Genomic DNA, 57,468 nt, shown 5'->3' with positions numbered 1-57,468 from the left:
TTCTTTTTCAGGGGGTCGCCTTGGGCTTGCCGTTGGCTGCGTTGAGGGTGAACATCACCCACTCAGGCCTCATGTTAAATCGCACCGGCAAGATGCTGACGCCCAGGCCGCTGGTGATGTACATGCGATTGTCTTCGTGCCCGACCCAGCCGTAGGCCCAGTCGCGCGGGCCGGCGCCGGGCACGACCAGCGCGCCGACAAAGGGCAGGTAGACCTGGCCGCCGTGCGTGTGGCCGGCTACGACGAGACCGCGCACGGGCGGCAAGTCGATCAAGCTGGCCGGCTCGTGCATGAACACCAGGGCGTGCGCGCCCTTGGGCACCTTGCTCATCGCCTTGGCCGGTTGGGAGTGGCCGGTGTGGTCGTCGCCCACGCCCACCACCCAGACGGGCGTTCCGGATGCTCCGGGTGGCACGGGTAAGGGCAGGGGTAAAGGCACGGCGTCGTTCTCGAGCACCGTGATGCCCGCGCGGGTGAATGCCGCGGTGAATTTTTCGCCGTCGTGCCACCAGTCGTGGTTACCCATGACCGCATAGACACCCAGCCGGGCTTTCAGCCCGCCCAGCACCTGGGCGATCTCGTCCTCGGGTGTGGCGGCGGTGTCGGGCTTGTAGTCGCGGTCGGCAATGAAGTCGCCGGGCAACAGCACCACGTCGGGTTGGGCGGCATTGATCTGCGCCACGATGTCACGCGCACGCTCCACCGTCATGACGCGCCAAAGCCGGCGTTTGGTGAAGTGCCAGTCTGAAGCAATGGCCACTTTCAGGCCGGGTGGCCCTTTCCAGTCCGGAACGGTCTCGCTGATCTCGCGGTGGGCGACCCAGCGTGGTTCGATGATGACGACCCATGTGCCCAGCAGCAAAACCACCGGAATCAGAACGCAGGCCCAGCAAGATCTTTGCAGTTTTACCAGGCGCTCATAAACGGACATCAACACCCGCTTCGTTCACGGCCTCCATCACGCCGGTGCTGTGTGGCGCCAGGCCGTAAGCGCGGAGGTTTTTGCGCAGCTCGGCGGCATCGACTTCGTTCCAGGCCAGGCCGCAGTCCATGCAGGCATGTGAATGCTGGTTTTGCAAAAGCACGGGCTTGCCGACAAGCGAGCGCAGCAAGCCACGCAAGGGATAGAACCGCTCCGCTTCGAAATTTCCGCGCACCACCTTGCGGCTGCTGCAGCGCAGGCAATACATGCCGCGCACGGTTTGATTGAACATTGGTGCTCCCCGCCCAGTTAAGGTTACCGCTCACATGGTACCAACGGCCTGCGGTGCGAACGGGGCCGGAACTCCTGGCGGGCGGTTCATTGCAACTGGCCAGGGGTGGAGCCGAAACGGCGCACGGGAATGGAGTCGCCATCGGCTTCGGGCGGACTCAGGAAACGGATCGCGCGCTGGGCCTGGTCATCCTCCACCATCAGGCCCTGCAACGCTGCGTCGAGCGCCGCAAAGTCTCCGACCTCGCTACGGCGGCTACCCACCGCCACGGTGAACCGCAGCGCCATGGAGGTGGGGTCGTCGGCATCACGCATCAGCCCCAGGGCCACCAGCCGGGACAGGCGGGCCCTGAACGCTTCACCCGGCATCACGCCCTCCATCACAATGCCCAGCATGTTGCGGCCAAGCCGCCCCACGGTGTCGAAGTCGCGCGTGATGGTGCGTACCAGCCGCACGCTGCGGGCCAGCAGTTCTTCGGCCTCAATGATGTTCAGCCCGTCCGGGTCGGCCGGCTCCACAGAAACATAGATGATGGCCAGGTCACGCTTCAGCTCTGGCGCGGCGTTCCAGATGCGGGCCGCGCGGTCGCGAAAGGTTTTCCTGTTAAGGAAACCGGTGAGCGGATCGTGCTCTTCGGCCGCCTGCTCGCGCACTGTATCGGCGTGGCGCAGACGGCTCCAGGCGTTGATGCACAGCATCATGACCACCACCTCCACCAGGGCAGCGGCGACCGGAGTTTCGCCGGGCAACCAGGGCGCGTTGATAAGCCCCGAGCTTTCGGCAAGGGCGAGGGCCACGCAAACAAGGTAGGGCAGGTACACCAGCAGCCAGTAGCCGCCGAAGGCCACACCACGCCGCCAGGCACGCCAGGCGCAGGTGATGGTGAAGGCAAAAACGCTGAGTGTGATGGCGTGAAACATCGGCACCATGCGGTCGTACTGCTCAACGAAGGGGCTGGCCGTCATGTACATGAGGCACAGCGCAACCAGCACGCGCGCCATGCGGTGAAAGTTCCGCCCCTGCAGCCCGCCGAAGATGGACCGGGTGAACTGGAGGTTGAAGGCCAGGGCGCCCATCACAGACAACACAATCGCGTGGCTGGCAAAGGTTGCGGCGTGGGGCCACAGGTAACGCTGGGCCGCGCCGGTGTAGCAGAGGGTGGCCATGACGGTAAACACAAGGTAGCCGGCATACCAGGCATAGGTGCGGTCGCGATAGGCCAGCGCCATCTGGGCGCAGAAGAGAACCAGCGTGATGATCACCCCCAGCTGCAGGCCCACCCACAACATCTGCACCACATCTCGCCGGGACGCCTCTGCCGTACCTACCAGCACGGGACTCAGATTGACGGGCAAGCGGTGTACCACGCGGACAAAAATGTCCTGCGCGTCCGCGCCGGGCTGCGGCAACGGAAAACGCGGCCGCAGCGAATCGACAGGCCACCGCACATGCGCCACAAAATCGCCGGCCACAGCCATGCGCCATGCACCGCCCGCATCGCGCTGGAAGAACTCATACCGATCCACGATCACGGTGGGAAATTCCAGCAGCCAATCGGCGCCATTCACCACGCCCCCCGGCGCCAGCGTCATGCGCAGCCAAAGCGGCGAGGCCGCACTCACTGCATAACGCTTGCCGCTCACCAGGGGCTTGAAGAGCGCGGCATCCATGGCCGCAACCTGCGCAACGGTGGCGCTTGCGGGCAAGCCTTCAAGCACCTGCAGCGGGGCGGGGTAGGACGCCGGACTGCCGGCAGTGGCGGGCGGGGAATTCAGCCCGAGCAGAAACACCAGCCCCAACACACCGGTCCAGAGCAGCGGATTGCACTGCCGCCACGAAGCCGAACGGGTTGCGCGCTGTTCTTTCATGAAATCCATTCTTCACCCGAGATGCTATTAATACAGGAGCAACCAGAACTCGTCAATTAAGGGCTTAAAGCACCTTTTATAGCTCATCACAGGTGGTCGCCGTCGACGTAGTACCAATGGCCTAACTCGAGAATAAAGCGGCTGCGTTCGTGCAGGCGCACGGCCGGGCTGCCGGGGATTTTCTGGCGGGCGACGAATTCGACCTCGGCGTGGGTGTCATCGATCTGGCGATGGCTGCGCACTTCGAGGCCCAGCCATTTCACGCCGGGGTCAAACTCGATGGAAGCGGGCCGATGGCTGGTGTGCCAGGTGGCGAGCAGGTAGTCGGCACGCCCGGCCACAAAGGCGGTGTAGCGCGAACGCATGAGGGACTCGGCGTCGGGCGCGGGCACGGTGTCGAAGTGACCAAGGTAGCGGCCACAGCAATTTGCGAACGGCAACGGCTTTTTGGCCGGACCGGTGCGGCCGCAGGGGCACGGCTGAGAGGGTGACGGGCCCGGCATCACCCGCGCATCAGCCGCAGGCGTTGTTGTTGGCGCGCGCCTTGCGCTCTTCCAGCGTTTCGGTGGGTGCGCCCTGCTTCACCCATTCGGCATAACCGCCGTCGATGTGGGCCACATTGCGCATGCCCATGTCCTGCAGGGTCTTGGTGGCCAGGGCGCTGCGCCAGCCTGCCCCGCAAAAGAGGATGAACTCCCTGCCTTCGTCGGCAAACAGGGGCTTGTGGTATGGCGACTCGGGGTCTACCCAGAATTCAAGCATGCCGCGCGGCGCGTGAAAGCTGTCCACCACAGTGCCGGCTGCCAGCTCGCGCACATCGCGGATATCGACGATCTGTACCTTGGGGTCGCCGAGTTTTGACCTGGCCTCTGCAACGGAATAGGTTTTGACCTGCGCCACGGCCTCGTCGACCAGTGCGCGGAATCCTTTGGTAATCGGCATGCTCTGTCTCCTGCTGTGGATAGCCACTGAATTAACAAGTTTACGGCGTGCACTCCATGCGCAGTGCGACAAATCCCGCAAACCCAGCAGGGGCCGCGGAACCGGCTTTGCCGGGCCGCAGGCGCCGCCCCCTGCAAGGGGGGAGGAAGCTACACGCAGTGAGCTTCAACGGGGGTGTGCTCAAAGTCCTCGTTGGATAATTATTTTTTGCACGTCGGAAGTGCCTTCATAGATCTGGCACACCCGCACATCGCGGTAGATGCGCTCCACCGGGAAATCGCTCACATAGCCGTAGCCGCCCAGCGTCTGGATGGCGGCGCTGCAAACCTCTTCGGCCATTTCGCTGGCAAAGAGCTTGGCCATGGCGGCTTCTTTCAGGCAGGGCAGGCCGGCGTCGCGCAGGCTGGCGGCGTGCCAGATCAGCTGGCGGGCCGCTTCGATCTTCGTGGCGCAGTCGGCCAGGCGAAAGCCTACTGCCTGGTGGTTGAATATGGCGGTGCCAAAGCTCTGGCGTTCTTTGGCATAGCTGAGCGCAAACTCAAACGCGCTGCGCGCCATGCCCACGCTTTGCGCGGCGATGCCGATGCGCCCGCCTTCGAGCGCACCCAGCGCGATCTTGTAGCCTTCGCCTTCGTTGCCGATCAGGTTCTCGGCCGGGATGCGGCAGTTGTCAAAATTGATTTGCGCGGTGTCACTGGAGTGCTGGCCCAGTTTGTCTTCAAGCCGCGCGACGACATAGCCCGGCGCGCTGGTGGGCACGATGAAGGCGCTCATGCCTTTTTTGCCGGCGCCCTTGTCGGTGACCGCAATCACGATGGCGGCGTGGCCGTTCTTGCCGCTGGTGATGAACTGCTTGACGCCGTTGATCACGTATTCGTCGCCGTCTTTGACTGCCGTGGTTCGCAGCGAGGAAGCATCGCTGCCCACATGCGGCTCCGTCAGGCAAAAGACACCGAGCATTTCGCCCTGCGCGAGTTTTGTCAGCCACTGCTTTTTCTGTTGTGCATTGCCGTAGCGCATGAGGATGGCATTGACCGGGCAGTTGGTGACACTGATGGCCGTGCTGGTGCCGCCGTCGCCGGCGGCGATTTCTTCGAGCACCAGCGCGAGCGTGAGGTAGTCCAGATTGGCGCCGCCGAACTCTTCGGGCACGCAGATGCCGTAAGCGCCGAGCGCGGCCAGGCCCTTGTGCGCCTCGACCGGGAAGTGGTGCTCTTTGTCCCATCGCGCGGCGTGGGGCCAGAGCTCGGCCTGCGCAAAGTCGCGCACCGCGTCGCGGATCATGGTTTGGTCTTGGGTCAGAATCATCGAAATCTTTCAGTGGAGTGCAGGGCTCACCATGTGCTGAAGCGGCGGCCGTCGTAGTCAAGAAAGGCGCCCTTGTGCTCGGGCTTGAGCCCGGCCAGCGTGGCGCGCATGGCCGAGACACTTTGAACCGTGGTGAGCGGCGCGTCCAGGCCGCCCATGTCGGTTTGAACCCAGCCGGGCGACAAGGCCACCATGATGGCGCGCGGGTAGTCATGCTGGGCAGACGCCACGGCCATGTTCAGCGCAGCCTTGCTGACGCGGTAGGTCCAGCTGCTGCTGGACGGTACCTCGCCAATGCAACCCATGCCGCTGGTGATGAAGGCAAAGCAGCCTCCCTTGCCTCCGCGTGCGGCTTCGACCATGGGCGCGACCTGCGGAATGGCCTGCATGGCGCCCAGCACATTGGTGTGCAGGGTGTGGTCAAACGCCTCACGCGTCGGCGGCGAGAGTGCATCGCCCTGCGGAAAGACGCCGGCCACGTAGAGGGCAATGTCGATCTCTTCGCCGTCCAGCAGCCAGGCCAGGCCGCTGATGCTGGCAGGCTGGGCCACGTCCAGCCGCAAGGCCTTGGCGCCCAGGGCCTTGAGGCGCTGCAGGCCTTCGTCGTTGCGCGCGGTGGCTATGACGTTGGCACCGTCGGCAAGGTATTGGCTGACGAATTCAAGGCCTATGCCGCGTGATGCGCCGATGACGAGGACTTTCATGGATTAGGGCCTGTTAACACTGTGTTTGCAGGCCCTAGCCCGCAAAATTGAAGTACTTCGACCATGACGGGTCGAACGCATTGCTCAGCTCAACGTCGGCGAACGATGCGCCGCGCAAGCTGGTGTCAATCACATCGAGTGCAGCAGGCAGGTCGCCCACGTAATAGTTGGCCAGGCGCCGGCCGTTCCTGACCACGGTGTGGGACAGGATGCCGGCATGCTGAAGCTCCAGGCGGGTGGCAATCTGCTCCTGGACTTCGCGGGCACGCTCCAGTGCCGCATGGTCATCCACGGGCAGGCGGAGCTCGATCGCGTGACCAAGGTCAGGCCGCGCTGCAATCGCATTGGCGCTCTGGTTGACCGCCACGATCGCCTTGTCACCCTCCTGGTCGTCTTCTTCGTCACCCTCTTCGTCACCGTCCCCGTCGTTGCCAAAGACGACTGTCATGACAGACCACCGGTGTTCGCCGCTCGGGAACAAGCCTGTGTGCCCCAGTTCGTTCGTCCAGAACGCGTCGAGAACAGCGCCGAACTTGTCGAGCGTCGTGGAGCCGGCCACTTCGTCCGAGAACGCATCGACGAAGTCCACAAAACCCACCTTGACCGCGAAGTCGTACTCGCCCAGCACATGGTCGAGCATGATGAAGGTCATGTTGCGCGCATGGTCCTGCATGTCGCTGGGCAGTTCACGCGCAAACATGACTTCGATGCCCACCTGCCCTTCATCGGCGACATGGCCGATCAGCACCTCGGAGGTTGCCAGCTCAAAGTTATCCATCCGCATGGGGAAGTCGGGGCTCTCCGTGCGGGCGCGAAAAGCGGTGAGGCTGTAGTGCTTCAGCGGCGGCGCGCGCTTGACGAAGTCCAGCAGCAGCGGAAAGGTTTCGGTACTGCCGTGCGCGGTGGCGATCAGTTCGACCTGCTGGTCACCGTCGTCAGCCGACATTTCCAGCGCCAGCCCCTCCAGGTACTCCTCGAGAACTTCATTGATGTTCTCGACCTGGTCGCGTACCGGCTGGCGGACAAGCTCCGCCTCGCCCTCCTGGAATTTCAGCCAGAAGGCATCAATGCGCTGGGCGAGCTCAGCGGGTGAAAGCGTTTGTGGTGCTTCTTGCGTCATACCAGCTCGATCGCCATGGCTGTGCCTTCACCGCCGCCGATGCACAAGGTGGCAACGCCTTTCTTCAGGCCGCGGGCCTTGAGCGCGTGGATCAGCGTGACCAGGATACGGGCGCCGGACGCGCCGATGGGATGGCCCAGCGCACAGGCCCCACCGTTGACGTTGACGATGTCGTGGCTGATGCCGAGCTCTTTCATGGCCGCCATGGGCACTACGGCGAAGGCTTCATTGACTTCCCACAGGTCCACGTCTTTGGCGCTCCAGCCGATTTTCTTGAGCAGCTTGTTGACGGCGCCGACAGGGGCGGTGGTGAACCATTCAGGGTCTTGCGCAAACGTGGCGTGGCCGAGGATGCGCGCGATGGGCGTGGCGCCCAGTTCTTTGGCGGTCGATTCGCGCGCCAGCACCAGGGCGGCGGCGCCGTCGTTGATGGACGAGCTGGAGGCGGCGGTGATGGTGCCGTCTTTCTTGAAGGCAGGCTTGAGTGTGGGAATCTTGTCGAGCTTGACCTTGCCCGGGCCTTCGTCGATGGAGATCACCGTTTCACCGCTGCGGCCCTTGACGGTGATGGGCGTGATTTCGGCCTTGAAGGCACCGGATTCGGTGGCGGCCTTGGCGCGGTTGACGCTGGCGGTGGCAAAAGCGTCCTGCGCCTCGCGGGTGAACTTGTACTTGTCGGCGCACTGCTCGCCGAAGGTGCCCATGGCGCGGCCGGGTTCATAAGCGTCTTCCAGGCCGTCGAGCATCATGTGGTCATAAATGCGGTCGTGCCCGATGCGGATGCCGCTGCGGCCCTTGAGCAGCAGGTGGGGTGCGTTGGTCATGCTTTCCATGCCGCCGGAAACCATCACGTCGCGGCTGCCTGCGATGAGCTGGTCGTGCGCGAGCATGGTGGCTTCCATGCCGGAGCCGCACATTTTGGACAGCGTGACGGCACCCACGCTGGCAGGCAGCCCGCCCTTGAAACCGGCCTGGCGTGCAGGCGCCTGGCCCTGGCCGGCCATCAGACAGTTGCCGAACAGCACTTCGTCGACCTTTTCAGGCGCGATGCCGGAACGCTCGATGGCGGCCTTGATGGCGTAGCCGCCCAGATCATGGGCCGACAGGCTGGCGAAGTCGCCCTGGAAGCCGCCCATGGGGGTGCGGGCTGCGCCGAGGATGACGATGGAATCAGACATGAGGTTCTCCTTGAAAAAACTGAGGTAGTGAAAAAGCGAATGGAATGCGGCGGGCTTTACGGCTGCGCCGCAACGCGTGTGAAAGTGCCCAGGCCTTGCTGGTTGTAGTGCTCGAGGGTGATCTGGTTGCCGCTGAACGTGGCTTTGGAAAGCGAGCCCGGCGGCGCGCTGTCGTTGAGCGGCACAAAGGTATAGGTGTCGCCGTCCCAATGCTGCAGGGGAAAGACCAGCTGGGGCGCAGCACCTATGCGCAGCTCAAGCGCACCCTGCGCCGTGCGCACGACCTGCAGCGGGCCGAGGTAGTCGTTGCGCCAGGTGCCCGTGTTGGCCTGCAACGGTGGTGCGGGCTGCGCCGGGCGGGGCTTGCCCGCGAGTTCGCCCTGCGGCGTGAAGACCTCGGCCATCTGTGCGGCGGCAATGGCGTACCAATCCTTCTTCACGGCGCGGAACTCTACCAGGTCGTAGAACTGCGCCACCAGCCCCTCGGCCACACCGGTGGGCCAGGCATTGGTGAGCACCACGATGCCCAGATTGGCCGACGGCATGACGGCGAAGTTGGTGGACGCGCCCCAGGAAAATGCGCCGTTGTGGCTCAGCACGGGGCGGCCGGCTTCGGTGGTGCTTATTGCGAAGCCATAGCCGTAAAACACGGGACGCTTGCCCGGCGCGGAGGCTTCCTGGGTGAGGTTCTTGGGTGTGAGGGCCGGCATCAACGCAGCAGCCGGCACCAGTTGCCCGCCAGGGCCGATGCCCCCTGACAGCACAAAAGACATCCAGCGCGCGACATCCCTGGCCGAAGAACTGACGCCGCCGGAGGGTTGCTGGCGGTCGGTGTTGAAACCCGTGGACCAGTTCTGGCGGCCGGGGATGTAGCCACGCTCGGGACCGATGACAAACACGCCGTTTTCCTTGACATGGCCTGGCGCGCGGTTCGACCTGGCCAGGAAATCCGCAAACCGCGAGCTGGTTGATGCCATGCCCAGCGGCTTGTAGAGCACCTGTTCCGAAAGGCTGGCCCAGTCCGTGCCGGCCGCCGCGGCGACCGCCATCGCGGCGCCGGTCATGCCGTAGTTGGTATAGGCGTAAGAAGCGCGAAACGGTGTCAGCGGCAACTGGCTGAAGCTGCGCAGGATGTCCTGCTGCGGGTAACCGAGCTCTTCGAGCATGTCGCCGGCATGGCCGGGCAAGCCGGAGCGGTGCGCGTACAGGTCGCCGATGGTGATGTTTTCGCTGACGTAGGCATTGCCCAGGGCAAAGCCGGGCAGGTGCTTGCGCATGGGTGTTTCCCACTTCACCTTCTCGGCGCCGACCTGCTGCGCGACAACCGTGGCGCCAATCGGCTTGGACATGGAAGCGAGCTGGAAAACGGTGTCGGCATCGACAGGCTGCGGGGAGCCGGCCGCACGCACACCAAAACCCTTGGCGTAAACGATGCGATCGCCCTCCACCACGGCCACGGCCATACCCGGAATCCCCGAGCGCCGCATCAACTGCTCAGCCATGCCGTCAATTTGGCCAATGGCGTAGGAAATCTGCTCAGACGCGGGCGGGCTCTGGGCGTAGGTGGGTGCAACCAGGGAGCCGGCAACGACAGCCATGAGCCATGCCAGAGGCAACAAGCGCGGGGAAAAGAGGCCGGACATCATCAACGTCTCCTTCAGGTCACAGGGTCTGAAAGGCATCCATCGCCATTCGCTTGTCCGTGCACCGCCGCCTCAGGGCGTCAGGCCGCTGAGGCCAGTGAGCACGGGCTCGGGCGGCAGTTGCATGAGGACTTCATCGTGGGGAGCACCGGGGCTGTGCAGCGCGACAAAACGTTTCTCGCGCTCATAAGGAAATACGTCGTGCACGTGGCCGGCCTGGATGCGTGCCTGGTGGCTTTGCCAGAAATGGGCGTCGAGCAGGTCGCCATGGTGCTTCATGAAGACTTCGCGCACCGCGTCATTGCCGAGCAGGAAGGGGCCGAAAGTTTCGGGGAACACATCCTTGGGGCCGACGGTATACCAGACCTCGCCGCTCATCTCTTCTTCCTCGTTGCGCGCGGCTGGCACCTTGCGGAAGTTGCAGTCGGTGATGTATTCGATTTCGTCGTAGTCGTAGAACACGACCTTGCCGTGGCGCGTGATGCCGAAGTTCTTCCAGAGCATGTCGCCGGGGAAGATGTTGGCGGCTACCAGGTCCTTGATGGCGTTGCCGTATTCGACGACGGCGCGCTCGATCTGGTCCTGGGCTGCCGGCTCTTTCACGCCGGCATCAAAGGCTTCCTGCAAATAGATGTTGAGCGGGATCATGCGCCGCTCGATGTAGACGTGCTTGATGATGACTTCGGTGGCACCGTCGCCGTCGCGGTCGCTGATTTCAAGCTGGCTGGGCGCGAATTTCTCGATCTCGGCGATCAGCTCATCATCAAAGCGCTCGCGCGGGAAGGCCACTTCGCTGTATTCCTGTGTGTCGGCCATGCGGCCTACACGGTCGTGCTGCTTGACCAGCAGGTACTTGCCCTTGATCTGTTCGCGCGTGGTGTCTTTTTGCGGCGGGTAGTAGTCCTTGATGACCTTGAACACGTAGGGGAACGAGGGCAAGTCGAACACCAGCATGACCATGCCCTTGATGCCGGGCGCGATGCGGAACTTGTCGGTGGAATGCCGCAGGTGGTACAGAAAGTCGCGGTAAAAAAGCGTCTTGCCCTGCTTGGCCAGGCCCAGCGCGTTGTAGATTTCAGCGCGCGGCATGTGCGGCATCATGCTGCGCAAAAACTGCACGTAGGCCGATGGGATGCCCATGTCGACCATAAAGTAGGCGCGAGCAAAGCTGAACAGGATGAGCAGGTCGTCTTCACCAAACAGCGCGGCGTCGATGACCAATTTACCGGCCTTGTTGTGCAGCACCGGCAGCGCAAACGGCACTTCGTTGAAGCCGTTGATGATCTTGCCGACGACGTACGCGCCCTTGTTGCGGAAAAACAGGCTGGTGAGCACCTGGATCTGGAAGTTGGCGCGCAGCTTGACGTCGGTGAGCCGCCCGCTGATGGCTTCAAGCACATAACCCGCGTCGCGCTCGAGGTTGTCAAACGGCAGGCGCAGGTCGAAGTCGCGCACCAACTGCAGCAGCACCTCGCGCATGTTGTCGCGCGTGGGGTAGTAAGCGCGGTAGGTCGGCTGCGAAGCCAGCTCGTCGTTCTCGATGTATTCGGTGCTGACGGCGGGCCGCACGAAGATGAAGTCGTTCTGGAAGTAGCTGCGGTGCAGGATCTTGGTGGTGACCGAATTGAAAAACGTTTCGGCCAGCTCGGGCTGGTGGTGGTTGACCAGCAGGCCGATGTAATGGAGTTTGACCTGCTGCCAGACGTCCATGGGCTGCTCGCCGGCCTTGAACTCGCGCTCCAGGCGCATGGACGCCTCGCGCACGCGCAAGTCGTAAAACTCGATGCGTTCGCGCTGGGCACGCTGCTGGCCGTGCCAGTCTGCCGTTTCAAAGCGGTGCTTGGCGCGCGCGGACTCGGTTCGGAACAGTTGGTAGTGGCGGTTGAAGCCGTCCATCATCGCCTTGGCGATGTCGTAGGCAATGCTCGAGTCCAGGCGCTGGGGGAACATGGCTTGCTTTGCGCCGTTCAGACCAGCTGCTGCTGTTCACCGCCGCCGACGCGGGCGTTCCAGGTGTCCCACACACGGTCGATGGCCTTGCCGTAGAACTTGTTGAGCTCTTCGGGCGCCGACACGCTCATCTGCAGGTCCTGCAGCAGGCCGTCATGTACGCCGAAGGCCCAGCCGTGCACGGTGACCTCCTGGCCGCGCGCCCAGGCATCAACCATGACCGTACTGACGGAAACATTGACCACCTGCTCGATGACGTTGATATCGCACAGGGCTTTGGCACGCACTTCCTCGGGCAGGCTGTCGAGGAGCTGGCGGTGGCGGTGGCGCACGTCCTGGATGTGACGAAGCCAGTTGTCGGCCAGGCCGATGCGCGCGCCTTCGAGCGCGGCCTGCACGCCCGAGCAGCCGTAGTGACCGACCACCATGATGTCCTTGACCTTGAGGCGCTCGACGGCGAACTGGATGGCCGAGAGCGCGTTGAGGTCGGAGTGCACGACGATGTTGGCGACGTTGCGGTGAACGAACACCTCGCCGGGCTCAAGGCCGGTGATCTGGTTGGCGGGCACGCGGCTGTCAGAGCAGCCTATCCACATATACCTGGGCGTCTGCTGCTTGACAAGGCTGGTGAAGAAGCCTGGGCGCTCGGCTTCCATCTGCGCGGCCCAGGCGCGGTTATGGGCGAAGAGGTCTTGGAGCGAAGTGGTCATGGGCGTATTTTCGCCTGCCCGCGGGGATGCCGTCCGGCAAGCGGCTGAAAGTCATGTTTCATCGATCGCCCTCGCCTTCAACAGCGCTTTTTCTTCCAGGCATTTATCGGTCAGGGTGGCGAGCTCTTTGTCGCTGAATGGGGCCGAGGGTGTGGGGTTCGGCCCGGACTTCACGATGGATGCATCGACCAGCAAAGGGCCTTCTCCGGAAAAATCACAGACAAAACGGTATTTGCCGTCAGTGAGCGACGCGGTCAGCATCTTCCGGGTCTGGTGCAGCTTGCCGCTCTGGTAGCACCACCTGTCCACCTCACCGTCACCCTGGACCAGTCCGGTCAGGCAGCGGTCTCCTTCGCGTTCATAGAATACGCCCTTGCCTCCCGCAAGGAGTGGGCGCAGGTTCTTGAAGTCAGGCGTTGGGCCGTGCGAATACATCAACTGCTGAGCGGGATAAGGATTTCCGGCGCCATGGGCGTATTCAAACAGCGTGAGGTTTCCCATGCTGGCCCACTTGAACTGCTCACATCCTGTATGAAGCGCCTGACCCTTGGCGGTGAAAGCCATGGGCTCGTCAAGGTCGATGCTGACGGTTGTGCCGTCCCGCAGGGTGAGGCCGACAGCGTACGCCGCGAAGCGGCCCTTCAGGGCGAGCACGGCTTCCTCGGAGACCTCCCCCACCCTTGAGGCATCAAGAAAGACGTTCACGGCCTTTCCCCGCAGCGATTCGGGGACGCCGCATTCGAACGTCGCGTCGGCTTGCGGCACTGCTGCGTAGGGCGGGGGCTCATCTTTTTCGCACGCACCGAGAAGCGCGGCAAGCATGAGCACAAGGAGCCATCTCGCCGTCTGATGTGTCACTGGCATGGGTACTGGCCTTACATGGTCTCGGCGAACAATTCGCGCCCGATCAGCATGCGGCGGATTTCGCTGGTGCCGGCGCCGATTTCATAGAGTTTGGCGTCGCGCCAGAGGCGACCCAGCGGGTATTCGTTGATGTAACCGTTGCCGCCGTAGATCTGCACGCCTTCGCCGGCCATCCAGGTGGCTTTTTCAGCGCACCAGAGGATGACGGAGGCGCAGTCCTTGCGGACCTGGCGCACGTGGTCGGTGCCCAGCATGTCGAGGTTTTTGGCGACGGTATAGGCAAATGAGCGGCCGGCCTGCAGCACGGTGTACATGTCGGCGACCTTGCCCTGGATGAGCTGGAACTCGCCGATGCTCTGGCCGAACTGCTTGCGGTCGTGGATGTAGGGGACGACGTTGTCCATGACGGACTGCATGATGCCCAGCGGGCCGCCGGTGAGCACGGCGCGTTCGTAGTCGAGCCCGCTCATCAGCACTTTCGCGCCGCTGTTGAGGCCGCCGAGAATCTGGCTGGCCGGGACTTCGACGTTGTTGAAGACGAGCTCGCCGGTATGGCTGCCGCGCATGCCGAGCTTGTCGAGCTTTTGCGCGACGGAAAAGCCTTTCATGCCTTTTTCGATCAGGAAGGCGGTGACGCCGCGCGCGCCGAGCTCGGGTTCGGTCTTGGCATAGACCACCAGGGTGTCGGCGTCGGGGCCGTTGGTGATCCACATCTTGCTGCCGTTGAGCAGGTAGTAGCCGCCCTTGTCTTCGGCTTTCAGTTTCATGCTGATGACGTCGCTGCCGGCGCCGGGCTCGCTCATGGCCAGCGCGCCCACGTGCTCGCCGGTGATGAGCTTGGGCAGGTATTTTTTGCGCTGCTCGTCGGTGCCGTTGCGCTTGATCTGGTTGACGCAGAGGTTGCTGTGCGCGCCGTAGGACAGCCCCACCGAGGCGCTGGCACGGCTGATTTCTTCCATGGCGATCATGTGGGCCAGGTAGCCCATGTTGGCCCCGCCGTATTCCTCACCCACGGTGATGCCGAGCACGCCGAGCGAGCCCATTTTTTGCCACAGGTCCATCGGGAACTGGTCGTTGCGGTCGATCTCGGCGGCGCGCGGGGCGATCTCGGCCTGTGCGAATTCGCGCACGGCGTCGCGCAGTGCGTCGATGTCTTCACCGAGCATGAAGTTGAGTCCGGGCATGTTGGTCATGGTGGGCTTTCTGAAGTCGTATGACGGGATTGGATTAGTAGGTCTTGGGCACGGGCACCAGCGTCTGCTGCATCAGCGCGCAGGCGCTTTCCTTGCCCGCTGCGCCGACGTGCGTGACTTCAGCGGTCGTGACGATGATGCGCTTGCCGGCCTTGACGACGCGGCCCAGGGCGCGCAGCTCGCCGTCCCTGAAACCGGCCATGAAGTTGATCTTGTATTCAACCGTGGTGACCTCGGAATCTTCCGCAGCCATGGTCAGCGCGGCATAGCCACCGGCGATGTCGGCCAGCGCGCCCATCGCGCCGCCGTGAAAGCTGCCCTGCTGCTGCGTCACGCGCTCCGAATAGGGCAAGACCACCTCGCACAGACCGGGCTCCACGCGCAGCAGGCGCGCGCCCAGGTGCTGCATCAGGCCCTGGCGCAAAAAGCTGGCTTCAATGCGGCGAAACAGTGTGGACGGTGCGGCGGTTGCATCCATGGAAGACCCTTTGAACGGATAAAAGGCGGCTCTTGTTTTAGTTGACGTTTACGTAAACGTCAATTATGCCTGCTGGCGGAAGCACTGTCCAAGGGCGGTGAAAGCTTCGCGCGCGACCTGAGAGTCCGTGCGATCGCGTCACGAAGGGGAAAGAGATGGGCATCGCCGGCAAATTGCGCTTCCCGCGAATTGCCCGTATGGACAATCACCATGCTGGCGACGGGATCGACAAAGATATTCTGGCCGCCGACACCCCAGAAAAAGGACCGGCCGCCGGCCGCCTGCGGAATCCAGACGTGCAACCCATAGAACGGGGCCCCCTTGGGCTGCGGCTTGTCCGGCCGCAGCATGACCATCTCGTCGATCCATGCGGCGGGCACGACCTGCCCGCCTGCCGCCTGCCCCCGGTTCAGCACCAGCGCCCCCAGCCGGCCGTAGTCGCGCAGGCGCGCGGCGAACTGGCCTTGAACGCCCTCCTCACCGTGGAAATTCTTGATCCAGAAGCCGCTGCCCTCGGCCCCGAGGCGCGACCATATCCTGTCCTCCAGATACGCGGTGTTGCTCATGCCGGTACGTTCGCTCAGCATGAGGCCGAGCAACGCGGTCACCGCGCCGTTGTAGCTGAAGGTCTTGCCGGCGGGCGATCGATCCGTCTTCTCCTTCAGGTAGCGCCGCATGCTCTGGCGCGGCGAGACGGTGGGGTCGGTCGCGCGGTTGTCCGATATTGCGCCCGCCTCGTAGGCGGCATGAAGCCTGGCCGAGGTGGCCATTCGCAGCAGATCCTCCACCGTGTCGTCGGCAAATGCGCTGGCTCCGAAGTCGGGCAAGACCTGCCTGACGGTGGTGTCCAGCGCCAGCTTGCCTTCCGCGATCGCCACGCCGACCAGCAGCGACAGGATCGTCTTCGACATGGACGCCGAGTGCAGCGCGTCCTGGGCGCCGGTTCCCTGCAGGTATCGCTCATAGACGATCCGGTCCTCATGCAGGACGAGAAGTCCCGTCGTGCAGAAACGGGCCAGGTACTCCTCGAGCGAATGGGCTTGCGGATCCCCGGCAACGCGATACGTCACATTCTCCAATGGCAGGCCATGGCCGAACACCGCCGGCGCACCGGCCGCCCGCGCTTCATTGAACGGAAATCGCTGCTGGGGGTTGAGGAATGAACCGATGCATCCCTGTTGGGCCGCCGCGAGGGCGGGCAGGCCCACCGCGAGCAGAACCAGGGCCGCGCGGCGCAGGGAATCGATCGTCATGGGGCCCGGCGGAAAGCAGGTCACCGCTACGCCGCCTGCTTCGCTTTCTCAAGTTTCGCCAGCAGCGCCTTGGCCTCGCGCTCGTGCGTTTTCACCTCTTCGAGGTTGCCCTGCAGTTCGGTCATCTGCTCCTCCAGCTGCGCGCGGTGCTGCGCCAGGATGGCGAGGAACTTGCGCAGCTGCGGCCCGGTGTCGCGCGGGCTGTCGTACATGTCGATGATGTCCTTGGCCTCGGTCAGCGACAGGCCCAGGCGCTTGGCGCGCAGGGTGAGCTTGAGCCGGGTGCGGTCACGCGCGGTGTACACGCGGTTGCGCCCGCCCGCGCCTTCGCGCTGGGGCTGCAGCAAGCCCATGTCTTCGTAAAAACGCATGGCGCGCGTCGTCAGGTCAAACTCTTTTGCCAGGTCGCTGATGGTGTAGGTGGTGGCCATGGTGGTGAAGTCTTCTTTGCAAACGCTAAGGGCTCGTGGCTATTGAGGCAGCGCGAAACAGGCGCGGTCCCTACAATGGTTGTGTATGACGTTTACGTAAACGTCAAATATACCGCGAATGATGACATGAACCTCCTTGAGCAGCAACTGGATTACCCCTTTGGAGACACCCTGCCCGAGTCGGGCATGACCATGGAGGTGGCGCCGGGCGTCAAGTGGATACGCATGGCCCTGCCTTTTGCGCTGAACCACATCAACCTGTGGCTGCTGCGCGACGAGATGGACGACCCGGACCGGGCGGGCGCGAAGATCCAGGGCTGGACCATCGTGGACTGCTGCATCAGCCGGGACGAGTCGAAAGCGCAGTGGGAGGCGGTTTTTGCCACCCAGCTTGAGGGCCTGCCGGTGCTGCGCGTCATCGTGACGCACATGCACCCCGACCACATCGGCCTGGCGCACTGGCTGTGTGAGCGCTGGACCACGCCCAAACACGTTTGCATGTTGTGGATCAGCGCCACCGACTACCTGTCAGCCCGCATCGGCTCGCAAAGCACCACCGGCTTCGGCGGCGAGAGCGCCGCGCACTTTTTTGCCGCGCACGGACTGGTTGACCCGGAATCCATCGAGAAAATCCGTGGCCGGGCCAGCTACTACCCCGGCATGGTGCCGGCGGTGCCGGCCAGCTATGTCCGCATCATGGACGGCATGACGGTGTGCATCGGAAACCGCGACTGGCGCTGCATCAGCGGCTACGGCCATGCGCCCGAACACATCGCGCTGCACTGCGAAGAGTTGAACACCCTCATCAGCGGCGACATGGTGTTGCCGCGCATTTCAACCAATGTCAGCGTGTACGACATGGAGCCGGAGTCGAACGCGCTCACGCTGTTCCTGGAATCCATCGACAAATTCCTGCCGCTGCCTGAAGACACGCTGGTGCTTCCCTCGCACGGCAAACCCTTTCGCGGCCTGCACACACGCATAGGCCAGCTGCACGACCACCATCGCGACCGGCTGGCCGAAGTCATGCAGGCCTGCACCGCCGCGCCCTGCAGCGCGGCCGACATACTGCCCATCATGTTCCCCCGCAAGCTGGACCTGCACCAGACAACGTTCGCCATGGGCGAAGCGGTGGCGCACCTGCATGCGCTGTGGTTCGGCGGCAAGCTCACGCGGCGGCTGGATGCAGACGGCATTTACCGCTTCAGTGGTGTCAACCCGTAAGTAGGGCCGAGGGGGCCGCCCGTATAAGCAATTCGCTATGTTTTTAATAGCTGCTTGCGCCCGTCCCTATTGGCTCACGGCCCGATTCAGCACATAAACACATAAGAATGCAATGGGCGACAGTGGGAACCCCTCTTTACCAGCAGGGGCCGCGGGACTGGCTCTGCCAGACCGCAGGCGCAGCGGCCCCCTCGGGGGGCAGGGAGCTACATGCAGTGAGCGACCGTGGGGGTCACATCCAGCGTGGGGGCTTAACTACGCCACTTCCTGTTAGCCGTCACCAAAGCGGTGAGGTAACCGTGCAGCCATTCAAAGTTGACAGGTTTTTTCAGCAGGTGGGCGTGCTGCGGCAGGCCCCCGCGGGCCTCAATGGCGTCGGGCGGCAGGCCGCTGATCACCACGATTTGCATATCGGCCAGCTGCACGTTGCGTTTGAGCGCCTTAAGCATCTCAATGCCGTCCACGCCGGGCATGGACAGGTCCGTGATCAGCAGGTCGGGCCGCATGCTGGCGATATCCATCATGGCCTCCAGGGCAGATGGCATCCAGGTGCAGTCAACCGGCAGGTCCCAGTCTTCAAACTGGCAGCGGTACAGCTCGCGGGTGTCTTCGTCGTCTTCCACCATCAGCACCCGCAGGCGGCTTTTGGGGTCGGTGTCGACGCGGGACAGCTGTGGGCTGTTTTTGGCCAGGTAGGCGTTGATGGACTGCAGCGCAATGCGGCGGTGCCCACCCAGCGTCTTCCACGCCTCGATTTCCCCTTTTTCAACCAGGGACTGCACCGTCGCAACGGAGAGCCCCAGAAGCTTGGCTGCATAGCTGGTGCCGCAGTAATCCTCGCTGGAGAAATCCGCAGCCGTGATCGCGGCCTCGAAGGACTTGGGTTCACGCGCCATGGCAGACCGAACGGGGATTGGAGTGTTTCATTTTGGGCATTTTAATCAATTCGACTCAATCGCTTCACAGAAAATGATAGTAAGCATCAACTAACACCAGCGGGCACTGCCAGCGTCAGGGAGACAGCGGTGCGGTGGGCAGGGTGAAGAAGAACGTTGCCCCCTTGCCGGGCGCCGCCTCGGCCCACAACCTGCCGCCGTGCCGCTTGATCACGCGGCTGACGGTGGCCAGCCCGATGCCCGTGCCCGGAAACTCCGCGACAGCATGCAGGCGCTGAAACGGCTTGAAGAGCTTGTCGGCATAAGCCATGTCGAAGCCGGCACCGTTGTCCCTGACGAAAAACTCCGGCAGCCCCGCGGCATCAAGCTGGCAGCCTACCGTGATTTCGCTGAGGGGTTGCTGGGCGCTGAACTTCCAGGCATTGCCGATCAGGTTTTCCATCACCACCCGGACCAGCCGGCTGTCGCCGTGCGCCTTCAGGCCTTTTTCGATGTTCACCGCAACCTTGCGCTCGGGGTCGCGCACCCGCCATTCGTCCAGGATGATGCGGGCAAGCTCCGACAGGTCCACCACCTTGTTATTCAGGGGGGTGCGCGACACCTGCGCCAGCGACAGCAGGTCTTCAATCAGTTGCCCCATCTGCGCCACGCCGGCCTGGATACGTGCCAGGTAGTGCGTCACCTTCTCGCCGGCATCGGCCCCCAGGTGTTTGCCCAGCAGGCGGCTGAAGCCGTCAACGGTGTTCAGCGGCGAGCGAAGGTCGTGCGACACGGAGTATGAAAACGCTTCGAGTTCCTGGTTGGACAGGCGCAGGGCGGCTTCAATGGCCTTGATCTCGGTGATGTCCGCGTCGATGCCCACCCAAAAGGCCACTTCACCGCGTTCGTCCAGCACGGGCGATGCGCGGTAGGACATGGTGTGCACGCCGTCCCGGGCCAGCACGCGGCGTATGCCCGAATATTGCGACCGCGTCTCCCGGGCGACCTGCCAGCGGGCCCTGATATCGGGGAGGTCGTCCGGATGAATGGCGGCAAACCATTGCGTGCCGGTCCAGTCCTCCATCTTGCCGCCCGCCAGGTCAAACCAGGCGCGGTTGAAGTAGGTGGCCGCGCCGTCCGGATCGCTGGTCCATACCACCTGGGGCGCCTGTTCGGCCAGCGCCTTGAAGAGGGCCTGCTGGCGTTCCAGCGCCAGCGTGCGGTCCGCCACTTTCTGCTCCAGCCCGGTGTTGAGCTGGCTGACCTCCTCGATCAGGCGGGAGTTCTGGATGGCGATGGACGCGAGCTGGGCCAGTTCGAGCGCCACATATTCGTCCTCCTGCGTGAACTCGCCCTGGTATTTGTCGGACAGCTGGAGCAGCCCGATGTTTTTGCCGTCGCGGCCCGTCAGCGGTACGGCCAGCCAGCCGCGCATGGCCGGATGCTTGTCGGCGTAGCTGCCGAAGCCGCGCCAGCGCGGATGCGCCTCCAGCTCTGCCTGTGTCATGCGCATGGACCGGTTGGTCTGGCAGACCAGGGCGTAAATGCCGGTGCCGTCGGGCGCCTCGATCATGTCCCGGTATTTCGCATATTTTTCGGAAAGCGACAGGGCGTTGATGGCCTGCCCCCAGTCGCTGTTCACGGTGAGGCTGACGATCGCCTGGTGCGCGCCTATCACCCCCCGGGCCTGTTCGGCCACCTCGTGCATGGTGCTTTCAAGCGTCTGGTGCCAGGTGATGGCCTGGGCCGCGTCAGCGGCGCGCTGCAAGGTGTACAGGTGTTCCTGGACCTCATTTTCAACCTTGACCTGGGCCGAGATATCCAGTGCCAGGACAAAACGCGCCGGGCGGCCGGCATACCGCACCGAGGTTGAAAAAGGGCGGGCGGTGAAAAACGACCCGTCCTTGCGGCGATGCTCCCAACGCTCCTTGACGATCAAAGGCGAGGCGGCGTGCTGGGTCCGGAGGTTTTGAGCTTCTGCTTCGCTGCGAATGTCGTAGATCGTCATCGACAGAAACTCTTCCATCGTATAGCCATAGCTCTTGACGGCGGCTTCGTTGACCATGAGGAAGCGATAGGTCTCGGCGTCAAAAACCCACATCGGGATCGGCGCCATTTCAAAGAGAGCCGAGTAGCGGTGTTCACTTTCTACCAGCGCCTGCTCTGCCAGCTTGCGCTGGGTGATGTCGCGCTGCACCGCGACCCAGTGGGTGTAGTGACCTTTGGTGTCGGTGATCGGAACAATGTCGAGCTCCAGCCAGACCTCCTCGCCGCTCTTGGTGTAATTGATCAACTCGGCACGTACGGGCTGCCATTTTTCCAGTGCAGCCTTGATGCGGTCGAGCTCGTCCCGCTGCGTTTTGGGGCCCTGCATCAGGCGTGGCGTTTTTCCCAGCACCTCTTCGCGCGTGTAACCGGTACGGCGCTCAAAAGCGTCGTTGACAAAGATGATGCGCGGGCCGGCGCCATCGATGGGTGCGGCCTCGGTGATGAGCACAATGTCGTTGAGCCGGGATACGGCGGTTTCCAGAAGGCGCAGGTGCGCCTGCGCTTCGTGCTGTTCCGTGATGTCCTGCAGCACGCCGACCAGGCTCACAACCTTGCCGTCCCGCTGCAAAGCCCGGCCCTGCGTGCGCACCCAGATGCGCCGGCCCTTTGCCGTGATGAGGGGCAGCTCCAGGTCCCATGGCGTACCCTGCTTCAGGGCAGCCAGGGCGACCGAGCGGATGGTGCGCCGCGCTTCGGGTGCGTAAAAGTCGAGCGCCTCCTCAACCCCCAGGCCGGCCGCCGGATCGAGTTCGTGGATGCGGTAAATTTCTTCAGACCAGTAAGGCGTCATGGTGTCGACAGCGACCTCCCATCCACCGACTTTCCCCAACGCGCCGGTGCGGTTCAGCAGCTCCGTGCTGCGGGCCACCACCAGTTCCGCGCGCTTGCGGTCGGTAATTTCCTGGATCACGCCGGAGCGGCGGCGCCCCGACGGGCCGCGGCTCGCGCCTTGCCCCTCCTGCCCGGTGTCCCCGGGCTGTGCTTCGTCAGCGCGGCCAAACAGGTGGACCCATCGAATCTCGCCGGCGGACGTGACGATGCGGAACTCAATGTCCAGCGGCTGGTTGGTCCGAACGGACAGATCGCGCCGTTCCTTGAAGGCCTGGCGGTCCCCGGGATGGACCAGCTGCATGAATCTGCCATGACTCCTGTCGAAGGTCGCGCGGTCAACACCGAGCACCTCGTAAACCTCATCGGACCACCAGCTTTCATCGGTGCCGGTGTCCAGCTGCCAGTAGCCGATGCGGCCCAGGCGCTGGGCGTCCCGCAGTTTCTGCTGGATGGCTTCGCTGTTTGCCAGTTCAGCCTCCAGGACACTCCGATGTTGCTCAAGCGACTCGGCCATGCGGTTAAAACCTGTGGATATCCTCGCAAACTCCCCGAAGTCGTCAGGCCGGCCTGGCGGTATCCGCACATCCAGCCGGCCGTTCTGGAGCTGCCGGATGGCCTCAAGGATGTTTCGGGTGGGCTCCACGATGGCACGCCCGCCAATGACCCAGGCGACGCCGCCGCCCACAAATGCCACCAGCAACAACACCACCAGTTCCAGCCACAGCTGTTCCCGGCTGGCGCCCACGACCAGTTCGCGGTCCAGGCTGACCGCCACAAAAAAAGCGGCGTGCACGTCGGGGCTGCTGGGCATGAAAGCCCACAGGCGGCGCTGCCCGGTGCCGTCCGGCCCATCGCTGGTTCCGGTACGCATCTGCTGCACGGCCGCCTTCAGCACGGGGCTTCTGGCCACCTGCCCGATTCGTATGGGGAGGTCGGGCTTGCCAGCCAGCAGCACGCCACCACGGTCGTGTATGCCCAGCGCGCCGCCGGGCGGCAGCTGGACGTCGATGGTGGACTTCGCCATCTCGGCCAGGTCTACCGACGCAAAAGCCACAATGTCAACGCGCCCGTCCTTGTCCAGCAGCGGCAACGCAAATGTGATGGAAGGCCGGCCCGTGGCACGTCCCACAATGTATTCACCCACCACAAAGCTGCGCTGCTCAACAGCATTGCGGAAATAGGCACGGTCGCCCAGGTAGCCGAGCCGCACGCCTTCCTGCCCGTTGCACAGCGCATAGCCGTCCGTTCCCACAATGCCGAAATTGGCGTAAAGCGGAAACAGCTTGTTGAGCTCTACAAGGTAGCGGTTGCAGCGGTCGGCGTTGCCGTCCCGCAGGCTGGGCACATGAACAATCGCCGTCAGTATCTGCCGGGCCGATTCCGCCAGGCGCTGCTGGCTGGATGCGGCCAGCGATGCGGCGAATTGCAGGTCGGTTTGGGCGCGCTCGACGGCTGTGTCGGCGTTGTAGACGGCCTTGAAAATGGACAGGCCAAACATCGGCACGATCGCCACCAGCACGAGCATGACAAGGCGGGTCCGCAGCGTGATTTGAAGCTTCATGGCATCAGCGCCGCAGGTACCGGCACCGGGTGTTTCTGGGCCACCGGTGCGTCACGGGATGTCAGCCGGCCGCGATGGATTCATTGACGCCCAGCCAGTACGCCTGCAGGCGGTTGAGCTTTTCGGTCAGCCCCCCAAAATCGACGGGTTTACGGACAAACCCGTTGGCCCCGCTCTGGTAACACGCCACGATGTCGGACCGCTCGCTGGAAGATGTCAGCATGACGACCGGCACCAGCGCGGTCAGGGGATTGGCCCGCACGCTGCGCAGTACGTCCAGGCCGGACAGCTTGGGCAGCTTCATGTCGAGCAGGATGAAAGCCGGCTGCCTTTGCGTGTCGCGCCCCGCATGGGCACCCTGGCCGAATAGAAAGTCCAGCGCCTGCACACCGTCCCGGGCGACGGCAATCTCGGCTGTGACGCCCTGCTCCTCCAGCGTCAGCACGGTCAGTTCCAGGTGGTCCGGGTTGTCTTCAACTACAAGTATGAGTTTGTCGTTCATGTGGACTTCAGGTGCGCGGAGTCAATCCCTGTCGTTTTCTGGTTTTTGGTGTTTTCTCATATTACCAAGTAAAGAAACGCCGCAGTACTGTGATTTGTACCCCCTTTGACGTCGCTCAACGGACGTGCAAAACGCAGCAGCGCCGGCCTACCAGCGGGGAATTGCTTCGTCCTTGAGCTGGCCGCGCAGCTCGGCGTAGTCGGGCACCACCGCGCGCACGGTGTCCCAAAAACGCGGGCTGTGGTCCATGACACGCAGATGGCTCAATTCATGAACCACCACGTAGTCGATCACCGACTGCTTGAAATGGATCAAGCGCCAGTTCAGCCGGATGGAGCCATCCGCGCTGGCGCTGCCCCAGCGGGTGCCGGCGCTGGAAAGGCTGAGCTTGTGCCACTGCACGCCCAGGTGCGGCGCGAAATGGTTGAGCCGCTCGGTAAAGATGCGCTTGGCCTGGCGCATCAGCCAGGCCTGCACGGCGTCGCGGATCTGCTCGGGCGTGGCATGGTGGGGCAGGCCCACGTGCAGCGTCAGCTGCGCCACACCGGGCAAGGTGCCGTTGGACGCATCGTCGTTGCCCTGCAACAAGACTTCGGCAGCCGCGGTGCCGGTTTTGAGTTCGGCGCCGACGCCGCCGAAAGCGTGCCGCGGATCGATCACCACGATGACCTGGTCACCCAGGAAAGGCAGCGTGGTGCCGTCCTTCCAGTCAATGCGTGCGGACTCCAGGCGCTCATGGCGCGCGCGGGTTTCCTGCAGCTTGGCCAGTATCCAGCCGGATTTTTCCAGCACCGCCTTGTCGATTTCATACAACGGCACCCATTTGGGCGCGCTCACCGTGAGGCCGTCGGCGCCGGCAGAAAAGCCGATGGTCTTGCGTTTGCTGCGGCGGAACTCATAAGCCACCAAAATGCCGTCCAGCACGGTCTCACGGGTGGCGCGCGGATGGCGGAAGGTGGCGGGTGCCAGCGCCTGCTGCAAGGTTTGGGCGGGTAGTTGCGGCCCCACGAACTCACCATTCGCTATGTTTTCGATAGCTGTCGGCGCAGTATTTATGGGGGCTACAGGCATTTTTGGCCTGTTTTTTCTGGCTTTTGAGCCGCCGGGAACGCCAGCAAGCGGCGCCGGCGCGGAATCAAACAGGTCGAGCGTGAACTGAAGAAGCCGTTGCATCATGGCAGTTTAGCTTGACAGCATGGGCAGGCTGGCCGCTCAGGTATTGGGTACGACGGGTGTGGCGGGCGCGGCGACCACTTCACCGGCATAAGCCTCGGGGTCAAGGCGCCGCATTTCGGCTTCGATCCAGGTTTCCACCTCGCGCATCAACTCGTCGGGCTGCCGGCCGGTGCTGTCGATCGGCTTGCCGATGGAGATGTCAACGATGCCCGGGGTTTTGATGAAGGCCTTGCGCGGCCAGCATTTGGCCGAGGTCACGGCAATCGGGATCACGGGAGCGCCGGTTTCAATGGCCAGGCGCGTACCGCCGGATTTGTAAGTGCCCTTCTGGCCGCGCGGGATGCGCGTGCCTTCGGGGAACATGATGACCCAGGTTCCCTGCGCCATCAGGCGCTTGCCCTGCACCACGACCTTGTTGAAAGCCTGCGACCGCTGGCTCCGGTCGATGTGGATCATGTCCATGCGCGCCATGGCCCAGCCGAAGAACGGCACGTAGAGCAGCTCTTTCTTGAACACATAGGCCAGCGGGTGCGGCATCAGCGTGGGCATGCACAGGGTCTCCCAGGTGCTCTGGTGCTTGAGCAGCAGCACGGCTGCGCTGGTCTGGCCCGTGGGGAGGTTTTCCATGCCGGTCACCCGGTTCTTGATGCCCAGGATGAACGTACCGCCGCTGACCGCCACGCGCAGCCAGCCCGCGCACATCCAGTACATGGTGTTGCTGCTGACGAACACCGAGGCAATCACCACGAAAGTAGCCCAGGGGATCACCGTGATGGCCATCCACAGCAGGTGAAGAATTGATCGAATCAGGCGCATGTCAAGGTTTCCGGTATCAGGCAGGTTTTGGATGCTGGTGTACAGCAGTTTTCACGATGTTTTAAGGCTCTAACCCTTATCTGGTCAGCGCGGGCAGCTAGCATTTTTATAGCATCACCTACAAGGCAACTTGCAGGGGCCGGGCGCTGCGTTCCAGGATGAAATCGGCAAATGCCGATAAATCGGTGTGCAGCTGGGTGCCTTCGGGCAGGCCCTCGGGCCGCCCGCCGCTGCGGTAGCGCGCCGACTTGCCCGTCAGGACCAGGTGGGGCTCGCACCCGGCAGCCGCACCGGCCTGCAGGTCGCGCAAAGAATCCCCTGCGGTGGGCACGCCTTTGAGCGGCACGCCGAAACGCGCACCGATCTGCTCAAAAAGGCCAGGCAACGGCTTGCGGCAGGTGCAGCTTTCCTCAGGGGCATGCGGGCAGTAAAACACCGCATCGATGCGCCCGCCGACAGCGGCCAGCAGCTTGTGCATCTTGGCGTGCATGGCGTTGAGCGCCGCCACGTCGAAAAGGCCGCGCCCCAGCCCCGACTGGTTGGACGCGATCACGACGTGCCAGCCGGCGTGGTTCAGGCGCGCAATGGCCTCCAGCGAACCCGGCAGCGGCAACCATTCGTCCGGTGCCTTGACGAAGTCGTCGCTGTCGCTGTTGATGGTGCCGTCGCGGTCGAGGATGACGAGTTTCATGGTGAATAAGGCTGGTAGCTAGATAAACAGTACTTCATTTGTGATGCATCACTTCACTTTTTTTGCCCCGACGCAAGCGACGTTATTTGCCGGGCCATCCGCTTATCCGAATACAAGTACATCAGGGCCAGCAAATGAAAGCCCAGGCGCATCGGCAGTAAGGTAAGGTGCATCGCCAGTATGCGCGGATTGAACTGGGAAATCACCAGAGCCGAAATACCGGTTTCGATGACCAGACAGCCAACAATAAGTATCCAATAGTCCATGTTCGTCAGCGTGAAACGATAGGACTTGGCGCACTGCCAACTGGCCATCAATGCGCCAAACAAGGGCGCAACGTCAAAAATGGCACTCCCATAATCGAAACCAAACAACATCAGCGCCAGATACGCCAGCACATAAGCGAGGACCACTACGCCGGCGAACGTGCCAAGCACAAGCTCAAACCGCAGAGCCGGACGCACTTGCGCCATCTCAGGGTTATTTGGCGATTCTGGCGTCGTCATCGCTGTTACACCGCCAGGCGCGACAGGTCGGCCACTTTATTCATGGCCTGGTGCAGCGTCGCCAGCAGCCCGAGGCGGTTGGCGCGCAGCGCCGGGTCTTCGGCATTGACCATCACGCCGTCAAAGAACGCATCGACCGGCGCCTTGAGCGCGGCCAAGGCCTGCAACGAAGCAGCGTAGTCACCGGCGGCAAAAGCAGCTTCGGCTTTGGGGGCCACTGTTTTCAATGCATCCGCGAGGGATTTCTCGGCAGCTTCCTGCAGCAGCTCGGGTTTGACGGCTGCTTCAACCGTGCCTTCAGCCTTCTTCAGGATATTGCCGACGCGCTTGTTGGCCGCTGCCAGCGCAGGCGCTTCAGGCAGCGCGGCAAAGGCGCGCACAGCTGCCAGGCGTTTGGCCACATCGCCCAGGCGCTGGGGTTTGAGCGCCAGCACGGCATCGACTTCTTGCGCGCTGTAGCCCTGCTCGCGCAGGGAACCGGCGAGGCGGTCGTAGATGAAATCGACCAACGCGATGGACGCGTCCTGGATCTTGTCACCGAACACCGGCTGGGCGCCCTGAACCAGCTCAAGCAGGTCCAAAGGCAGGTCTTTCTCGACCAGCATGCGGATCACGCCCAGCGCATGGCGGCGCAGCGCGAACGGGTCCTTGTCGCCGGTCGGCAGATTGCCGATGCCGAACATGCCGACCAGCGTTTCCAGCTTGTCGGCCAGCGCGACGATGACGCCGACGGTGTTGCGCGGCAGTTCGTCGCCGGCAAAACGCGGCTTGTAGTGGTCCTCAATCGCGTCGGCCACATCGGCACTGAGACCGTCGTTGAGCGCGTAGTAGCGGCCCATGGTGCCTTGCAGTTCGGGGAATTCGCCCACCATGTCGGTCACCAGGTCGGTCTTGGCCAGTTCGGCAGCGCGCTGCACATCGGCCACATTGGCATTCAAACGATTGGCAATGGCCTCGGCAATGGCGCGTACGCGCTGCGTACGCTCACCCTGCGTGCCCAGCTTGTTGTGATACACCACCTTGCCCAGGCCTTCAACGCGCGAAGCCAGCGTCTTCTTGCGGTCCTGGTCGAAGAAGAATTTGGCATCCGCCAGGCGCGGGCGCACGACGCGCTCGTTGCCGCCAATCACGGCGCTGGCATCTGTTGGGCTGATATTGCTGACGACCAGAAACTTGTTGGTGAGCTTGCCCGAAGCATCGAGCAGCGGGAAGTACTTCTGGTTGGCCTTCATCGTGAGGATCAGGCATTCCTGCGGCACCCCGAGGAATTCTTTTTCGAATTCGCAAATCAACACATTGGGGCGCTCGACCAGCGCGGTCACTTCGTCGAGTAGCGCGTCGTCTTCAATCGCCCTGGCGCCACCGCCAACTTTGGCTGCGGCTGCAGCAAGCTGCTTGACGATTTCGGCTTTGCGCGCGGCAAAACTGGCGATCACCGCGCCGTCTTTTTGCAGGGTAGCGGCGTAGCTGTCGGCATCCTTGAGCACCACCGGGTCGACGGCCGCTTCAAAGCGGTGGCCGTGCGTGATGTTGCCGGCCTTCAGGCCCAAAGCCTCGATAGCGACCACCGAGCTGCCATGCAGCGCGACCAGGCCGTGCGCCGGGCGCACAAATTTCACATCGCTCCAGCCGTCGGCCAGCTGGTAGGTCATGACCTTGGGAATCGGCAATTTGGCAATGGCTTCGAGCAAGGCTTTCTGCAACCCCTCAACCAGCGTCGCGCCCTTGACGTTGCTGTCGTAAAACAGCGCCTCTGCCTTGCCATCGGGCGCGCGCTTGAGACCTGCAACCGCCGACGCATCGGCGCCCAGCGCCTGCAGCTTTTTGAGCAGCGCGGGTGTGGCATTGCCCGAAGCATCCAGCCCCACCGCCACCGGCATGAGTTTCTGCGAAACGGCCTTGTCGGCGGCCTGTGCGGCCACCGCCGTAACATGCGCGGCCAGACGGCGTGGAGAGGCAAATGCCGTGAGGACCGAATCTGCCGCCGTCAGGCCCTGGGCCTTGAGCTGCTCGAACAGCACGCCGGCAAAGGCATCGCCCAGCTTTTTGAGTGCCTTGGGCGGCAGCTCTTCGACAAACAGTTCAACAAGAAGGTTTTGGGAGGCGTTCATTGGTTTTTTCGGGAATGTCGGAGCGCAAAAATGGCCAGGGATGCAACCATCAGCGGCAGCCAGATGGTTTGGATCTCATTGAGCAACACGTCGGCGCCGCGTTGCGTGAAGAACCGGGAAAAGGAGACCGGCGACACCTCAACGGGCCGCCAGGGGCTGAAAAACCGCTGCTCGGAAAACGGCCAGTACAACGGAATGGCCACGCCGCCATTGGTCAGGGTGTCCAGCAGGGGATGCGAGAACGCGCAAAGCGCTATCCACGCATAGCCCTGCCATGGCGCCAGTTTCCAGTGCCGCGCCAGCCACCAGCCGATGAGGCCCACCACGAGCGCAAAGCCCAGGGTATGGGTAAAGCCGCGATGCCCCCAGATACCGCCGTAATGGATGCCGAGCTTGAAAGCGACTCCGTCAAAGTCGGGAAGGATGGCCGCGACCATGCCCGCCACCAGCATGGAAGGCGGTATGCGCTTGCTGCCCAGCGCCACTGCGGCTGCAACGGGAACGGCGATGTGGGAAAAGATGGTGGGCATCGGAGATCAGCTCACCGTCTTGGTGTGGCATCGGCGTAGTGCAACACCGTGGGAAACGGATCGTAAAAATGGTGAAGCAGCTTGCGCCACGCCTGGTAGGGCTCTGACTGGCGGAAACCCACGGTGTGGTCTTCCAGGGTGTTCCAGCGCACCAGCAGCATGTAGTGGTGGTCGTTTTCCAGGCAGCGCTGCAACTCGTGGCCCTGGTAGCCGCCCATTGACGCGATGATGGCCTGCGCCTGGGCAAAAGCCGCCTCGAAAGCGGACGCTTCGCCGGGCTTGACCTGCAACTGGGCGATTTCCAGAATCATCAGGCGGCTTTCTTCGCCATTTGCTCGACCCATTCACGCGGTGCCATCGGGAAGCCCAGGCGCTCGCGGCTTTCGTAATAGCTTTGCGCCACGGCTCGGGCGAGGTTGCGGATGCGGCCGATGTAGGCGGCGCGCTCGGTCACGCTGATGGCGCCGCGGGCGTCCAGCAGGTTGAAGCTGTGGGCAGCTTTCAGCACCTGCTCATAGGCCGGCAGGGCCAATTGCACATCGATCAGGTGCTTGGCCTGCTTTTCGTGCGCGGTGAAGGCGGTGAAGAGGAAATCGGCGTCGCTGTGTTCGAAGTTGTAGGTCGACTGCTCAACCTCGTTCTGTTTGTAGACGTCGCCGTAGCTGAGCTTTGAGCCATCAGGCCCTTCGGTCCAGGTCAGGTTGTAGACGTTGTCCACGCCTTGCAAATACATGGCCAGGCGTTCCAGGCCGTAGGTGATTTCGCCGGTGGCGGGTTTGCAGTCAATGCCGCCGACCTGCTGGAAGTAGGTGAACTGCGTGACTTCCATGCCGTTGAGCCAGACTTCCCAGCCCAGGCCCCAGGCGCCCAGCGTCGGATTTTCCCAATCGTCTTCGACAAAACGGATGTCGTTTTTCTTCAGGTCAAAGCCCAGCGCTTCCAGCGAGCCGAGGTAGAGCTCGAGGATGTTTGCGGGTGCGGGCTTCAAGACCACCTGGTACTGGTAGTAGTGCTGCAGGCGGTTGGGGTTCTCGCCGTAGCGGCCGTCCTTGGGGCGGCGGCTGGGCTGCACATAGGCGGCTTTCCAGGGCTCGGGGCCCAGCGCGCGCAGAAACGTCGCGGTGTGCGAAGTGCCTGCGCCGACTTCCATGTCGTAGGGCTGCAGCAGCGCGCAACCCTGGTCGGCCCAATAGGACTGCAGCTTCAAAATAATTTGCTGGAAAGTAAGCATAAGAGTGGAGTTTTGCCAAACGCGGGGGCACCTGGATTGCAGGCCCGGGGAGCGGCGCCTCAGGTGGCGGCCGCCAAGCCGGTCATTTTACGCGGCGGCGCGCGGGCGCCTTGGTAAGCGCCTTACCGGTCGGCATCACTGGCGGCATCTGGGTGGGCGGCACATACCAGCCGGGGCCGGTCTTGAAGGCCTCGACCAGAAAATCCACCATCACACGGACCTTGGCGCTCAGGTGCCGCCGGCTGGGGTACACCGCCAGCACATCGATTTCAGGCATGCGGTAGCCGGGAAGCAGGGGCACCAGCCGGCCTTCGCGCAGGTCTTCCCCGACCAGAAAGGCCGGCTGCCAGATGATGCCCAGCCCGGCCACGGCTGCTTCGCGGGCGGTATCGCCGTTGTTGGCGTGCATGATGTAGTTGACCTTGACCGCGTGCGGGCGGCCCTCGTTGTCGGTGAAGTGCCATTCGTTGGCGGTGGCGGCATAGGTGTAGCCCAGGCAGCTGTGGCCCGCGAGGTCGGCGGGCACGGCCGGGCGGCCGTGCTTTTTCAGATAGGCCGGCGCGGCACAGAGGATGTTGCAGGAAGTCGCGAGCTTGCGGGCTGCATGGGTGGCCGGCCCCGTGCGCGAGATGCGTATGGCGAGGTCGTAGCCTTCTTCCACGATGTCCACCACGCGGTCGCTGAGGGCAATGTCGAGTTCCACCTCGGGATAGCTTTGCATGAAGCGCGGCCACAGCGGCGCCAGGTGACGGATGCCAAAGCTCACAGGCGCATTGATGCGCAGGCGCCCGCGCGGCTGCAGGGTTGCCGACGAGGCCAGCGCCTCCGCGTCGGCAACCTCTTCAAGAATCGACTTGCTGCGCTCATACAGCGCTTCGCCGCTTTCGGTGAGCGAGAGCTTGCGGGAGCTGCGGTTGAGCAGGCGCGTGCCGAGGTGGGCTTCCAGCTCATTGATATAGCGGGTGACGTTGGCCGGCGAGGTGTCCAGCGCATCGGCCGCACGCGTGAAACTGCCGCGGCCCACCACGGTGACAAACATCTCAAACGCACGCAGCCGGTCCATTTCAATCCCAATCATTCATAAAAGATGAATGATTAAATCAGTTTTACGGCCTTCTTCCAATAGAAGATGAAACTTACATTGGACTCATCGGCAGGCAGGAAGCCCACCGAACCAGGAACCCCCTACCCAAGACAAAGGAAATCGACATGACCACGCAAACCACTTCATTCACACCCCGCTTCGCCAACAAGACCGTGCTGGTCACGGGTGGCAACAGCGGCATCGGCCTGGCCACCGCCTTGCAATTCGCCGGGCAAGGCGCGCGGGTCGTCATCACCGGCCGGGACCAGGTGTCACTGGACCAAGCCAAAGCCCAACTGGGCACAGGCGCCATCGCCCTGCGCAACGACGCAGGCGCCAGCGGCTCGGCCAAGGCACTGGCCAGCGCATTGGCCGCCGAAGGCATCACGCTGGACGCCGTGTTCATCAATGCCGGCCTGGCCAAATTCGCCCCGCTGGAAAGCGTGGACGAAGCACTCTGGGACGACACCTTCAACGTCAACGTGAAAGGCGCGTTCTTTGCGATCCAGGCGCTGTCGCCGCTGCTGAACACGGGCGCCGCCATCATCCTGAACGGCTCGATCAATGCCCATATCGGCATGCCCAACTCCAGCGTCTATGCCGCCAGCAAGGCGGCGCTGATTTCGCTGGCAAAAACGCTGTCAGGTGAACTGGTCGCGCGCGGCATCCGCGTCAATGTGGTGAGCCCCGGCCCGGTTACGACGCCGCTGTACGGCAAGCTTGGCGTGCCCGCAGACCAGCTCGGTGCGCTGGCCGCCAGCATCCAGGCGCAAGTCCCGATCAAGCGCTTCGGCACGCCCGATGAAGTGGCGAGCGCCGTGGTGTATTTGTCATCGCCCGAAGCGGCTTTTATTGTCGGCACCGAGCTGATCGTCGACGGCGGCATGAGCCAGCTGTAAGCACTTCCCGCGTACGCCGCGAGAACGAAAAAGGGCGATGCCGCTGCCGGCATCGCCCTTTTCTTCCTGTTGTAACTGCGTGAACTCAGTACTGCCAGAAGATGCGCTGCAGTTCCTTGCTGTCAATGTTCTTCGTCAAGGCCACGGCGGCCAGGATGCGGGCCTTTTGCGGGTTCAGGTCATGCGCGACCACCCAGTCGTACTTGTCGTCAGGCTGCTCGGCGTTGCGCAGCACAAAGCCTTCGGGCACACGCGAGGAGCGCACCACCTGGATGCCTTTGGCGCGAACTTCCTGCAGCGCGGGAACCACACGGTCGGCCACGGAACCGTTGCCGGTACCGCCGTGGATCAGGGCCTTGATGCCGGTCTTGCCGACGGAGTCCACCGCGGAGCGCGGCACGTTGCCATAACCATAGACAATGTCGACCGGCGCCAGCGCTTCGAAATCATCAATGTTGAATTCGGACTGCGCGGTGTGGCGCTTCACAGGGGCACGGAACCAGTAATTCTGGCCTTCTACCACCATGCCCAGCGGGCCCCACTGGCTCTTGAAGGCCTCAGTCTTGATGTTGATGGTTTTGGTGACATCACGGCCGCTCTGGAGTTCGTCATTCATGGTGACCAGCACGCCTTTGCCGGCGGCGTCCTTGCTGGCGGCCACGCTCACGGCGTTGAAAAGGTTGAGCGCACCGTCGGCCGACAGCGCCGTACCTGGGCGCATGGAACCGACCACCACGATGGGCTTGCTGGTGCGGATCACGAGGTTCAGGAAGTAGGCGGTTTCTTCCAGGGTGTCGGTACCGTGGGTGACCACGATGCCGTCCACGTCGGACTGCTTGACCAGCGCCGAGATGCGCTTGCCCAATTTCATCAGGTTGTCGTTGGTGAAACTTTCGGAAGCAATTTGCGAGACCTGCTCGCCCTTGACATTGGCCACGTTGGCCAGCTCGGGCAGGCCAGCCAGCAACTTGTCGACCGGCACCTTGGCGGCGGCATAAGTCGCGCTGTTCAGGGCCGAAGCGCCGGCGCCGGCAATGGTGCCGCCGGTGGCCAGGATCACGACGTTGGGTTTGGCGGTGGTTTGCGCCAGTGCGGGCGCGCCGAGCGAGGTAAATGCCACCAGGCCAAGCGCGGCGCCCATGTGACGAAATGTTGAGGCTATTTGCATGTATGTCTCCAAGGAAATGGAATTTGTCTGATTTTTTGCGCACAGCGAGCAAAACAAGCGGTTTCACCAGCCTGTGCGGCGATTTCCCCAGCCTTGCGGCCAAAGGTGGCTCATCGTAGCGACGCTGGCAGCCCCCAGCGATGCATAATGTAACGAGGGGTATGACTAAAACTCACACCCCTCAGCAGCATGGCCCCATGCATCTCCGTCGACCCGGCAGCGACATACCCGCAGCGACATGAACCTCAGGCAACTTGAAGTCTTCCAGGCGGTGATGCAGACCGGCAACATGAGCGCCGCGGCGCGGCTGATCTGCATCACGCCCTCGGCCGTCAGCAAGACGATTGCACACACGGAATTGCAACTGGGCTACAAGCTTTTTACCCGCGGCAAGGGCACGCTGGCCCCCACGCCCGAAGCGCGCGTGCTGTTTGAAGAGTCTTCGCAAATCCACCAGAAGCTGGACGGGCTCAAGCGCATTGCCGTCAACCTGCGGCAGTCGGCCGGCGGCCAGGTGCGGCTTGCGGCCATTCCGTCCGTCAGCCATGAGTTTTTGCCGCTGGTGCTGGAAAGGCACATGGCGCGCTACCCGCGCGTTCGCGTCGAGGTGCGCACGCTGCACCAGGACCAGATGGTGCAGGCACTGCTGACGCGCAGCGTGGACTTTGCCCTTGGTTTTTATGAACACCCGCACCCGTTGCTGACCAGCTCGACGCTGGTGAGCGGCCCGCTCTACCTGGCCGTCACGCGCGACATCTGGCAGCGGGCCGTGAAGGCAAGGCGCCAGAACCCGATGTCTTTCCTGGCCAGCATGCCGCTGATCCGCCTGGTGGGTGAGGATCCGATGTGCCAGTCGATCGACGACCTGGCGCGCCACCTGGGCCTGACCGCCCCTGAAGGGTTGCAGGTGCACACCTCGCGGCTGGCGCTGGAGCTGGTCAAGCGCGGCATGGGCTGGACGGTGGTGGACTTCCTGACGGCCAGCAACCTGGACCCGCAATCATTGACAGCGGTGCCGCTGCATGATTTTGCCCAGGCGCCGCTCCAGATGTATTTTGCGAGCAGCACACCGCCGGGTCAGGATGCGATTCGGATGTTAGAAATGCTGCCGGAGCTACTGCACGGCGTGATGGCTGCAACGCACTGAACACAGCCGACTCACCGCGGCTCCTCCAAGCCAGCAGGAGCCGCGGAACCGGCTTTGCCGGGCCGCTGGCACCGTCCCCTGCAAGGGGAAAAGGGGCTACACGCAGTGAGCCCCGATAGGGGTGTGCCCTGTCCTACCGACGGCGTCGGAACGCGAGCGCCAGGCCGGCCACGCCCAGCCCGAAGCCCCACAGCGGCCAGAGGCCGTAGCGGGACACCCACTGGGCATACGGTGTGATGCCGTTGCGGCCCTGGACGTCGCCGTTCAGCACGCCGCGCGTGTGGCGTTCCAGCGAATGCGTGACTTTGCCCTGGTGGTCGATGATGACTGTGGCGCCGGTGTTGGTGGCACGAATCATCGGTCGGCTGAATTCCAGCGCGCGCATGCGCGAAATTTGCAGGTGCTGGTCAATCGCCACGGTGTTGCCGAACCAGGCGATGTTACTGACATTGACAAAAATCGTCGGGGCGAGCGCAGGATCGATGAAGCGTGCGCCCAGCTCTTCGCCAAAAAGGTCTTCGTAGCAGATGTTGGGCGCCAGCCGCTGGCCTTTCCATTCGAAGGAAGCCTGCCCGACCGCACCCCGGTTGAAGTCGCCCAGCGGGATGTGCATCATGTCGATAAACCACCTGAAACCCGTCGGTATGAACTCGCCGAACGGCACCAGGTGATGCTTGTCGAAACGGTATGGCTCTGCTTGCCCGGGCTTGAAGCCCAGCACAGAGTTGGCGTACCCGGCCTGGGAGCTGCCAATCGGCAGGCCGATCAATGCCGCCTGGTTGCCGGCGGCAAACCTTGCCTGCAGCGCTTGCCAATAGCCTTCCGGCAATTGCTGGGGCAGCACGGGGATGGCGGTTTCAGGCGCCACCACCAGCGGCGCTTTCGCATCGCGCAGCTGCTGGCCGTACCAGCGCAGCGCTGTGGCCACGCCTGTGCCGGGCTGGAATTTTTCGTTCTGGGGAATGTTTCCCTGCAGCAGCGTAACGCCCAGCGCCTCGGCGGGCTGGACCGGGGCATCGCCGGGCCAGGCGCTTTGCACCGGCAGGTAACCCGCCACTATGCAGACAACCAGGATGCCGGTCACGTTGAGCCATTGCACATGGGATGAGCGCAGGGTCATGGCCAGCCATGCTGCAACCAGCGCGGCCAGGAAAGTCAGCCCATGCACGCCCACCCACGCGGCCAGTGGCCTGGCCCAGCCGTCGACGTGGGCATAGCCGCCCTCGCCCCAGGGAAAGCCGGTAAAGAACTCGACCCGGGCCAGCTCCGCCAGCAGCCAGAGAGCTGCAAACACTGCGGCGCGTGGCAGCCTGCGTCTGGGCGCCAGCTTCACGAAAAATGCGCTGGCCGCTGCGTAGTAAAGCGACAGGAAGGCGGCAAGCAGCACAATGGCCAGCACGGTCAGTGACGCGGCCAGCCCGCCGTAGTAGTGCATGGAAATGAACAGCCACCAGAAGGTGCTGCACAACATCGCCGTGCCGAAAAGGCCGCCCATCCACGCGGCACGTTTCCAGGAGCGGCAGCTGTCAAGTTGCGCGGCAAACAGGAAAAGCGCCAGCAGTTGCAGCCACCACAGCGGCTGGCCCTGTGCAAAACCAAAATCAAAAGGCCAGGCCATGCTTGCTGCATGGGTGCAACCAGCTATCAAAATAATAGCAACCTGGAACGGGGAAATGCCTTTGCGCGGCGGCGGGTTGCGTGCGTGCTCAAGCAGCGCAGGCAAGGTCGGGAGATGGGACATCATGCTTTGAATCGAATCCCGTCCCATAGTCAGCCCGCCCTTTTTCTTGAATTCGTTGTCAGACGCCGGCGCTGACCGGCGACACCTTGAACCAGCGCACGGCCCCACCTTTGGTGTGCAGTACGGTGAACTGCAGGCCTGCCAGCGCGTAATGCTCGCCGCGCTTGGGAACATGGCCCATCTCATGCGCCACCAGCCCCCCGATCGTATCGAAGTCGGTTTCGGGCAGCGTCACACCAAAAGCTTCGTTGACACGCTCGATGGAGGTGTCGCCGCTGACGCGGTAGGTGTGGTCGCTGAGGCCGAAGATGTCGCCCTCGTCTTCGGCGATGTCGAATTCGTCCTCGATCTCGCCGACGATCTGCTCGAGCACGTCTTCAATGGTGATGAGACCTGCCACACGGCCGAATTCGTCAATGACGATGGCCAGGTGGTTGCGGTTGCCGCGGAATTCACGCAGCAGGTCGTTCAGCCCCTTGCTTTCCGGCACAAAGACGGCGGGCCGGAGCAGGGCCTTGATGTTGAGTTCGGGCGCGCGCTGCAGCTTGAGCAGATCCTTGGCCATCAGGATGCCGAGGATGTTTTCCTTTTCGCCTTCGTAGACGGGAAAGCGCGAGTGGGCGGTGTCGATCACCAGGTGCAGCAGTTCGTCGAACGGCGCGTCGATGTTGATCACGTCCATGCGCGGGGCTGCCACCATGACATCGCCCGCCGTCATGTCGGCCATGCGGATGACCCCCTCGAGCATCTCGCGGCTCTGGGCTCCGATGACGTCATTGTCCTGGGCTTCCACCAGGGTCTCGATCAACTCGTCCTTCGAGTCGGGGCCTGGGTGGAGCATTTCAGCGAGCTTCTGCAAAAAGCCGCGTTTGTCTTCTGGCCTGGAAGACCGACTGGGGGGAACGTCGGACACGTGATGGGCGGTCGGTAGTTGTGAAGGGGCTAAGGATAGCTGAAATCCTTGACGGTGCGCAGGCGTAATTTGCCGTCGCGTGCCGAAGCGGTTGGCTTTTTGTATTTCTTGTTTGGGTTTGTGTCCATTCAGGGCCACGCGGCAGCGGCGTGGATGATTTTTGGCGCACAACCAATGGGAATGAGCGCAAGCAGCTATCGAATTAATAGCAAGAAGCCGGTTGTTGCACCGGCCTCACGAGCCCCCCCCAAACCGAAGCCATCACATCGGCATGCGGTCCCGACCATCCCGCACGCCCTGCCGCACTTCCTGGACCATCGCCAGCAGGTCCCAGAACTGCTTGGCCTGAACCTTGAGGCGGTAGTCGGTCTGGGCGATCTGTTCTTCGACCATTTCGGTCATGCGCGAGTCCAGGTCGGCCGGCGGCAGCTTCAGGTAGGCCTCGCTTTCAGAGCCGTCGCGTTCGATCGTGGCGCCGGCCTTGCGTGCGATGTTGAGCATGGCGGTGTTTTCGCTCAGCGCGTGGATGAACATCATGTCGACACCGTTGTTGCGGGCGTGCATGACCGCGCGGTCAAACAGGCGCGAGCCGTAGCCGCGGCCACGCGCCTGGGCCAATACAGACACGCCGAACTCGGCGCAGCTCTTGAGGTTGGGGTCGGTGGTATGCGCCAGGTGGGCCATGGCGATCAGTTCCAGCTTGCGGTTGTAGATGCCGAAAATCTCGTCGCGCTCGAAGTTGAGCCCGTCTACATAGCGGTGAATCTGCTCATCGTTGGCCGAATAGCCAAAGCGCAGGTAACGGTCGTGGGGGCTCAGTGCCAGCAAATGGGTGGCGATGCGTTCCCCGTGGCTGGGGCCGATCGAGCGGATGGGAACCATGACGGGCTGGACGTGACGCGCTGGAGGTGCCGCGGAGGCGCGCTCTTCCACGGGAGGCCGGAAGAATTCCTTGCCTGCGTTATAGGATGCTCTTAAAAGGGTGCTGGGTGTAACCATGATCTCAATATAAGGGTTTTCCCTAGAATCAACAGTCTAGGGGCTTCTGAACCAGCGTCAATAGAGGGCCGCTTCAAAAAAACACCTTTATGTGGATTTTTCCCAATAAATACGGGCGCAGGCAGCTATTAAAAATATAGCAAACTGACACTTCCAGTCGCTCCGGCGCGTGGATTGTTGCGATGCAACAACACTTTATACGCGCATCCGGGCAAGTCACGCACATGGAAATGCCGGTTCCCCGGCTTCGCCCCGGTTCAGCTCACAAAGGAACGGCCGTCGTCGCCTTGACCCGGTCCAGCACAAAACTCGTTTTGCAATCCTGCACGCTGGGATGTTTGAGCAGGGTGTCCATGATGAAGCGGCTGTAATGCGCCATGTCCTGCACCAGCACGCGCAGCAGGTAGTCCATCTCACCAGTCAGCGCTGCGCACTCGGCCACTTCAGGCCAGGTCTGCACGCTGGCCCGGAACAGGTCCATGGGGTTGCGTTTGTGGCTTTCGGTGTGCTTTTCCAGCCGTACGTTGATGTAAGCCGTGAGCCCCAGCCCGACAGCTTCAGGTTTGACGAGCGCCACATAGCGGTCGATCACGCCGCTTTCTTCAAGCCGCTTCACGCGCCGCAAAACCGCACTGGGTGAAAGCCCCACCTGCTCGGCGAGCAGGTCGAAGGTAGCGCGACCATCGGCCTGCAGGCTGCGCAAAATTTGCCGATCAAGCTTGTCAAGTGCTTCCATTCGGATTATTTTGCAGCTTTACTGCGCCAATAGCAATGCAAACGCCCCATTTCGCAGTAAAACTGACCGCCAGCGCCGCTAAAGTTACTTTATACGCACACCTATCTGGAGACACGCATGAATGCACGCGACGACACCGCCCTGAACTTTGAACAGGGCGCGGCTTGGGACAACCCCATGGGCACCGACGGTTTTGAGTTCATTGAATATGCGGCACCCGACCCTGTCGCCATGGGGGCATTGTTCGAGCGCATGGGCTTCACGCCGATTGCCAAACACCGCCACAAGAATGTCACGCTGTACCGCCAGGGCGGCATCAACTTCATCCTGAATGCTGAGCCCGACTCGTTTGCCCAGCGCTTTGCGCGCCAGCACGGCCCCAGCGTCTGCGCCATCGCTTTTCGCGTGCAGGACGCCAAGGCCGCCTATGAACGCGCAATCTCACTGGGCGCTTGGGGGTATGCCCACACATCGGCGCCTGGTGAGCTGAACATTCCGGCCATCAAGGGTATTGGCGATTCGATCATCTACTTCATCGACAAATGGCGCGGCAAGAACGGCGCGCAACCCGGCGACATCGGCAACATCGGCTTTTACGACGTGGACTTTGAAGCCTTGCCCGGCGTGCAGGGTGACGCGCTGAACCCCGCCGGCCACGGCCTGACGTATATCGACCACCTGACGCACAACGTGCACCGCGGCCGCATGGACGAATGGGCCGGCTTTTACGAGCGGCTCTTCAATTTCCGCGAAATCCGCTACTTCGACATCGAAGGCCAGGTCACCGGCGTGAAGAGCAAGGCCATGACCAGTCCCTGCGGCAAGATCCGCATCCCGATCAACGAAGAGGGCAACGAAAAGGCCGGCCAGATCCAGGAGTACCTGGACCGCTATCAGGGCGAAGGCATCCAGCACATCGCCATGGGCAGCAACGACCTGTTCGCAACCGTGGATGCGCTGCGCACCAGCGGCGTGAAGCTGCTGGACACCATCGACACCTACTACGAACTGGTCGACAAGCGCATTCCCGGCCACGGTGAAAACGTGGCGGATTTGAAGAAGCGCAAGATCCTGGTGGACGGCAAGAAAGGCGCGCTGCTGCTGCAGATCTTCAGCGAAAACCAGCTCGGCCCGATCTTCTTCGAGTTCATCCAGCGCAAGGGCGACGACGGTTTCGGCGAAGGCAATTTCAAGGCGCTGTTTGAAAGCATCGAGCTGGACCAGATGCGCCGCGGGGTTTTGTCGGGCGCCAAGGCAAGCGCACAATAAAGTTTTTCCATCCCCCAACCTCACGGAGATTGCCATGTCACTTTGCCCGCAACTGCCCCATCGCCTGGCCGCATTGGGTGTCGCCACCGCCGCATTGTTTGCGGTGACGGGGGCATCTGCCCAGACGGCGGTCAGCGTGGTTCCGGCCTCCAGCCTGGACAGCGTGCAAAAAGCCGGCGTGCTGCGCATCTGCACGCCGGGCGACTACAAACCCTTCAGCTTCCAGAAGCCCGACGGCACGTTTGAAGGTATCGACGTGGACCTGATGGCTTCGCTCACGGCCAGCCTGGGCGTCAAGCCCGAGTGGGTCAAGACCAGCTGGTCCAATTTGATGCCCGACATGGTAGGCGGCAAATGCGACATGGCTGTTGGCGGCATCTCGGTGACTACCGAGCGGCAAAAGCGCGCCTTCTTCAGCACGCCCTACATGGTCAACGGCAAGACGCCAATTGCGCGCTGCGCCGACGTGGCCAGGTACCAAAGCGTGGCCGACATCGACAAGCCCACCACGCGGGTGATCTTCAATCCGGGCGGCAGCAATGAGCGTTTTGCCCGCGCCAACTTCAAGCAGGCGCAGATGCGGCTCAACCCCGAGAACTTGACGATCTTTGACGAAATCCTGGCCAACCGCGCCGATGTCTTCGTCACCGAATCGGCCGAGGCGATCACCCAGCAGAGGCTGAAGCCGGGCCTGTGCGCGATCAACCCCGACAAGCCGCTGCAGTACGGCGAAATGGCTTACCTGCTGCCACGCGGTGACGTGACGTTCAAGGCCTACGTGGACCAGTGGCTGCACCTGGCCAAAGCCAGCGGTGACTACCAGCGCGTGGAGAGCCAATGGCTGAAGTAGAGAGCAACACGGACAGCAACACGCCACCCCCGGCGGTCTACGGCCAGTCTGACCGCCCGCCGCGGGGCGACTACGCACGTGGCGGCCAGGTCAATGCGGACTACACCTGCCCGCAAAACTACGCGGCCTACACCGCAGAAGATCACGAGACTTACCGGCGCCTTTACGCGCGGCAGTCGGCATTGCTGCCTGGCCGGGCCTGCAGCGCCTTTATCAAGGCCCTGCCCAGCCTGGGCGCAAGTGATGCCATCCCGCGTTTTGAAGACGTGAACGAGCGGCTCTTCAAGGCCACCGGCTGGCAGCTGGTGGGCGTGCCGGGGCTGATCCCCGAGGTGCCGTTTTTCACGCTGCTGGCCAATCGCAAGTTTCCGGTGACGGACTGGATACGCACGCCGGCGGAGTTCGACTACATCGTCGAGCCTGACATCTTTCATGATTTGTTCGGCCACGTGCCGCTGCTGTTCGACCCGAGCTACGCCGACCACATCCAGGCCTACGGCAAGGGCGCGTTGAAAGCACATACGCTGGAGCATGGCGCGCAGCCGATTCCCGGCGCGGTCGAGATGCTGTCGCGCCTGTACTGGTACACCATCGAGTTTGGCCTGATGCGCGACAAAGAAGGCAACGATGAAGTCCGCGCATACGGCGCCGGCATTTTGAGCAGCCCCGGCGAACTGGCCTGGAGCGTGGAATCTGCAGAGCCCAGGCGCATTTCACTGCGGGACAATGCCGACCTGCTGCGCTGTATGTCGTCGACCTACAAGATCGACAGCTTCCAGCAGCAGTATTTTGTGATCGACAGTTTTGATGCGCTGCTACGGCTGACGGAGCCGGATTTCACGCCGTTTTACAAGACGCTGGCGCAACATGCAGCACAGCAAAAGGCCCTTAGCCCTGCTTGAGCTGGCACGGTACTATCCGCACCTCTCTCTGAGTAAGCCGCCTGACACAATCCCTGATCACCTGATCAAAAATGATCACTGGTGGTTTCCATGATGTGCGGCTACCGAGAAAATCAGACCTGACCGGCATGAGCGCGCAGCGGCAGCTTGCATCCTGTCGTGTCGCTGCGAGGCGTTTTCGCACGCGAAGGACCAACAATGCCGCGCCGCCTTGCGGCATCCGTCCTGCCGGCCCTTAATCGCACAACGCGAGGTTTATGTGAACTATTGATTGATGCTCACTCCTCTGAATGAGCGACAATTCAACACTGATACAACACTGCGAGGCAACAGAGGTGCCCGTAGCACATCAGGTGTTTATTACACGCACTTCCTCCTACAAAATGAGGAGGTAAAAAATTGTTACACCGCTTACGATGCACTCCCTGATGGAATTACCAGCACACATGAACCGAAGCACGAAGGTGCTGCTGGTTATGGATGTGGTGGAGTCCGTCAGAATCATGGAGCAGGATCAAGATGGTTTTGTGCGGCGGTGGCAAGAACTGGTACAGCAGATTGAGCAGCAGATTCTGCCGCTGCATGGCGGGCGCATCGTCAAAAGCCTGGGGGACGGTTTAATGCTGGAATTTGCCGGCGCCCAAGGGTCTGTCAAAGCAGCCTTCGCTATTCAGCACTTCTGCCAAGGGGCCAATGCGGCCTTCCGCCCAGAGCAACAGATGCATCTGCGCATGGGCGGCCATTTGGCGAGCTTTGTGACCGACCAGCATGACATTTACGGCACAGACGTGAATTTGACAGCGCGCGTCTGTACGTTGGCGGGTCCCGGTGAGATAGTCGTGACGTCCGATCTGCGTGATCAAGTCTCGTCCGTGCTGGACGCAGATGTTGAAGACTTGGGCGAATGCCACCTCAAACACGTCAAAGAGCCGATCAGGGCGTACCGGATCGGGCCGCCAGGCAATGCACCGGTAATATCATCTGGTACCGCAGTCCAGTTGAATTTGCGACCAACTATCGCGGTGATCCCCTTCGCGATGCGCAGCAGCGAACCGGGACATGAACTTCTTGGCGAGGCCTTGGCCGACGAAGTGATTGCCGCTTTGTCCCGCACCTCCGAACTTCATGTGATCTCGCGTCTTTCGACCACTGTGTTCCGGGAACGTCCGGAGGCAATGGAAGACATACGGACCCACTTGGGCGCTACGTATATCTTGTCTGGCACGTGCCGCAGCGCCGGAACACAGCTGGCGTTGTTCGTTGAATTGATCGAAGCAAAGACAGGCCACATTCTCTGGGCGGACAGTCTGAAGGGTCAAGTACACGGCTTATTTGCGGCAGACGATGAACTGATCGCACGACTGGTTTCTGCCATTAGCTCGTCAGTCATGTCTCAACAACTTGAGAAGGCACGAAGGCAATCTTTACCCAATCTTGAAGGATATACGCTGTTACTCGGTGCTGTCGCACTCATGCACAGAAACTCCCCCTCAGATTTCGAGCGAGCCCGGCAGATGCTGGAGCATCTGATTGACCGTAGCCGTCGGCATCCAATGCCGCACGCGTGGTTAGCCAAGTGGCATGTACTTCGCGTGCAACAGGGGTGGTCCACAGACTCTGCCAAAGAGGCTCAACTCGCGTTGGATTGCACCAAGCAGGCAATGGATAGTGAGCCGGATTGTGCTTTCGCCCTCACCGTAGAAGGATTCATATACACGAACCTTCTACGACAGCTAGACGCAGGCTCCCAACGCTACGAACAGGCGCTTGGCATCAATCCTAATGATTCGCTAGCGTGGCTGCTCAAAGGGACGATGCACGCGTTTAAAGGAGAAGGAGATATGGCCGTAGTGGGGACCGAAAGAGCCCTAAAGCTTTCACCGCTTGATCCACTTCGGTATTTTTACTTCTCCCTGGCGGCCACCGCCGCCAATTCAGCGGGTCAGTACGCCAAGGCTCTAGAGCTAATCACTCTATCGCTTCGAGCCAACCGCACGCATACGTCCAGCCTGCGAACCTTGGCAGTTGCCCAAGTGAACTTAGGGCAGCTTGACCAAGCAGAAAAGACCGTGGCCGAGCTGCTGAGATTAGAACCAGCTTTAACAGTGCGCAGCTATTTAGCACGCAGCCCAAGCAGTCAGTATGAGATAGGGAAAACTTGGTCCGCAGCCCTTCAAAAAGCTGGCCTGCCATATTAACAACACTACTTCAGGGAGTTTTTTATGAGTATTTTTAGTTTGCTTGGCGGTACCGGCGGCACAGGTGGTACTGGCGGAACCGGAGGCACAGGCGGCACAGGTGGTACTGGCGGGACCGGAGGTACGGGCGGGACCGGTGGTACGGGTGGCACGGGCTCCAACCCCCTGCTTTCGGACGCCCTCATCAGGAGTCGGGCAGCACTGGTCGGCCCATTCAAGGGTGCCGTATTCCCGATTGACCTTCCAGTGCCGCTGGACAAACCAGAGCGCCTCGTCCAGTGGGATGTGATGCCCAGATTGCAGGTTTGCGGCTTGGAACTGTTGTCGGGTTTGCACTTTCAGGTCAATCAGTCTGCAAAAGAAATCGCCGTCGAATTTGTAGACCTGACGAAAAAGCCGCTATCCAACATGAAGCTTGCCACCTTCGTCAGGCCCGACGTGGCAGTCTTCCGGCAACAACTTCAATTGGTTGAAAATTACGCCCAACTGCGGGAGGACAGAGGGGTGGAAATTCTGGCGCAAATGTCCAGCTTAACTCCCTTCTGGGGCTCAGTCGTAGGACTAACCGATCACCGGCACAAATGGACGATGGAGCTCGTGACGCTAATGCTTGCCTTGGCAATTGACGTAGAAATGCGCCTCAAGCATGCTTTCGCTTGTCCACGCCCTATTGAGCTTTCGCCACAAATACAACCCATGATTCCTACGCCTGGGCACGCTAGTTGGCCAAGCGGGCATGCGACTGAAGCCTTCCTAATTATCACGGTGTTACTCACGCTACTGCCGTCAGGCCACAAATACAAAGAACAATTGGAACGGCTCGCAGCCCGTATAGCGGTCAACCGAACAGTGGCAGGCGTTCACTATCCCGTAGACAGCGCCGCTGGCCGTTTGCTCGGAACTGCTCTCGCAGAATTTTTTATCGCACGTTGCCAAGGCGCCAAAAGTTCGGCTGTATGGGGCTTCGATGGACGGAAATTCCAGGGGAAAAAGGGCGAGCCCGTCGACTTTGACATGCGCGTCTCCATGACAGACAACCTCAGTGGCTACTATCGATACAAGACCACCAGGCAAGCGATACAAAAATCACCAATACTTGCTTTTATGTGGGCCAAAGCTGCAGCCGAATGGCTGCCTCTCAAATAGGTCGGCCATGAACTGGAGCAAATTGCCCAAGGGCGAATTTACCGGCATTGACTGGGCGTTGCCCAATGCCACCAATGGTTTTGACCCTTACCTGGTTTGGGCCGAAACCGATAGCTTTGCCGGCTATGGCGATACACAGCCCAAGTGGTTGCCCATTGCTATTGAGCTGACGCGGGGTACCACGGTGTCCCAGCTTATTGCCGCTGCCTCCCCCAAGTGGCTCCATGTGCCACCTGTGTATGTCGGCACGGTCGCGCCGGCTGGCCTGAGGTTTTGCACCGCGCGGGTCAGGCCTGCGTTTTTCAAGGCAATTCAGCCGGGTGGCAGCCTTCACCCGCTGGTCCTAAGGCTTGAGCTGGGGCTGCCTGCAGCTGAATACGCTGACGATTCGGCGGGGAGCTCGCACACCAATCCACCTCCACATTCGCGCGGCGCGGCGTACCAAGCTGAAGCCAGTGCTGAGCGCCTGCTTTCGGGCAAGGTGTTCGGACTGATTGACGATAGCCTGGCATTGGCTCAGGCGAATTTTCTCCATCAGGGCAAGGCCCGTACCCGCTACTTCTGGCGGCAAGACGCACGGGGCAAAGGCCGCACACCCACCGGGTTGGGCTATGGGCACGAACTAACCGCCGCCGACATCAATGCAGCCATGCAGGCCAATGTCTATAACGGCTTGGTGGATGAAAGCGCGGTGTATGTCGCACTGGGGCTTTCTACCCTGGGCCAGAAACAGCCCAAGACCGAGCGCTTTTTTCACGCGCTGGACACGTCGATCAGTCACGGCTCACATGTCATGGATCTGGCAGTGGGGCCGCGCAAGCTGCTGGCCCAGGTGGCCAACTTGCCGCCTGCGTATGACGCGCCGCCTAGCTGGGCGCTGGCCAACGACGATGCCAGCCGCGCGCCGCTGGTTGCAGTGCAACTCGACTACGACACCGTGCAAGACACCTCGGGCGGCTCAATGAATGTGCATGTGCTGGACGGGTTTATGTACATCCTCTCTCGCTGCACCCCCACGGCCAAGGTGACGGTGAACGTGAGTTTTGGCACGCTGGCCGGGCCGCATGACGGCACGTCGCTGCTTGAGGCAGCCATGGACCAGCTGATCACCCTCCTTCATGGCCGCCTGCAGATTGTTCTGGCTGCTGGCAATAGCTACCAACTGCGCATGCATGCCAATACAACGCTGGCGAAAAACAAGTCCGCCACGCTGCATTGGTGCGCACTGCCCGACGATACAACGCAAAGCTTTGTGGAGCTCTGGATTGAAGAGAACCGCGAAGGCCTGGAGATTGAAATTACGCCGCCAGGGCAAGCTGCCTTGCCGGCATTGAAGTTTGGCCAGTCCCGAATGTGGGCCAACAGCGACAAGCAGCCCCTTTGCGCGCTGATTTATCCAAAGACGGTGGCCACTGGCCGGCGTGGCACCTGCGCCCTGCTGGCGGTGTCACCCACCTTCAGCTTCGAGAAGAAAGACGTCACCGCGCCCAGCGGAGTATGGCAAATCAAGCTGACGAACACCGCCACAAAATCGGTCACGGTGGATGCCTACGTGGAGCGAGACGATGTGGTCATCGGCACCCATACCGGAGCGCGCCAATCGTACTTTGAGGACGAGTGGTACGACACCAGCGGCAACCCCGGATCCTTTGTCGATCACCCCAACAATCCAAGCCTGATCCGGCGCAGCGGCAGCTTCAACAGCATTGCCACGGGCAGTAAAACTGTGTCGGTCGGCGGCACACGTATCACGGGGTCGAAGTGGGCGCACTATTCCCCGCAAAAACCAGACCCCGATGCTGCGCGGCCGCAGCGACCCGGCGTCGTCAAAATCCCGGATGCAGCCGCCTCCAGCGACGAAAACCCGGCCATGGTGGGCGTCAGCGCCGCAGGGACGCGTAGCAGTGCCGTGGTGCGCTTGCAGGGTACGAGCGATGCGTCGCCGCAAGAGGCTCGCAGGATTTTTAACGAACTCTAGGCTCTCGGCAAGGACTCACCAACGGCTCGGCAGCTTTTTGAGCAGCGTGATGCGTTTGGTGCCCATTTCGATGTAACCGCCTTTTTCCAGGTCCTTTAAAAGGCGGCTGACCATTTCGCGGGAGGCGCCGACGCGGCTGGCAATCTCCTGATGGGTGATTGATTCAAGAGTGACAGCCTCATTGGTAGGGTCGCGCTCCACCGCATCGCTATGTCCTTCAAGCACGGCAATCAGCCGTCCGTACACATCGAGCAGCGCCATGTTGCGCGCCGCTTCTGTAGCAGCACGCGCCCTGCGAATCACCTGAACCACGAGATTGATGGCAAATCCTGGCTCATCACCCAAGTGTTCGCTCACATCGGTACGACTGAGCACCGCACAGGTGCAAGGCTCAAGGGTAATAACTGAAGCCGAACGGGGTCCGCCGTCCAGCGACATTTCCCCAAAATAGTCGCCCGAATGAATCCTGCCGTAGGTGATTTCCCGGCCGCTTTCGTCCATGGCGAACACCTTGACACTGCCCTTGAGCAGAACAAACAGGTTGTCGCCGATTTCCCCTTCGTTGATGACAACGGCTTTTTTGGGGTAAGTTCGCACCACGCCTCGCAGGGCGAGCGTGCGCAATTCGGGAATCAAATGGGCATACAGCCCCTCATCGGAAGGTGGTGGTGAACTCATGATCACCCGTAATCTAGCACGTCGCCGGGACGTACGGGGCATCTATCAGTGGATTTGTCCGAGTGGCAGGGGGGCAATAGGCGGCAAGATCGCCACGCGATTGACCAGTTCACGAACGCCGCTGGATGCGGTCTTGGCGCAAAGGCTGCGCACATGGCTGCGCACAGTGGAAACCGCAACTTTCATCTGGAGGGCGATTTCCGGCGTGCTCAAGCAGCGGCACAGGAAAACCAGCACCTGCTCCTCCGTATGCGTGAGACCGTGACTGCGGGCAAAGGAGCCAAAAACACCCGACTCGCTCACGCCCACTCGAGACAAAAAGAGGGCAATGCGCTCACAGGGACTGCCCGCATTGCGATGCAGTGGCACCACAGCCAGGGTAAAGTCCACGCCGTCGGCCACCAGCCTGATCAGGCTGCGTTTTCCGGCAACTGCTTTGCCCATGGCAATCTGGAAGGCCTTGGCATCTGCCTGCATGAGGACCTTCAACTCTCCCCTGTCCACCCCCAAAACAACAGAGCGCTCAAGTTCGCGCCGCGCGATTTGATTCGCGTGCAAAATCCGCCCTTGGGCGCTGACAACGAACACCCCGTGCGCCAGCTCATCAACCAGCAGGGCCAGCAGCGCAGGCGTGGAATCAGACTCGGGTTCCAGCAGGGGCGGCAGCGGTCGGACAGCCTCCAACAGGCTGGTATTGGGCATTGCATAGAGTGTCAAGGGCTTGCTCCATCCTACAAATAGATGAGCATAAAAAGCCCAGCTCAATGTAGATAGTGAATATGCCGGGTCTTTTTTGTGAGAAATTCACATCGATAACGCCGGTTGCGGACTGGGAAGGCTTAAGGGCTGACGGCAAGCGTCGATTACGCCGGTTCAAGCCGGATCACTGTCCAGCATGGCCAGGGTAGCGTTCATGACGCCCGGCAAAAATGCCATCTGCACATGGGCCGCGCCGCGAACCAGGCGATTGTCGGCGCCAGGCAAGGTGGCCGTGGAGGTCGGAAACACGATGTTGTCGCAGTTGGAGTACCAGCAGGTAAACAGCGTATGCCGATGGGCGGGCATCTCATGGTCCAGCTGGGCCTGCCAGTCGGACAGGAGGCGCATCTGGCGCCCATTGTGGCCATGCCCGAACCGGGCCAGCCAGGTTCCGCGGTGCGGTGTGCCGATGGTGACGACATGATGTACCCGGGCTTCGGCCTTCATACGCTTGAGCCAGGCCCTGGCGGCCAACCCACCCATGCTGTGGCATACCAGCAAGGGGGCAAGGCCTGTGGCTTGGGTGACCCGCACCACTGCGTCGTCAATTTGGGGGGCGTAGCCGTCTATGGAGCCGAACAGGGGTTCGAGATTGACAGCGACAAAGGCGCGTCCACTGCCTCGAACCCGCTTGAGCCAGGGGGTCCACAGGCCACGATTGCAGAAGAACCCATGCACAAACACCACGCCGCGGCGACCTCGGGCTGTCTCGGCCGGCAGGACCCTGTCCGGGACCGCATTGGAACGAAAGGGCTGGCGCCAGCAGAACACGCGGGGAGCCGTCAATGTCTCACCCAGCCATGCGCGCAGAAGTTCTGTCCAGGTGGGCTGGGGCGCCGGATCTGCCTTGTTGATGTACCGAAGGAGTAAAAACTCAAGCGCGAGGAAACCGGTGTACCCCAGTGCAATCAGCAGGAAGCCGGTGACGGCCAGCGCGGGAGAGCTGCTGCGGAACCAGAACAGCCAGCCGAAAGCCGCGGCGACCAAGGTCAGGGTGATGAATCTTTGCAGTTGAGCCAGCATGAATGGGTCGGCGCGAGATCAAACCCGCAGTATCTCAGGCCAGTGTGACATCCTTGCCCGACAGTTTTTTGGCGAGGCCTTGCGCCAGGCGATTCACGGCGCCGTAGATGGACAGTTGCGGGTTGGCGCCAATGCTGGTGGGGAAAAGCGACCCATCGTGAATCGAAAGATTTTCGAGTTGCCAGTGCACACCGTCGGGCCGGGTAACGCCCTGTCGTTCAGCGCCCGCAAGACTGCAGCCGCCCATGACATGGGCGCTCACAACCCGCGTGAGCATCGGCTTCATGGGCAAGGCACTGACCGCAGTTCGCGCCTCAGCCCAAGAGGTATAAGGCCTGGCCATTTCGTGCAGCGGCAAAACCTGTTTGGCACCCGCTGCAAACTGGATTTCCATCATCGACAGCAGAGCCCTGCGCCCGCCCTCCATGACGTAGTCCGTCAGCGGATAGTCCAGCACGGCGGAGTTGTCGCTGCGCAGCTTCACCTGGCCGCCTGGCGACTCGTCATGAAAGCCGTCACGGAGCAAGGCCAGCAGCGTGTGGTTGTAGGGAAAAGACTTGAGCAGGTCGTGCTGACCCTGGCCGAAGCCAGGGACGGTCGACGCAAAGATGATCGGGTGCAGGGGCGGCGCTTCCAGCTTGTAGCCAATCGGCCCGTCAATCGCCTGGGTTTCCAGGAAATGATCGGAGTAAATGGTTTGCGGCGCACCGTTCCAGGCCTCCACCTTCTGGTCAAACACACTGGACGACATCACGACCGGGTGCAGGAATGTCCGGGCACCCAGCACACTATGCGGATCAGGCGCTCCAGAGCGCAACAGGACAGCCGGCGAGTTGATGGCACCGCCAGCCAGCACATAGTGTTTTGCTCTTATTTTGATAGCTGATTGCGCAAGTTCTGATTGGGCTGAAGCCCCATTTGGCCCTACACCCCGGCATATCAGCGCGGTGACCCGGCCATTGGCCAGCTCAAGGCTTTCTGCGCGGGTTTCAGTGAGCAGTTGCGCTCCACGGTCGAGCGCGGCAGGAATGGTGGTGACCAGCATGGACTGCTTGGCATTGGTGGGGCAACCCAACCCGCACGAGCCCAGGTTCCAGCAACCCTTGACGTTGCGGGAGATGGCCGAAGCGGGAATGCCCAGTTTGGCGGCGCCTCTGCGCAACAGGTCGTTGTTCTCATTCGGCGGGACCAGCCAGGGGGTGATGTTCAGCCGCTGCTCGGCCTGCGCAAAATACGGTGCAAGCGCTCCCACGGTGTAGCCACCCAGGCCAAACCTGTCCTGCCAGAATTGAAGCGTGGAAGCGGGTGTACGGAAAGAGCTGGTCCAGTTCACCGTGGTGGAGCCACCCACGCAGCGCCCCTGCAGGATGTTGATGGCTTTGTCTGCTGTTTTGCGGGCGGCGCTTTCCTGGTAGAGCGAAGGATAGGCCTCTGACTCTTTCTGGTTGAAATCCGAGCTGCTTCTAAGCGGGCCTTCTTCAATGATCACCACCTGCAAGCCGGCCTTGGCCAGCAGCTCGGCCGTGACTCCGGCGCCTGCGCCGCTGCCTATGATGGCGACGTCACAGGTGATTTTTTCAGGCACCGGGCCGAGCGCGCCACCCATGACTTTCCAGCCGCGCGCAATGCCTTCGCGGATCGGGTCTTTCAATTGACTCATGCTGCTTTCGGTGTCTTCAGATTTTGACGGGGCCGGGATAGCCCAACATCGCCCAGCTGGACGGTTCGGAAAAATACGCGCCGGCCGTGATGTCGTGTAGGGCGGCATAAGCCTGCTGGCGCAGCGCGAGGCTTGACAGACGCATATCCTGAAGCGCCTGCTGGATCTCCGCAACAGAGGCTTCGGGCCAAGGCCGGCTCAAGCGGGCCAGCGCGTGCCGACCGGCAGCACTAGCCAGCAACGCCAGCAGTTGTGACAACTCGCCTTGCGCATGAGGCGGAAGGGATTGCACCAGGATATCGACCCGGCTGAGCAAGCCTTGCAGCGCAATCTCGCGCGGGCCGGCGTCTGCGGGCAAAGTGGTATCCAGAACAGCGCGGCCTACAGCGGAAAAGACTTCACGTCCCGAGTGAGTCAAGACCCCACTGGTCAGGCCAGGCTGCAGCAAAGCAGCAGCGCCGCCAGCGACAACCAGCACGGCCGCTGACGCGGCACCGAGCTTGAGAAGCGTTCTTCTTTGCATCCGGGAAGTTTCTCATGCGCATTTAGGTTTCTATAGGGGGCCGTACCTAGATAAACTCCGGGTTTGTATGGACGCATCCGCACAACAAATTCATCACGCACTGCAAACCGTTGCGCAGCTTCGGCAGCAGCACGCGGCAGACCCACCGCTGGCCAGGGCGAGCGCGGAGGTCAAGCGGTTTCAGGCGCGCCGTTTTCAGGCCACTTACTCGGACCTGCTGCACAGCCCGCGCTATAAAACTGCCGCCACCTTCTTCCTGCAGGAGCTGTACAGCGACAAAGACTACGCCGAACGCGACCAGCAGTTTGCGCGTATCGCAAGCACCATCGCCAAACTCTTCCCGCAACCTGTTGTCAGCACGGCTGCCGCGCTGGCGGAAGTGCACGCGTTGACGGAAAAACTCGACGACCTGATGGCGCGGGAATGGCTGGCGGACTCTGCAGCCATCCCGGAAAGCAGCGATTGCGGGAGATACATCCGGTGCTGGCGACGGGTCGGGGATGTAGCCGCACGCACCCGGCAACTTGAAGTTGTCCTGCACCTTGGGGACGAACTCAACCGCCTGACGCGGACATTCGGCCTTCGCACGCTGCTCAAGATGATGAGAGGGCCGGCTGCCGCGGCGGGGTTGAACTCCCTGCAGCACTTTCTGGAAACCGGCTTTGACGCCTTTGCCAACATGCGTGGAGCCGACGAGTTCCTGCGCTTGATCAAGGACCGCGAGACGGCCTGGATTCATACCCTGTTCACTGACGAAGCTGTCACCTGCGAGACCAGATTGGGCCATTTGCTGGCCGCGGGGCCGTAATGTCACGTCGGCATTAGGACAAGCCCCATACGGATTCCACAGCACGGCTTTCACAATGGGCCGCAAGGAGTGTGTATGAACAAGCATTGGCTCAACAGTTATCCCGCAGGCGTTTCACACGAGATCGACACCGAGCAGTTCCGCTCGTTGAATCATCTGCTGGAAGACTCGTTCAAGAAAAACGCGGCCAAACCTTTTTCGGTTTGCATGGATCGCTGGATGACGTACGGACAGCTCGATGAACTGTCGTCGGCTTTAGGCGCCTGGCTGCAAAGCCTGGGTCTTGAGAGCGGGGCGCGGGTTGCGATTATGCTGCCAAATGTTCCGCAGTTTGCAGTCACCATGGCGGCCATCCTGCGGGCAGGCTATACCTGCGTCAACGTCAATCCGCTGTACACCGCCCGTGAACTGGAGCACCAGTTATGCGACTCCGGGGCCACTACCATCGTCATTCTGGAGAACTTCGCTGCGACACTGGCCGAAGTGATTGAGCGCACACCAGTGAAGAACGTCGTCATGGCGTCCATGGGTGATTTGCTGGGCTTCTGGTATGGCCAATGGATCACCTTCGCAGTCCGCCACCTGGCCAAGCTGGTGCCCGCCTACAAATTGCCGCTTGCAAACGGGCGCATCGTGACAGCCTTCAATCGCACGATCGCAGAAGGTAGCCGCCTGCCCCTCAGGCCTGCGCAGACCACACTGGATTCAATCGCCTTTTTGCAATACACCGGCGGGACAACCGGATTGTCAAAAGGCGCCGTGCTCACGCATCGCAATATCGTTGCGGCCATTCTGCAGGCCGAAGAATGGTTCACGCCGGCTCTAGAGCGGATAGGCGATGTCAGCAAGACAAACAATATCGCAGCGTTGCCGCTGTATCACATCTTCGCGTTGACGCTATGCCTGCTTTCGATTCGTTGGGGAGCTCATCTAACACTCATTCCGAATCCGCGTGACTTCGGTAAATTCATCGAGGTGCTCAAGAAGCGTCCGTTTCACATGTTGCCGGCCGTCAACACGCTTTTTAATGCGCTGCTTCAGCACCCTCAGTTCAAGACGGTAGATTTCTCGGCCCTTTGTGTTTCGCAGGCGGGTGGCATGGCCGCGTCCGAAGGTACGGCGAAACACTGGTTGCAGGTCACAGGTTGCCCCATGATTGAAGGCTGGGGCATGAGCGAGACTTGCGCCATCGGCACCAACAATCCGGTGATGAACAAGGAGTTCACCGGCACCATCGGCCTGCCGTTGCCCAGCATCGAAATCGCCATCAAGGATGACGATGGCCTATCGCTCGCACTTGGCGAATCCGGCGAGATCTGTATCAAAGGTCCGCAAGTCATGACGGGCTATTACCAGCAGCCTGAAGAGAACAAAAAGGCGTTCACCTCCGATGGCTTCATGCGCACCGGTGATATTGGCATCATGGACGAGCGCGGCTACACCAAAATCATCGATCGCAAGAAGGACATGATCATCGTTTCGGGATTCAATGTGTTCCCCAATGAACTTGAGAACGTCATTTCCCTGTGCCCAGGCGTTGTTGAGTGCGCAGCCATTGGCATTGCCGACGAAAAACAGGGCGAAGCTATCAAGGTTTTTGTGGTGAAAAATGACCCTACACTGACCGAAGACGATGTGAGCGCCTATTGCAAACAGCACCTTACCGGATACAAACGACCCAAATATATTGAATTTCGCGATGACTTGCCCAAAACCAACGTTGGAAAAATCCTCAGGCGTGAACTGCGAACGGCGACCTGAAGCGCTGCAGGGCTCGGTAGCTTCTGATGGCCGAGCCTGATTTACCCCCGGGAATGCAGGTTTTTGAGCGCGGCTGGCTCTCTGCAAACAATATTCTTTTCACCGACGGTGAAAAAACCTTGCTGGTTGATAGTGGTTATTGCACGCACGCGCCGCAAACGCGGTCGTTGATTGAGTCCGTCCTTGGGTCCCGCCCTCTCGATATTCTCGTCAACACGCACCTGCACAGCGATCACTGTGGCGGCAATGCTGCTTTGCAGGCGCGTTATCCCGATCTGCATACCCTTATTCCTCCTGGCCATGCGCAACAAGTAGCCGACTGGGATCCCGTGGCGCTGACTTATTTTCCGACCGGTCAGCTGTGCCCACGGTTCACCTTCACTGATGCGATGAAGCCGGGAGGTTCCATGCAGTTCGGGTCCGAGATGTGGCAGATTCATGCGGCGCCTGGGCATGACCCGCATTCGCTGATTTTTTTCCACCCCAATAGTCGTGTACTTATTTCAGCCGATGCTTTGTGGGAAAACGGCTTCGGTGTGGTGTTTCCCGAGCTGGAAGGTGCCAATGCATTCACGGAGGTCGCCGCGACTTTGGACGTAATTGAGCAGTTGAAGCCCAAGACCGTCGTTCCCGGGCACGGCCGTGTCTTTGCATACACACCAGAGGTGCTAGCGCTAGCACGTCAGCGGCTGAATTCATTTGTCAACAATCCGCCCAGACATGCGCACCATGCTGCCAAGGTTCTGCTGAAGTTCAAATTGCTCGAAATTCAACGCCAGAATTTCAACGACTTCGCAAAATGGGCCCTGGAAACGCCTTATTTCATGCAAATCAAAGCCAAATTTTTCGCGGACATCCCTGCCCGCGCGTGGATTGAGCAATTAAGCAACGAACTGGTGACTGCCGGCGTGGCCAACAGAGACGGTATGCATATCGTGAATGCCTGAATCACTGCGGGCCAGCGAGTTTTGACATTCATTTTTATCGCTGCTGTGTCGATGGCCTCTTGGCGAGCACCTAGACGCCTGCTTTAAGCACTTTGCACAAATACAAAAACAAAAGCCCGCATGAATTCATGCGGGCTTTTTAAACTCTGTGGCCTGCTCAATACCAAGCGCACAAAAGAAAACGCCCGGTTGATCAAAAATCAACCGGGCATTCCTTGCTGTAAGAGCCTGACGATGTCCTACTTTCACACGGGAATCCGCACTATCATCGGCGCTAAGTCGTTTCACTGTCCTGTTCGGGATGGGAAGGAGTGGTACCAACTTGCTATGGTCATCAGGCATAACTTGTTGACAGATTGTCCAAAGAACAATCCATCGAATTCATAGAGCAAATCAGCTTGTATTTAGATTCGCACAGCTGCTGAGCTGTGCTTTTTGAATGCGTCAACTTGGCATAACAACTTCGAATTAATCAAAGTTATAGGGTCAAGCCGCACGAGCAATTAGTATCAGTTAGCTTAACGCATTACTGCGCTTCCACACCTGACCTATCAACGTCCTGGTCTTGAACGACTCTTTAGGGGGCTCAAGGCCCCGGCAGATCTAATCTTGAAACGAGTTTCCCGCTTAGATGCTTTCAGCGGTTATCTCTTCCGAACTTAGCTACTCGGCAATGCCACTGGCGTGACAACCGATACACCAGAGGTTCGTCCACTCCGGTCCTCTCGTACTAGGAGCAGGCTTCCTCAAATCTGCAGCGCCCACGGAAGATAGGGACCAAACTGTCTCACGACGTTTTAAACCCAGCTCACGTACCTCTTTAAATGGCGAACAGCCATACCCTTGGGACCGGCTACAGCCCCAGGATGAGATGAGCCGACATCGAGGTGCCAAACACCGCCGTCGATATGAACTCTTGGGCGGTATCAGCCTGTTATCCCCAGAGTACCTTTTATCCGTTGAGCGATGGCCCTTCCATACAGAACCACCGGATCACTATGTCCTGCTTTCGCATCTGCTCGACTTGTCAGTCTCGCAGTTAAGCACGCTTATGCCATTGCACTATTATCACGATGTCCGACCGTAACTAGCGTACCTTCGAACTCCTCCGTTACACTTTGGGAGGAGACCGCCCCAGTCAAACTGCCTACCATGCACTGTCCCCGATCCAGATAATGGACCTAGGTTAGAACCTCAAACACACCAGGGTGGTATTTCAACGTTGGCTCCATGCGATCTAGCGACCACACTTCAAAGCCTCCCACCTATCCTACACAGATCTGTTCAAAGTCCAATACAAAGCTACAGTAAAGGTTCATG

Annotated in this window: 51 protein-coding genes and 2 rRNA genes (1 of these 53 running past the window's edge); 12 read left to right on the top strand and 41 right to left on the bottom strand. The window is 61.4% G+C overall.

Annotated features, from left to right (window positions below; translation table 11 throughout):
• Positions 1–7: 7 nt before the first annotated feature.
• The 17 genes from AC1D13_RS15430 to AC1D13_RS15350 form a co-directional block, all read right to left on the bottom strand.
• Positions 8–931 carry a metallophosphoesterase gene (locus AC1D13_RS15430; protein ID WP_477689830.1) on the bottom strand — a complete coding sequence of 308 codons (924 nt, stop codon included), beginning with the start codon at positions 929–931 and terminating at the stop codon, positions 8–10.
• Positions 918–1,214 (bottom strand): hypothetical protein, encoded by a 297-nt coding sequence (locus AC1D13_RS15425; protein ID WP_477666823.1) that lies wholly within the window; start codon positions 1,212–1,214, stop codon positions 918–920. Before AC1D13_RS15425 ends, AC1D13_RS15430 begins: the two co-directional genes overlap by 14 nt.
• Before the next feature lie 86 nt (positions 1,215–1,300).
• On the bottom strand, positions 1,301–3,082 hold the full coding sequence (locus tag AC1D13_RS15420; protein ID WP_477689829.1) for a sensor domain-containing diguanylate cyclase: 1,782 nt from the start codon (positions 3,080–3,082) through the stop codon (positions 1,301–1,303).
• Positions 3,083–3,168: 86 nt separating this feature from the next.
• The gene (locus AC1D13_RS15415; protein ID WP_477689828.1) at positions 3,169–3,585 is read right to left on the bottom strand and encodes a YchJ family protein; all 417 of its coding nucleotides are present in this window, start codon (positions 3,583–3,585) and stop codon (positions 3,169–3,171) included.
• A 10-nt stretch (positions 3,586–3,595) separates the two neighbouring features.
• Positions 3,596–4,024: a rhodanese-like domain-containing protein gene (locus tag AC1D13_RS15410; protein ID WP_477689827.1), complete on the bottom strand. Its 429-nt coding sequence runs from the start codon at positions 4,022–4,024 to the stop codon at positions 3,596–3,598.
• 180 nt (positions 4,025–4,204) lie between these two features.
• Positions 4,205–5,332, bottom strand: coding sequence for an acyl-CoA dehydrogenase family protein (locus tag AC1D13_RS15405; protein ID WP_477689826.1), 1,128 nt, complete (start codon positions 5,330–5,332; stop codon positions 4,205–4,207).
• 26 nt (positions 5,333–5,358) lie between these two features.
• Complete coding sequence (locus AC1D13_RS15400) at positions 5,359–6,036, bottom strand: SDR family oxidoreductase (RefSeq protein WP_477689825.1); 678 nt, start codon at positions 6,034–6,036, stop codon at positions 5,359–5,361.
• A gap of 34 nt (positions 6,037–6,070) precedes the next feature.
• Complete coding sequence (locus AC1D13_RS15395) at positions 6,071–7,156, bottom strand: DUF695 domain-containing protein (protein ID WP_477688680.1); 1,086 nt, start codon at positions 7,154–7,156, stop codon at positions 6,071–6,073.
• Positions 7,153–8,334 carry an acetyl-CoA C-acyltransferase gene (locus AC1D13_RS15390; RefSeq protein WP_477649773.1) on the bottom strand — a complete coding sequence of 394 codons (1,182 nt, stop codon included), beginning with the start codon at positions 8,332–8,334 and terminating at the stop codon, positions 7,153–7,155. Before AC1D13_RS15390 ends, AC1D13_RS15395 begins: the two co-directional genes overlap by 4 nt.
• Before the next feature lie 56 nt (positions 8,335–8,390).
• Complete coding sequence (locus AC1D13_RS15385) at positions 8,391–9,980, bottom strand: serine hydrolase (protein ID WP_477689824.1); 1,590 nt, start codon at positions 9,978–9,980, stop codon at positions 8,391–8,393.
• 69 nt (positions 9,981–10,049) lie between these two features.
• A complete protein-coding gene (aceK, locus tag AC1D13_RS15380; protein WP_457282832.1) occupies positions 10,050–11,927 on the bottom strand; it encodes a bifunctional isocitrate dehydrogenase kinase/phosphatase in 1,878 nt (625 codons plus the stop codon).
• A 17-nt stretch (positions 11,928–11,944) separates the two neighbouring features.
• The gene (gene can, locus AC1D13_RS15375; protein ID WP_457282831.1) at positions 11,945–12,637 is read right to left on the bottom strand and encodes a carbonate dehydratase; all 693 of its coding nucleotides are present in this window, start codon (positions 12,635–12,637) and stop codon (positions 11,945–11,947) included.
• A 51-nt stretch (positions 12,638–12,688) separates the two neighbouring features.
• Entirely contained in the window at positions 12,689–13,402 is a 714-nt protein-coding gene (locus AC1D13_RS15370; RefSeq protein ID WP_477689823.1) for a hypothetical protein, read from the bottom strand.
• Positions 13,403–13,512: 110 nt separating this feature from the next.
• Complete coding sequence (locus tag AC1D13_RS15365) at positions 13,513–14,694, bottom strand: isovaleryl-CoA dehydrogenase (RefSeq protein WP_457282829.1); 1,182 nt, start codon at positions 14,692–14,694, stop codon at positions 13,513–13,515.
• A 34-nt stretch (positions 14,695–14,728) separates the two neighbouring features.
• On the bottom strand, positions 14,729–15,172 hold the full coding sequence (locus AC1D13_RS15360; protein WP_457282828.1) for a PaaI family thioesterase: 444 nt from the start codon (positions 15,170–15,172) through the stop codon (positions 14,729–14,731).
• A 59-nt stretch (positions 15,173–15,231) separates the two neighbouring features.
• Entirely contained in the window at positions 15,232–16,425 is a 1,194-nt protein-coding gene (locus AC1D13_RS15355; RefSeq protein WP_477689822.1) for a serine hydrolase domain-containing protein, read from the bottom strand.
• Positions 16,426–16,451: 26 nt separating this feature from the next.
• Positions 16,452–16,856, bottom strand: coding sequence for a MerR family transcriptional regulator (locus AC1D13_RS15350; RefSeq protein WP_457282826.1), 405 nt, complete (start codon positions 16,854–16,856; stop codon positions 16,452–16,454).
• A gap of 126 nt (positions 16,857–16,982) precedes the next feature.
• On the opposite strand from AC1D13_RS15350, the gene AC1D13_RS15345 reads away from it, so the two are divergent.
• The gene (locus AC1D13_RS15345; RefSeq protein WP_477689821.1) at positions 16,983–18,080 is read left to right on the top strand and encodes an MBL fold metallo-hydrolase; all 1,098 of its coding nucleotides are present in this window, start codon (positions 16,983–16,985) and stop codon (positions 18,078–18,080) included.
• Between the two features lie 251 nt (positions 18,081–18,331).
• On the opposite strand, the gene AC1D13_RS15340 is transcribed toward AC1D13_RS15345, so the two are convergent.
• The 12 genes from AC1D13_RS15340 to AC1D13_RS15285 form a co-directional block, all read right to left on the bottom strand.
• The gene (locus tag AC1D13_RS15340; protein ID WP_457282824.1) at positions 18,332–18,976 is read right to left on the bottom strand and encodes a response regulator; all 645 of its coding nucleotides are present in this window, start codon (positions 18,974–18,976) and stop codon (positions 18,332–18,334) included.
• A 115-nt stretch (positions 18,977–19,091) separates the two neighbouring features.
• Positions 19,092–23,396 (bottom strand): PAS domain S-box protein, encoded by a 4,305-nt coding sequence (locus tag AC1D13_RS15335; protein WP_477689820.1) that lies wholly within the window; start codon positions 23,394–23,396, stop codon positions 19,092–19,094.
• A gap of 61 nt (positions 23,397–23,457) precedes the next feature.
• The gene (locus AC1D13_RS15330; protein ID WP_348049366.1) at positions 23,458–23,898 is read right to left on the bottom strand and encodes a response regulator; all 441 of its coding nucleotides are present in this window, start codon (positions 23,896–23,898) and stop codon (positions 23,458–23,460) included.
• A gap of 147 nt (positions 23,899–24,045) precedes the next feature.
• Positions 24,046–25,071 (bottom strand): M48 family metallopeptidase, encoded by a 1,026-nt coding sequence (locus AC1D13_RS15325; RefSeq protein ID WP_477689819.1) that lies wholly within the window; start codon positions 25,069–25,071, stop codon positions 24,046–24,048.
• A gap of 39 nt (positions 25,072–25,110) precedes the next feature.
• Entirely contained in the window at positions 25,111–25,890 is a 780-nt protein-coding gene (locus AC1D13_RS15320; RefSeq protein WP_477689818.1) for a lysophospholipid acyltransferase family protein, read from the bottom strand.
• Between the two features lie 118 nt (positions 25,891–26,008).
• Positions 26,009–26,581 (bottom strand): D-glycero-beta-D-manno-heptose 1,7-bisphosphate 7-phosphatase, encoded by a 573-nt coding sequence (gmhB, locus tag AC1D13_RS15315; protein WP_457282820.1) that lies wholly within the window; start codon positions 26,579–26,581, stop codon positions 26,009–26,011.
• Between the two features lie 53 nt (positions 26,582–26,634).
• A complete protein-coding gene (locus tag AC1D13_RS15310) occupies positions 26,635–27,087 on the bottom strand; it encodes a hypothetical protein (protein WP_457282819.1) in 453 nt (150 codons plus the stop codon).
• 5 nt (positions 27,088–27,092) lie between these two features.
• Complete coding sequence (gene glyS, locus AC1D13_RS15305; protein ID WP_477689817.1) at positions 27,093–29,198, bottom strand: glycine--tRNA ligase subunit beta; 2,106 nt, start codon at positions 29,196–29,198, stop codon at positions 27,093–27,095.
• Positions 29,195–29,728: a metal-dependent hydrolase gene (locus AC1D13_RS15300; protein ID WP_477666843.1), complete on the bottom strand. Its 534-nt coding sequence runs from the start codon at positions 29,726–29,728 to the stop codon at positions 29,195–29,197. The genes glyS and AC1D13_RS15300 overlap by 4 nt, the downstream gene beginning before the upstream one ends.
• A gap of 11 nt (positions 29,729–29,739) precedes the next feature.
• Positions 29,740–30,039: an antibiotic biosynthesis monooxygenase family protein gene (locus tag AC1D13_RS15295; RefSeq protein ID WP_477666844.1), complete on the bottom strand. Its 300-nt coding sequence runs from the start codon at positions 30,037–30,039 to the stop codon at positions 29,740–29,742.
• The gene (glyQ, locus tag AC1D13_RS15290) at positions 30,039–30,959 is read right to left on the bottom strand and encodes a glycine--tRNA ligase subunit alpha (RefSeq protein WP_348049382.1); all 921 of its coding nucleotides are present in this window, start codon (positions 30,957–30,959) and stop codon (positions 30,039–30,041) included. Before glyQ ends, AC1D13_RS15295 begins: the two co-directional genes overlap by 1 nt.
• A gap of 82 nt (positions 30,960–31,041) precedes the next feature.
• Positions 31,042–32,022 (bottom strand): LysR family transcriptional regulator, encoded by a 981-nt coding sequence (locus tag AC1D13_RS15285; protein ID WP_457282877.1) that lies wholly within the window; start codon positions 32,020–32,022, stop codon positions 31,042–31,044.
• A gap of 146 nt (positions 32,023–32,168) precedes the next feature.
• Between AC1D13_RS15285 and AC1D13_RS15280 the strand changes: the two genes are divergently transcribed.
• A complete protein-coding gene (locus AC1D13_RS15280) occupies positions 32,169–32,942 on the top strand; it encodes an SDR family oxidoreductase (RefSeq protein ID WP_457282814.1) in 774 nt (257 codons plus the stop codon).
• A gap of 85 nt (positions 32,943–33,027) precedes the next feature.
• On the opposite strand, the gene AC1D13_RS15275 is transcribed toward AC1D13_RS15280, so the two are convergent.
• Positions 33,028–34,083: an asparaginase gene (locus AC1D13_RS15275; protein WP_457282876.1), complete on the bottom strand. Its 1,056-nt coding sequence runs from the start codon at positions 34,081–34,083 to the stop codon at positions 33,028–33,030.
• A 265-nt stretch (positions 34,084–34,348) separates the two neighbouring features.
• Here AC1D13_RS15275 and AC1D13_RS15270 point away from each other — a divergent pair, with 265 nt between their 5' ends.
• The gene (locus tag AC1D13_RS15270; RefSeq protein ID WP_457282813.1) at positions 34,349–35,257 is read left to right on the top strand and encodes a LysR family transcriptional regulator; all 909 of its coding nucleotides are present in this window, start codon (positions 34,349–34,351) and stop codon (positions 35,255–35,257) included.
• Positions 35,258–35,390: 133 nt separating this feature from the next.
• Here the strand turns inward: AC1D13_RS15270 and lnt are convergent, their stop codons facing one another.
• The 4 genes from lnt to AC1D13_RS15250 all read right to left on the bottom strand — a co-directional run bounded on the left by lnt (position 35,391) and on the right by AC1D13_RS15250 (position 39,646).
• Entirely contained in the window at positions 35,391–37,001 is a 1,611-nt protein-coding gene (gene lnt, locus AC1D13_RS15265; RefSeq protein ID WP_457282812.1) for an apolipoprotein N-acyltransferase, read from the bottom strand.
• A 55-nt stretch (positions 37,002–37,056) separates the two neighbouring features.
• Entirely contained in the window at positions 37,057–37,839 is a 783-nt protein-coding gene (locus AC1D13_RS15260; protein WP_254806495.1) for an HlyC/CorC family transporter, read from the bottom strand.
• A 333-nt stretch (positions 37,840–38,172) separates the two neighbouring features.
• Positions 38,173–38,910, bottom strand: a complete 738-nt coding sequence (locus tag AC1D13_RS15255; protein WP_457282811.1) for a GNAT family N-acetyltransferase — start codon at positions 38,908–38,910, stop codon at positions 38,173–38,175.
• 262 nt (positions 38,911–39,172) lie between these two features.
• Positions 39,173–39,646, bottom strand: a complete 474-nt coding sequence (locus AC1D13_RS15250) for an Lrp/AsnC family transcriptional regulator (RefSeq protein ID WP_457282810.1) — start codon at positions 39,644–39,646, stop codon at positions 39,173–39,175.
• Positions 39,647–39,763: 117 nt separating this feature from the next.
• On the opposite strand from AC1D13_RS15250, the gene hppD reads away from it, so the two are divergent.
• The 6 genes from hppD to AC1D13_RS15220 all read left to right on the top strand — a co-directional run bounded on the left by hppD (position 39,764) and on the right by AC1D13_RS15220 (position 47,989).
• Complete coding sequence (hppD, locus tag AC1D13_RS15245; RefSeq protein ID WP_457282809.1) at positions 39,764–40,915, top strand: 4-hydroxyphenylpyruvate dioxygenase; 1,152 nt, start codon at positions 39,764–39,766, stop codon at positions 40,913–40,915.
• 34 nt (positions 40,916–40,949) lie between these two features.
• Positions 40,950–41,765 carry a transporter substrate-binding domain-containing protein gene (locus AC1D13_RS15240; protein WP_457282808.1) on the top strand — a complete coding sequence of 272 codons (816 nt, stop codon included), beginning with the start codon at positions 40,950–40,952 and terminating at the stop codon, positions 41,763–41,765.
• The gene (gene phhA / locus AC1D13_RS15235; protein WP_457282807.1) at positions 41,753–42,667 is read left to right on the top strand and encodes a phenylalanine 4-monooxygenase; all 915 of its coding nucleotides are present in this window, start codon (positions 41,753–41,755) and stop codon (positions 42,665–42,667) included. Before AC1D13_RS15240 ends, phhA begins: the two co-directional genes overlap by 13 nt.
• Positions 42,668–43,095: 428 nt before the next feature.
• Positions 43,096–44,865, top strand: coding sequence for a tetratricopeptide repeat protein (locus tag AC1D13_RS15230; RefSeq protein ID WP_457282806.1), 1,770 nt, complete (start codon positions 43,096–43,098; stop codon positions 44,863–44,865).
• Between the two features lie 24 nt (positions 44,866–44,889).
• Positions 44,890–46,011, top strand: a complete 1,122-nt coding sequence (locus AC1D13_RS15225; protein WP_457282805.1) for a phosphatase PAP2 family protein — start codon at positions 44,890–44,892, stop codon at positions 46,009–46,011.
• Positions 46,012–46,018: 7 nt separating this feature from the next.
• Positions 46,019–47,989, top strand: a complete 1,971-nt coding sequence (locus tag AC1D13_RS15220) for a S8/S53 family peptidase (RefSeq protein WP_457282804.1) — start codon at positions 46,019–46,021, stop codon at positions 47,987–47,989.
• A gap of 15 nt (positions 47,990–48,004) precedes the next feature.
• Here AC1D13_RS15220 and AC1D13_RS15215 read toward each other — a convergent pair whose 3' ends face one another.
• From AC1D13_RS15215 to AC1D13_RS15195, 5 genes are all read right to left on the bottom strand, one after another.
• A complete protein-coding gene (locus AC1D13_RS15215; RefSeq protein ID WP_457282803.1) occupies positions 48,005–48,667 on the bottom strand; it encodes a Crp/Fnr family transcriptional regulator in 663 nt (220 codons plus the stop codon).
• 45 nt (positions 48,668–48,712) lie between these two features.
• Positions 48,713–49,432, bottom strand: a complete 720-nt coding sequence (locus AC1D13_RS15210; RefSeq protein ID WP_457282802.1) for a helix-turn-helix transcriptional regulator — start codon at positions 49,430–49,432, stop codon at positions 48,713–48,715.
• A gap of 108 nt (positions 49,433–49,540) precedes the next feature.
• The gene (locus AC1D13_RS15205; protein WP_457282801.1) at positions 49,541–50,449 is read right to left on the bottom strand and encodes an esterase/lipase family protein; all 909 of its coding nucleotides are present in this window, start codon (positions 50,447–50,449) and stop codon (positions 49,541–49,543) included.
• A 34-nt stretch (positions 50,450–50,483) separates the two neighbouring features.
• Positions 50,484–52,109: a GMC family oxidoreductase gene (locus AC1D13_RS15200; RefSeq protein WP_457282800.1), complete on the bottom strand. Its 1,626-nt coding sequence runs from the start codon at positions 52,107–52,109 to the stop codon at positions 50,484–50,486.
• A 16-nt stretch (positions 52,110–52,125) separates the two neighbouring features.
• Positions 52,126–52,632 (bottom strand): hypothetical protein, encoded by a 507-nt coding sequence (locus AC1D13_RS15195; RefSeq protein ID WP_457282799.1) that lies wholly within the window; start codon positions 52,630–52,632, stop codon positions 52,126–52,128.
• 67 nt (positions 52,633–52,699) lie between these two features.
• Here AC1D13_RS15195 and AC1D13_RS15190 point away from each other — a divergent pair, with 67 nt between their 5' ends.
• From AC1D13_RS15190 to AC1D13_RS15180, 3 genes are all read left to right on the top strand, one after another.
• Positions 52,700–53,440: a DUF8198 family protein gene (locus AC1D13_RS15190; protein WP_457282798.1), complete on the top strand. Its 741-nt coding sequence runs from the start codon at positions 52,700–52,702 to the stop codon at positions 53,438–53,440.
• A 75-nt stretch (positions 53,441–53,515) separates the two neighbouring features.
• Positions 53,516–55,201, top strand: coding sequence for an AMP-binding protein (locus AC1D13_RS15185; RefSeq protein WP_457282797.1), 1,686 nt, complete (start codon positions 53,516–53,518; stop codon positions 55,199–55,201).
• A 26-nt stretch (positions 55,202–55,227) separates the two neighbouring features.
• Positions 55,228–56,148: an MBL fold metallo-hydrolase gene (locus AC1D13_RS15180; protein WP_477689816.1), complete on the top strand. Its 921-nt coding sequence runs from the start codon at positions 55,228–55,230 to the stop codon at positions 56,146–56,148.
• 226 nt (positions 56,149–56,374) lie between these two features.
• Here the strand turns inward: AC1D13_RS15180 and rrf are convergent.
• Together rrf and AC1D13_RS15170 are read right to left on the bottom strand one after the other, a co-directional pair.
• Positions 56,375–56,487, bottom strand: a 5S ribosomal RNA gene (gene rrf, locus AC1D13_RS15175).
• 143 nt (positions 56,488–56,630) lie between these two features.
• Positions 56,631–57,468: ribosomal RNA gene (locus AC1D13_RS15170) — 23S ribosomal RNA — on the bottom strand (it continues 2,042 nt past the right edge of the window).

Source organism: Polaromonas sp. P1_E12 (genome assembly GCF_056405975.1).
This window is presented reverse-complemented; position numbering and strand designations above follow the sequence as displayed.

Coding starts and splice junctions, on each gene's coding strand:
- can (WP_457282831.1), bottom strand. CDS start 12,637: ATGACCACTTCGCTCCAAGACCTCTTCGCCCATAACCGCGCCTGGGCC.
- phhA (WP_457282807.1), top strand. CDS start 41,753: ATGGCTGAAGTAGAGAGCAACACGGACAGCAACACGCCACCCCCGGCG.
- AC1D13_RS15430 (WP_477689830.1), bottom strand. CDS start 931: ATGTCCGTTTATGAGCGCCTGGTAAAACTGCAAAGATCTTGCTGGGCC.
- AC1D13_RS15295 (WP_477666844.1), bottom strand. CDS start 30,039: ATGATTCTGGAAATCGCCCAGTTGCAGGTCAAGCCCGGCGAAGCGTCC.
- AC1D13_RS15345 (WP_477689821.1), top strand. CDS start 16,983: ATGAACCTCCTTGAGCAGCAACTGGATTACCCCTTTGGAGACACCCTG.
- AC1D13_RS15330 (WP_348049366.1), bottom strand. CDS start 23,898: ATGAACGACAAACTCATACTTGTAGTTGAAGACAACCCGGACCACCTG.
- AC1D13_RS15275 (WP_457282876.1), bottom strand. CDS start 34,083: ATGGGCGCCGCGCTTGGCCTGGTGGCATTTACCTCGCTCGGCGCGCCC.
- aceK (WP_457282832.1), bottom strand. CDS start 11,927: ATGTTCCCCCAGCGCCTGGACTCGAGCATTGCCTACGACATCGCCAAG.
- AC1D13_RS15230 (WP_457282806.1), top strand. CDS start 43,096: ATGGAATTACCAGCACACATGAACCGAAGCACGAAGGTGCTGCTGGTT.
- gmhB (WP_457282820.1), bottom strand. CDS start 26,581: ATGAAACTCGTCATCCTCGACCGCGACGGCACCATCAACAGCGACAGC.
- lnt (WP_457282812.1), bottom strand. CDS start 37,001: ATGATGTCCCATCTCCCGACCTTGCCTGCGCTGCTTGAGCACGCACGC.
- AC1D13_RS15355 (WP_477689822.1), bottom strand. CDS start 16,425: ATGACGATCGATTCCCTGCGCCGCGCGGCCCTGGTTCTGCTCGCGGTG.
- AC1D13_RS15205 (WP_457282801.1), bottom strand. CDS start 50,449: ATGCTGGCTCAACTGCAAAGATTCATCACCCTGACCTTGGTCGCCGCG.
- AC1D13_RS15420 (WP_477689829.1), bottom strand. CDS start 3,082: ATGAAAGAACAGCGCGCAACCCGTTCGGCTTCGTGGCGGCAGTGCAAT.
- AC1D13_RS15335 (WP_477689820.1), bottom strand. CDS start 23,396: ATGAAGCTTCAAATCACGCTGCGGACCCGCCTTGTCATGCTCGTGCTG.
- AC1D13_RS15260 (WP_254806495.1), bottom strand. CDS start 37,839: ATGCTCCACCCAGGCCCCGACTCGAAGGACGAGTTGATCGAGACCCTG.
- AC1D13_RS15195 (WP_457282799.1), bottom strand. CDS start 52,632: ATGCAAAGAAGAACGCTTCTCAAGCTCGGTGCCGCGTCAGCGGCCGTG.
- hppD (WP_457282809.1), top strand. CDS start 39,764: ATGAATGCACGCGACGACACCGCCCTGAACTTTGAACAGGGCGCGGCT.
- AC1D13_RS15255 (WP_457282811.1), bottom strand. CDS start 38,910: ATGGTTACACCCAGCACCCTTTTAAGAGCATCCTATAACGCAGGCAAG.
- AC1D13_RS15320 (WP_477689818.1), bottom strand. CDS start 25,890: ATGCGCCTGATTCGATCAATTCTTCACCTGCTGTGGATGGCCATCACG.
- AC1D13_RS15225 (WP_457282805.1), top strand. CDS start 44,890: ATGAGTATTTTTAGTTTGCTTGGCGGTACCGGCGGCACAGGTGGTACT.
- AC1D13_RS15415 (WP_477689828.1), bottom strand. CDS start 3,585: ATGCCGGGCCCGTCACCCTCTCAGCCGTGCCCCTGCGGCCGCACCGGT.
- AC1D13_RS15270 (WP_457282813.1), top strand. CDS start 34,349: ATGAACCTCAGGCAACTTGAAGTCTTCCAGGCGGTGATGCAGACCGGC.
- AC1D13_RS15280 (WP_457282814.1), top strand. CDS start 32,169: ATGACCACGCAAACCACTTCATTCACACCCCGCTTCGCCAACAAGACC.
- AC1D13_RS15405 (WP_477689826.1), bottom strand. CDS start 5,332: ATGATTCTGACCCAAGACCAAACCATGATCCGCGACGCGGTGCGCGAC.
- AC1D13_RS15390 (WP_477649773.1), bottom strand. CDS start 8,334: ATGTCTGATTCCATCGTCATCCTCGGCGCAGCCCGCACCCCCATGGGC.
- AC1D13_RS15350 (WP_457282826.1), bottom strand. CDS start 16,856: ATGGCCACCACCTACACCATCAGCGACCTGGCAAAAGAGTTTGACCTG.
- AC1D13_RS15190 (WP_457282798.1), top strand. CDS start 52,700: ATGGACGCATCCGCACAACAAATTCATCACGCACTGCAAACCGTTGCG.
- AC1D13_RS15185 (WP_457282797.1), top strand. CDS start 53,516: ATGAACAAGCATTGGCTCAACAGTTATCCCGCAGGCGTTTCACACGAG.
- AC1D13_RS15400 (WP_477689825.1), bottom strand. CDS start 6,036: ATGAAAGTCCTCGTCATCGGCGCATCACGCGGCATAGGCCTTGAATTC.
- AC1D13_RS15410 (WP_477689827.1), bottom strand. CDS start 4,024: ATGCCGATTACCAAAGGATTCCGCGCACTGGTCGACGAGGCCGTGGCG.
- AC1D13_RS15200 (WP_457282800.1), bottom strand. CDS start 52,109: ATGAGTCAATTGAAAGACCCGATCCGCGAAGGCATTGCGCGCGGCTGG.
- AC1D13_RS15220 (WP_457282804.1), top strand. CDS start 46,019: ATGAACTGGAGCAAATTGCCCAAGGGCGAATTTACCGGCATTGACTGG.
- AC1D13_RS15385 (WP_477689824.1), bottom strand. CDS start 9,980: ATGATGTCCGGCCTCTTTTCCCCGCGCTTGTTGCCTCTGGCATGGCTC.
- AC1D13_RS15360 (WP_457282828.1), bottom strand. CDS start 15,172: ATGGATGCAACCGCCGCACCGTCCACACTGTTTCGCCGCATTGAAGCC.
- glyQ (WP_348049382.1), bottom strand. CDS start 30,959: ATGCTTACTTTCCAGCAAATTATTTTGAAGCTGCAGTCCTATTGGGCC.
- AC1D13_RS15215 (WP_457282803.1), bottom strand. CDS start 48,667: ATGAGTTCACCACCACCTTCCGATGAGGGGCTGTATGCCCATTTGATT.
- AC1D13_RS15365 (WP_457282829.1), bottom strand. CDS start 14,694: ATGACCAACATGCCCGGACTCAACTTCATGCTCGGTGAAGACATCGAC.
- AC1D13_RS15425 (WP_477666823.1), bottom strand. CDS start 1,214: ATGTTCAATCAAACCGTGCGCGGCATGTATTGCCTGCGCTGCAGCAGC.
- AC1D13_RS15325 (WP_477689819.1), bottom strand. CDS start 25,071: ATGCAACGGCTTCTTCAGTTCACGCTCGACCTGTTTGATTCCGCGCCG.
- AC1D13_RS15250 (WP_457282810.1), bottom strand. CDS start 39,646: ATGGAAGCACTTGACAAGCTTGATCGGCAAATTTTGCGCAGCCTGCAG.
- AC1D13_RS15300 (WP_477666843.1), bottom strand. CDS start 29,728: ATGCCCACCATCTTTTCCCACATCGCCGTTCCCGTTGCAGCCGCAGTG.
- AC1D13_RS15240 (WP_457282808.1), top strand. CDS start 40,950: ATGTCACTTTGCCCGCAACTGCCCCATCGCCTGGCCGCATTGGGTGTC.
- AC1D13_RS15395 (WP_477688680.1), bottom strand. CDS start 7,156: ATGACGCAAGAAGCACCACAAACGCTTTCACCCGCTGAGCTCGCCCAG.
- glyS (WP_477689817.1), bottom strand. CDS start 29,198: ATGAACGCCTCCCAAAACCTTCTTGTTGAACTGTTTGTCGAAGAGCTG.
- AC1D13_RS15180 (WP_477689816.1), top strand. CDS start 55,228: ATGGCCGAGCCTGATTTACCCCCGGGAATGCAGGTTTTTGAGCGCGGC.
- AC1D13_RS15285 (WP_457282877.1), bottom strand. CDS start 32,022: ATGGACCGGCTGCGTGCGTTTGAGATGTTTGTCACCGTGGTGGGCCGC.
- AC1D13_RS15340 (WP_457282824.1), bottom strand. CDS start 18,976: ATGGCGCGTGAACCCAAGTCCTTCGAGGCCGCGATCACGGCTGCGGAT.
- AC1D13_RS15310 (WP_457282819.1), bottom strand. CDS start 27,087: ATGACGACGCCAGAATCGCCAAATAACCCTGAGATGGCGCAAGTGCGT.